Raw genomic sequence first — 57,671 nt, forward strand, 5'->3', positions numbered from 1 at the left:
CGGCGCCGCCGACGCTGGTGCCCTTCTCCGACGCGTGCGAGGGGGCGCTGGAGATCCCGGAGAGCGGCGGCTTCTTCCAGGGCAACACGGCCAACGCCGCCGCGGACTTCGACGCCGGCTGCGACCGCGCGGGCACGCAGAAGGGCGGCGCCCGGGACCAGCTCCTCCGGCTCACGCTCACCGCGCGCAGGCGGGTCGTGCTCGACATGGCCGGCTCGAGCTACGAGACGTTGCTCTCGGTCCGCCGCGGCCCGGGCTGCCCCGGCGTCGAAATGCCGCGATCCTGCACGATCGGTACGGATCCCCAGCGGAGCTTCCTCGATCTCGTGCTCGATCCTGGCGTTTATTACCTCCAGGTCGACGGCCACGCGCTCGCGCACGGCCTGTGGTTCCTGGACGTGCGGGTCGTCGACCCCGGGGACGGCGCCGGCCCCTGACCGGCGACTCTTTACAAGCGCCCCCCGTCCCTTGCTAACGTCGCCCCGATGTTCGGCCGCATCTCTGCGATAGCCCTCAACACCTACCGGGAATCGCTTCGGGCGCGCATCCTCATCGGCCTCGCGGGCGTCGCCTTCGCGGTCGCGTTCTACTCGATCATCGTCGGCGCCTACACGCTCCGCAACGGGGCGCGGGTCGTGAGCGACCTCGGCGTCGCGTCGATCTCGCTCTTCAGCATCGCGGTCGCGGTCATCATCGGCGCGACGTCGCTGTACCGCGAGCTCGAGCAGAAGACGATCTTCCCGATCCTGGCCCGCCCGGTGCGCCGCGGCGAGCACCTCGTCGGCAAGTACCTCGGCACGCTGCTCACGCTCGGGGTGTTCATCCTGGCCGACGCCGGGCTCGTGCTGCAGATCAGCGCCGTGCTGGCCGGCCGCTCGCTGGCCCTCGTGGCGGGCGCCGGGGCCGCCTCGCTCGCGGCGCTCGGGCTCGTGGCGTGGCGCTCGCCGCCGGCGCGCACGTACGGGTTCATCCCCTGGGCGGCGGTCTTCCTCGTGCTCGGCGTGCTCTTCTCGGACGGCGCGCCGACGGAGCGCCGCGTCGTGCTCGCGGGCAGCGCGCTCGCGTTCCTCGAGGTCGGCATCGTCGCCGCGGTGGCGACGCTGTTCTCGTCGTTCTCGACGCCGTTCCTGTCGTCGCTGCTCACGCTGGGCGTCTTCCTCATCGGGCGCAACGCCGACTCGCTCGCCCGGCTGCCGGTGAAGTACTTCGGCCCCCAGATCAGCGCCGCGGCGCGCGCCTTCTCCAAGGTGGTCCCGAACCTTCAGATCTACGTGCCGCCGCGCCCGTTGCTCGCGGGCGAGGTCGCCGACGCGAACCTCCTCGTGTACCTGGGCTGGGCGGCGATCACGTGCGCCGGGTGGGCGCTCATCCTCCTGCTGGTGGCGGCGTTCGTCTTCAAGAGACGCGACTTTCTGTGAGGCTCTCGGTCGTGCTCGGCGTGCTGCGCGGCCTGGCGGTCGCCGGCTTCCTCGTCGGCGCGGCGTCGCTGCGGGTGGTGGCCGCGGGCGAGCGGGAGATCGCGGAGAGCACGGACGCCCTGCGCGCCGGCGACGCGCACGCGGCGGCGCTCCACGCGCGGCGGGCGGCGGGCTGGTACGCCCCCGGGGCGCCGCACGTCCGCGTGGCGTACGAGCGGCTGATCGCGCTCGCGACGGCCGCGGAGGGCCTCGGTCGGGCCGACACGGCGCTCTTCGCGTGGCGCGCGGTGCGCACGGCCGCCCTGGAGACGCGGTGGCTCACGACGCCGCACGCGGAGGACCTGGAGCTGGCCAACGCGGCCATCGCCCGCCTCTCGGCGGCCGCGCCGCGCCCGCCGGGCACCCGGACCGAGCCCGCCGTGACGGTCGAGCGGCAGCACCTCGCGGCGCTCGCGCGCGACGAGGCGCCGCGGGTCGGCTGGGTGGTCGCCCTCGTCGGGGCGTTCGCGGCGTGGGTCGCGGGCGCCGTCTGGGTGGCGCGGCGCGGGGTCACGGTGACGGGGCAGTGGGTGTGGCCGCGGGCGGCGCCGGGGCTCGCGGTGTGCGCGGCGGGCGTCGCGGTGTGGCTCCTGGCGATCTGGCAGGCGTGAGGCGCGCTGGCGGGCGCATTCCGCGCCGAGCTCGCGTATCGCGGTGCCAGAGGTGGACCAGAGGTGGAATAGACCGCGAGGCGAAATGGGGCGGTGGGGCGGAATGGGGCGGGCCAGCAGCAGTGGCGGTCGGGAGAGCCACAGGCGGGAATCCGCCGGACACGACATCTGCTGATCGGGTGCGCGGGGCATTGCAATGCGACGCGCGCGACACATCGATCTCGGGGGAGCAGCTCTTGCAGCGCTCCGTTCCGAGGAGGAAACGAAGTTCATGAAGAATCAGATCAAGACGATCCTGTTGCTCGGCGTCATGTCGGCAATCCTGGTGTCCATCGGCGGGGCGCTGGGGCCCGGGTACCTCGTCTTGTTCGGCGTGCTCGCGCTGGCGATGAACCTGGGTGCGTATTTCATGTCCGACCGCATCGTGCTCGCGGTGCACCGGGCCGCCGAGGTCTCGCCCTTCGAGGCCCCGGGGCTGCACCGGATGGTGGAGGAGCTCTCGAGTCGGGCGGGGATCCCGAAGCCCCGCGTCTATGTCATCCCGGACGCGCAGCCGAACGCCTTCGCCACGGGGCGCAACCCGGAGCACGGGGTCGTGGCGGTGACCGAGGGCATCATGCAGCTCCTGAGCGAGCGTGAGCTGCGCGGCGTGCTGGCGCACGAGATCGCGCACATCAAGAACCGCGATATCCTGGTATCGACGATCGCGGCGGCGTTCGCCTCGGGCATCACGTGGGTGGCCCATGCCGTGAGCTTCGCCGGGATATTCGGCGGATCGTCGGACGACGAGGGGGACGGCGCGAGCCCGCTCGGCGGGCTGGCCCTCGCGATCGTGGCGCCGATCGCGGCGACGCTCGTGCAGCTCGGCATCTCGCGGTCGCGCGAGTACATGGCGGACGAGCTCGGCGCCAGGCTGTCCGGGGACCCGGAGGCGCTCGCCAGCGCGCTGTCCAAGCTGGAGCACGGTGTGGCGCTCGTGCCCCCCGAGGCGGCGCGCCCGGCGACGGCCAGCCTCTTCATCGTCAACCCGCTCGCCGGGGCCGGCTCGGTGCTGAAGTGGTTCTCGACGCACCCGACGACCGAGGAGCGCGTGAGCCGGCTGCTCTCGATGGCGTCGAGCGGCCGGACGGCGCGGGGTTTTTCGAGCGTGATGGCCTGACGGCGGGCGGCGCTCTCCACGACGCGCAGATCCAGGTCGCCGCGCGCCTCCAGCCTGGAGGCGCCGCCGCTGACCGAGAAGATCCAGGTCTCCGACGAGGTGCCGACGATCACCCGCCCGGAGGCGAGCGCCTCGAGCGTGTAGATCTCGTCCTCGCTCTCCTCCTTGCTGAAGTCGTGCACGAGGACCGGCTTGCCGTGCGGGAGGTCTACCCACCAGAGCTTGGCGTCGCCGTCGGTCGCCACGAGGGCGGCGCTCCGATCCGCGGTCACCAGGCCCGTCGACGAGGGGGAGCTCGCCTTCACCGCGGTCTCGATGAGCTCCCCGTCCTTCAGCACGGCGAAGACGAAGGAGCGCCGGGCTTCCTTCTTCCACCCGATGTACACGCCGGCGGGGCGGTAGCGCTCGAGCTCCCGCGCGCCCGCTCCGAAACGCGCGCGCACGTCCTTCGGGACGTCCTCCTCGTCCTCCGGCAGCGGGCGCTGCTTGCCCAGGTAGCGCACGCCGACGCGGCCCGGGGCGGGCTCGACGGCGTACTCCTCGGGCGCCTTCCTCGGGCCTGACTCCGGCGCCTCGTCGTCGTCATCGTCCTCCTCGGACGGCGTGTACACGGCGACCTCGGGGAACGCGTCGGGGCTCGTGGCGAGCCGCTCGACCAGCGCGTCGAGGCCGAGCAGCTCGTAGGTGTCGCCGACGTGATCCATGAAGGCCCGGCCCTCGGCGATCCGGACCTCGCCCACGGAGGCCTTCACGCGGCCCACGCGGCGCAGCTTGCTCCCGTCGAAGCCGACGATGGTCAGCCCGTCCTCGGAGTCCTCGCCCTCGTAGCTCTTGACGAGGAGCAGCCGGCCGCCGAGGGCGGGGGTCAGGCCGTAGCCGTCCACGTCCCAGCGCTGCTCGAGGACGGCGCCCTCTCCCTCGCGGCGGTAGACGTCGATCGAGCTCGCGAGCACGAGCACCCGGCCCTCCGGGCCGTAGGCGACGTCGGAGAGGGGCTCGTCGTGCTGGATGAGGCGCCGCACGGAGCCATCCGCGAACACGACCTCCCATACGGCCTCCGAATCCTCCCCGATCAGCGCCGCGCCGCCGTCGTCGCGCGCGGCGAGGTGAGCGCCGGTCGTGGTGGCAAGCGGATCGCCCTGAGCGGTGCGGAGCTCGCCGTTCTCGATCCACGCGGGGACAGGCGGCTTTCGCTTCGGCTTGGCGACGCCGAAGACGAGGCCGTTCGGCGCGATCAGCACCTCGCCGCTCCGCCCGAAGAGCCTCTGTTGCTCGTCGGAGGGCCCGGGTGCCTTGTAGCCCGGCACGAGCTCCAGCCGGAGCCCGCCAGAGATGACCCTGGGCTTGTCGTCGTCGCTGGCGTCCGCCTCGTCCGCGTCGTGGTCGTCGCCTGCCGCGCGCTCCGACGAGCGCTCCTCTTCGGGGGCCGCGGCGCGCGCCGCCTCGCGCGCGGCTTCGACCGCCGGATCCACCGCGCACGCAGCCGCGAAGCGCGCGCCTCCGCCGAAGCGGGGCAGCTCGACGGGCCACCTCGGGCCCGCCGGGGGCTCGGGTCGTTGCTCGGCGGACCAGGCGTCCCAGTCGCTGTCGCTCTCGATCGCCTCGGCCAGGGAGGCCACCTCGATCGGGTGCGCGCCGTGCACCGCGGCGAGGGCCTGCTGGACCGCGCGCGCCATGTCGGCGACGCACGCCTTGCTCCACCCCGCCGGCCGCACCCGCGCGAGCGCCCAGCGATCGGCCCACTGGAAGGGCTCGCAGTGCTCCACCGCGCGCGCGTCGAGCGCCCGCTCCTACGCCTCGCCGACGGCGCGCCGCGCGGCCGCGTCCGGGGGCGCCACGAAGCAGAGCTCATAGGAGAACAGGTCCCCTTCGAGGTCGAACCAGTCGCTCGGCGCTGCCCCGAAGAACGCGAACGGATAGGGCGGACATCCCGGCATGGGGCGAACGGTACTGCAGGGGAAAGGCGAGGCGAAACGATTTGAGGAGGTCAAGGGCGAATAGCCACGCTCGCTTCCGGTACCAGAAGATGGTTGACGTGATCCCCCTCCTGGGAGCCGGTTCAACGACGTACCCACGCGCCGCATCATGCAGATCCTGCGCGCGCCACGCGCGGCGTCGCGCTCGCGATCCGGCTCGCTTCCGCGCGTCGCCCGTTCAGCGTATCGTTTGGGCGTGGTTGCGCGTTGGACGCTCCTCGACGACGAACCCTTCGTCGACATTGACGAGGACGAGTGGACGCGCCCGAAGGCGGGTGATGGCTGGGGTGCTCGGCGAAATCGACGTTCTTCCGTGGACACGGTTCTGGATCCCGCGCGACACGGCGCCTGTGCTCGACGGCCGCGGGTGCCTGGCCGATCCTGAGGGGCTGTACGGGAGCGACATCAACCCGCAGGCACGGACGCTGGAGCAGCTCGAGGACCAGCCGTGCGTCGCGTTGCTCGGGGAGCCGGGGAGCGGGAAGTCGCATGCGGTTCGCGCATACGTGGCTGGCGTTCGTGGGAGTCGCTCCGCGACGTTGCTCGACGTCGACTGTCGGTGGAACCCCGACCTTAACGAGCAGATCTTCGCTACGGACGCGTTTAAGCAGTGGCTGGCCGGTCGAGCGCCGCTCACGCTCGTTGTCGACAGCCTGGACGAGCACCCGCGGGGGGCGCATGAGGTCGCGTCGCAGCTCATCGACCGGATCCGGCGCGGGCCGGTCGACTCCTTGCGGCTACGGATCGCGTGCCGCACGGCGGAATGGCCCGTCGTGCTCGACGAGCAGCTCCCACTCCTGTGGAAGCCGAACGGAGAGGAACCGCAGGCGACCTTCCATTCCCTGGCGCCGCTGCGGAAGAGCGATATCGCGCTGGCTGCCGGGAAGGACGCGGCCGGGTTCCTCGCCGAGGTCGCGCGGGTGGACGTCGGCTCGCTGGCGAGCAAGCCGGTAACGCTGGGGTTCCTGCTGAAGGAGTACCGGCGTTGCGGGAAGCTACCGCGCACGCGATTGGACCTGTATGAGGAGGGGTGCAGGATCCTCTGCGAGGAGTCGAGCCGATCGCGCCACGGAGCACGCCGTACCGGGAAGCTGCGCGGCTCGGAGCGTCTGGCGATCGCTTCCCGGATCGCGGCAGTCCGTGTGCTCGGACGTCGCGCCATCGTGTACACGGGCATGGATCTGGGAACGGTGCCGCCGGAGGCGGTCACGCTCGAAGACCTCGCCGGCGCCACCGAGCCGAGCTCGTCCGGACAGGTGACGGTCGACACCGATGCACTCGAAGAGGTGCTCAATGTCAGCGGCCTCTTCGCGCCGCGTGGCAGCGGGCAGATCGGGTGGGCTCACCAGACATATGCCGAGTTCCTGGCAGCCCGGTTCTTGCATCAGCGAGGGCTATCGACGGCGCACGTCGCGCGAGAGGTTTCGAACTGTGGCATGGGCCGCGTGATCCCGGCGCTGCGCGAGACAGTGGCGTGGCTGGCGAGCATGAATAGGGAGTTCTTCCAGCACATGCTCGTCGCGGACCCCGAACCGCTGCTCGGGAGCGACTCCGCGATGGAGGGGAACGCGGAGCGCGAGGCGTTGGTTGGAGCTCTGCTGGAGAAGATCGACCGGCGAGAGGTGTCGGCAATGCCCATCCTTCACCGGAGTGAGCTTCTGGCGCGCCTCAGCCACCCTGGGCTCGCCGATCAATTGCGTCCCTATATTATTGGGCGTGACCGCTACATCATGGCCCGGCGCGTGGCGCTGGACTTGATGGATGCATGCGCGGTGGTGGCGCTCCAAGACGTGGTGGCGGATGTGGTGCTCGATGGCAGCGATGACGACGAGATCCGTCCGTCGGCCGCGCGCACGCTTGGGCGCATCGGATCGCGGGAAACCAAACGACGGCTGTTGCCGCTTCTTCGCGGCGACTGTGACAAGGATCCGGAACGCGAGCTGAAGGGATATGCGTTGCTGGCTCTCTGGCCTGACGACATCACCGCCTCCGAGTTGTTTGATAGTTTGACGTTGTTGAAAAATCGGGTTCACGGCGGATCTTACGCGCTGTTCCTGAATAAACTGACCAAAACGTTGCCTCCAGCAGCTCTGCCGGAGGCCCTCCGTTGGACCATCCGGTTGCCCGCACGCCGTGACGTATCGTTGGCATCTGGCAGGTTGCTCGATAAGATTCTGCGGATGGCCTGGGACCGAGTCGAAGATGCCGAGGTGCGAGCGCTGCTCGCCCAGGCAGTGATTCGGCGTTTGGCGGTGCATGACGGCATCTTCGAGGGGCGCGGTCACCGCGGCGAGGAGACCCCCGATCCAGCGCGAGACGATGGCCGGCGACGCCTGCTCGCAACCGCGATGGTTGCCTTGTTGCCCTGGGGGCCGCATGACGCATCCTCGCTTATCAATCACGGACTTGTTCTCGCTCAAGACGTGCCCTGGGCCATCGAGCAGCTTCGCGCCGGGGCGACGCCGACAGAACGTGAGCATTGGGCGGCTGTCTTGAGCGAAGTAGCATGCCGGAGTTGGACTTTTGAGGTCGCAGACCCCATCCTCGGAGCATTGGATGAGCTGGGCGAGCTTCGCCAGGCAATGCCATGGCTCATCAAGGACGTTGAGCTCGGTTCAGCCGAGTCCCGGCGGATGCGACGCGAATATCGTCGGGCCCGTAAATTGCGTGGTTACTTGCGGGTAAAGCGGCGAATGCCCCGAAGATTTTCGCGCATGCACAAGCGGATCGAGGTTCGCTTGCGGCAGTTCAGAGAGGGCGATTTCGATGCTGGCTGGAGACTGCACTTATTGCTTGCGATAGACCCTGAAGGCAAGTCCCATGGCGACTTGCACGAAGAAGATCTTACCACTTTCCCCGGCTGGCAATGCGCCGACGAGGAGACTCGGGCTCGCATCCTTGACGTCGGTCGCGAGTACCTTTTGCGTGTCAACGACCACTCCGACGAATGGCTCGGTAAAGAGGTTTTGCATCACCCTGCTGCTGCTGGCTATAGGTACATCCACCTGCTCGACGCCGTCGATCCCGCGTGGCTCGACGAGCATGCAGCCGCCGTCTGGGCAAATTGGAGTGCGATTTCTGTAGCCTTTGTACTCGACGCTGACGCACAAAGCCAACGGGTCGTATCTCGCGCATATCGCGCCGAGCCTGCGCGTGTGCGGGATGTGCTGCGCATTCTGCTCGACGAGGACCATCGCAAGCACGGCCACCCCTACCGGCTTCACCAGATGGCAGCGTGCTGGGATGCGGATCTCGGGCGTTTCTTGCTTGAGTATGCACGGCGGCCCGATCTGAAGCCTCGATTCCTCGGCGAACTCCTGGATGAGCTGATGCGGCATGGGGTCGAGGGGGCAACGGATGCGGCGGTGTCGATCCTGGACGGTCCGGTTCCTGAGGGGGGGCCTGGACGGCTTCGCTCCCACGCGGCAGCCCATGCGCTGTTGGCCTTTAGCCCCGAGGTCGGCTGGCCGGTCGTTCATCCTCTGATTGAGGTGGATCCCGATTTCGGTAACGAGGTGTTTCTCACGTTCGTTGACGAGGTTGAGTTCCGGCGTGCGAGCACATGGGGTGAGGGCCTATCGATCGCGGATGCCGTGGCGATCTATGTCTGGATCGAGCGCCACTTTCCGAGCGACAACGATCCGCAAGATCCACAGGGGGAGATTCATGAAATCACTCCGCGTCATAGAGTGGCCGAGCTGCGAAATACGCTCCTCAGCGAGCTGAGATCGCGAGGCTCCATCGAGGCCGTGGTGGCGATCGAGCAACTCCAGAAGACCTTCCCCGACCGCGACTTCACCTGGGCCATTCACGGTGCAAAGGAAGCCGCTGCTCAGGGAACCTGGACCCCCCGCGCTCCGCGTGAGATCATCGATCTCCGCCCCGCCTCCTGCACGCCCATGCCCGACCATCCGCCCCCTGCCGCCGCGCCCAGCTTCTCGTTCCCGCCCCCCCTCGTCGAAGCGTACAGGCAGAACAAGCTCGCCGTGCTCTTCGGCTCGGGCCTGTCCATGGCCCGCGACGTCATGGGTAAGTTCCCGCGGTGGAACGAGCTGCCCGAGCGGCTCTTCGACCAGGCGCAGAATCATGGGGTGCTCGAGCCGCAGCAGCTTGACGGATTGCGCACGTTCTGGAAGGGCGGCCATCTCTCGCTGGAGGGCATGCTCCGCGTGCTCGACGCCCCCAAGGACGCACTCCGTGGTGCGCGCCGGTATCAGGCGGCGCTCAACGCCGTCTTCCGCCCGCCGAACGCGACGCCCGGCGATGTCCACCGCGCGCTCGTCGAGTTGGGTCTCGGCGTCCTCGTGACCACGAACTACGACCAGCTCCTCGAAAAGGCGGAGCCGGCGCGGCAGCCTTATACGTGGAAGAAGTCTGACGGTGTGCTCTCCGATATCAAAGAGGGGCGCAAGGTTTTGTACAAAATCCACGGCACCGCCGACGACGAGGATACCGTCGTGATGACTCGGAGCGAGTACGACGCAGCGGCCCGGGACGAGCCCTACCAGCGCACGATGAGCTACTTGCTCCAAACCTACACGTTCCTGCTCGTTGGCTATGGCATCAACGATCCACTCGACCTGGATCTCATCTTCGAGCTCAACATGCGCGCTTTCGGATCGGCGACCAGCCTGCACTATGCGCTCATGAAAGACCCGCGCGATCGGGATCGCTGGCAGCGCGAGCTCAACGTTCAGGTCGTGCCTTACCAGAACCACGACGACCTCCCTGCCATCCTCCGCGCGCTCCGAGCGACCAAGCAGTGACCTCGACCTGAACCGTCCTCGCCCGATGAACTCGGCGGCGTTGGCCACGGCCGAGCGTCGTGCAACCGGGCCCGAACGCGTCGCTGCCGACTGGGGCATGCCGCGATGGCGTGATAGGCCCATCTGCCTCGCCGCGCCCGGGTCCGGTCTCTCGGAAACAGCCAGCTGCCTCGCCGCAACCGGATCCGGTTTCCCGGAAGCAGCCAGCTGCCTAGCCGTCACCGGATCCGGTTTCCCGGAAGCAGCACAACGCCCTGCCTAGGCGTCGTCCGAAGCGTCGCGCCGGCGCCGCCGAGGATCCGGCGCCGGGGACGGCAGCACCAGGGGAGCCGCGTGCGGTCGAGCTAGCAGGGACGTCGATCCAAGCCGTGCGCCGCGGCCCCAACCGCGAGGCTACGCCCGTGGCGAGCTCAGCGAGGCCCGCTAGGGGCGCAACAGGAGTCGAGAAGGGAAAACAGGCTCCGCTACGACGCCGCGCGCGGCGCCTCGCCGAGGAGCTCCAGCCTGGCCAGGCTCCCGCACGTCTCCGACAGGGCGCGCATCAGCCGCAGCCGGTTGTCCCGCACGGCCGCGTCGTCGGTCATCACGAACACGTCGATGAAGTACTGGTGCAAGAGGGGGGCGAAGTCCGCCACCGCCCTGAACGCGGTGTCGTACGAGCCGCTCCGGACGTCCGACGCGATCTGCTCGCGCAGCTTGAGGTACCCCGCGAAGAGCGCCGTCTCGCTCGGGTGCACGTCCTGTCCGAACGGCGCCACCGGCTCGCCGGCAGGCGCCTTGTCGGCGATGTTCGTGGCCCGCTTGAAGACCTCGCCCACCCGCGCCCGCACCTCCGGGCTCAGCGCGTCGATCGCGCGCACGCGGGCCCGGAGATCGAGCGGGCGATCCGCGGCGACGCGCAGGCACGCGAGGACCGCGTCCTGCGGGAGCCGGTCGGAGAGCAGGCCCCGCAGCCGCTCGGAGAAGAACTCGCCGAGGCGGGTCGCGAGCTCCTCGCGCGAGACGTTGAGCTCCACCCCGGCGTAGCCGTCGTAGGCGGCGCCGAACGCGGCGCCGAGGCGCAGGTCGAGATCGCGATCCAGGAGCGTGCGCAGCACGCCGAGGCACGCGCGGCGCAGCCCGTACGGGTCGGCGGTGCTCGTGGGGACGAGCCCGATCGCGAAGCAGCCGACCAGCGTGTCGAGCCGATCGGCCATCGCGACCAGCGCGCCGGCGTTCGTCGGCGCCGTCGCGTCCGCGGCGCCCTTGGGCAGGTAGTGATCGCGGACGACATCGGCCACCTCCGGGCTGACCCCCTGGGCGAGCGCGTACGCCCGCCCCATCTCGCCCTGGAGCTCGGGGAACTCGCCCACCATCAGCGCGACGAGATCGCACTTCGCGAGGTGCGCCCCCGAGGCCGCCGCCACCAGCGTCTGCTCGGGCAGCATCAGGAGCAGGCCGAGCTCGCGGGCGAGCCGCTCGACGCGCTCGGCCTTCGCCAGCACGCTGCCGAGCCGCTTCTGGAACACGATCCCGCCGAGCTTCTCGCGGCGGCTCGCGAGCGGGATCTTGACGTCCTCCCGGTAGAAGAACTGCGCGTCCGACAGGCGCGAGCGCATCGTGTTGTCGTTGCCGCGCTTGATCTTCTCGGGCGCCTCCGCGGTGTTCACGACCGCCAGGTACCTCGGGAGCAGCGCCCCCGTCCTCGCGTCGCGGACGCCGAAGTAGCGCTGGTGGCCGCGCGCGACCTCGAGGATCACCCGCTCCGGCAGCTCGAGGAACCGCTCCTCGAAGCTGCCGACGATGACGTGCGGCTCCTCCACGAGGGAGAGGTTCTCGCTGATCAGGAAGTCGTCCTCGATCAGCGCGCCGCCCGCGTCCCGCGCCGCGGCGAGCAGGCGCTCGCGCATGAGCTGCGCGCGCGCCTCGGGGTCGACGAGCACGTGCGCCGCGCGCATCGCCTCGACGTAGTCCTTCGCGGCGCCGATCGCGATCTCGCCCGGCGCGAGGAAGCGGTGGCCGCGGCTCGTGCGCCCGCTGCGGATGCCGGCGATCTCGACCGGGATGACCTCGCCGCCGGAGAGCGCGACCAGCCACTGGATGGGGCGGCCGAACGCGAAATCTCCCTGCCCCCAGCGCATCGACTTGCGGAAGGGGATGGCCGCGACGAGCGACGCCAGGACCTCCGGGAGCAGCTCGGCCGCGGGCTTGCCGGCCTCGCGGCGGGTGCCCGCGAGGTACTCGCCCTTCGGCCCCTCGACGCGGCGCAGATCCGCGATGGTACAGCCGAGCTTCTGCGCGAACGCCTCGGCCGCCTTCGTGGGCGCGCCGTCCTTGAAGGCCGCCTTGACCGGCGGGCCGGTGACCTCCTCCTCGAGGTCCGGCTGGCGCGCCGCGAGCCCGGAGACGAGCAGCGCGAGCCGGCGCGGGGTGCCGAGCGCGCGCACCGCGCCGTGGCGGAGCCTGAGCTCCGCGAGGCGCTTCGTTGCGAGATCCGGGAGCGCGCGGAGCGCGGCCTCGACAAACGACGAGGGGAGCTCCTCGACGCCGATTTCGAGCAGGAGATCGCTCGCTTCGTTGGACATGGGACCGCGGACGCTACCCCAGAACCGCTCGTTCGGCGAGGTGGTCGAGCGACCGATCCGCGCTGTTCGCGCCGGCCGTGCCGTCCGCGTCGCCCGCCACGTCACGCGGTGGCACGGCGCGCACCACGGGCACGCGCCACGGGCGACGTGACGTGCGCGCGGCTCAGCGCGCCTGCGCCGCGCTCCGGAGCGCGCGCGAGAGCACCTTCCTGAAGGCGCTGGCCTCGCCTCCATCCGGCTTGCTCTTGCGCCCGTAACGGGTCGCGGCGCCGACCCGGGCGACGCACTGGGCTGCGCGCATGTACCGCCGCGCCGCCTTCGCGACCGCCCGATCGCCCGGAGCAGACGCCGACGCGACGGCCGCGCCGAGCTCGTTCAGGGCCTCATCGAGCGGCGCGCAGCCCTCGGGCGTGGGGGGCAGCTCGAGGGGGGGCGGGGCGTGGCAGCAGCGGGCGCGCAGGGTCGCGACGGTCGCCATGTCGTGCCAGCCGAGCACGGCCCATTCCTTCGTGGCGTCCGAGACGCCCTTGGGCCCAGCTGCCTGGGCGAGGTGGTTCTTGAGCGCCGCGACGCCCTTCATCGGGTCGGTCTCGGCGCAGACGAACGACAGCTGGCCCGCGATGGCGGCGTCGACGCTCTTGCCGGGAAAGAGCGGCATCGCGCATGCGGCGAAGTCCGCCGTGGCCGCAGGATCCGGCGCTGTGCTCGCGGTGCCTGCGTCCGCCGGCGCCGCCGTGCCTGTCTGTTCCGCGCCCGCGTTACCGGGCGCCGGGGCGCTCGGCTCTGCGGGGGCGGCGCATGCGGCGGGCGCAGCGCCCGCAGACGGCGGCGCGGGGAGGGACGGCGGCGCGGCGTCGCGGTGGCGAAGCCAGAACCAGGCTCCCGCCGCGGCGCCCGCGATGGCCACGACCCCCAGGGCCAGCGTGACCCACCGGCGCGCCGGGGACGGCGTCTCGCGGCTCGCTCGGGGCGCTGGCGCCGGCGCCCGGAGCGGCGGCGCGACGAGCCCGGACGCGCCGCCGCGCGCGGCGACGCCGCCGGGCGCCATCGGGAAGGGGTGCGACGGCTCGTGTGCGTCGTCTTCGCCCAGCCAGGGGAGATCGACGGCCGGGACGTGGGGCGTCGGCGCGCCGGGCCCGGACGCGCTGAAGCGCACGGCGACGCCGCCGGGCGCCATCGGGAAGGGGTGCGACGGCTCGTGTGTGTCGTGCTCGCCCAGCCAGGGGAGATCGACGGCCGGGACGTGGGGCGTCGGCGCGCCGGGCCCGGGCGCGCCGAGGCGCGCGGCGACGCTGCCGGGGGCCATCGGGAAGGGGTGCGACGGCTCGTGCGTGTGTTGCTCGCCCAGCCAGGGGAGGTCGTCGACCGTTCGTGGGCTCGCCGGGGCATCCGCGTCGAAGAGAGGCACCGCGGTGGGGGAGAAGGGCGGCAGCGCGGTCGCTGCGGGCGCGACGGGCGGCTGCGCCGTCGCTGGGGGCGCGACGGGCGGCAGCGCGGTCGCTGGGGGCGCGACGGGCGGCAGCGCGGTCGCTGCGGGCGCGACGGGCGGCAGCGCGGTCGCTGCGGGCGCGACGGGCGGCAGCGCGGTCGCTGCGGGCGCGACGGGCGGCTGCGCCGTCGCTGCGCCGGCGAGCCGCGGCGATGCGGCAGGCAACGCGGTCTGCGCCTTCGAGGCACGGTCTGGCGCCTCCGGAGGCGGGGTGGTCGGCACGCCGATCGTCGACCGGAGCCCCAGGCTCGCGAGCCCGTGGAGGGGCAACGGCGTCCGGCGGGCCGAGGCGCTCGCGATGGGCGGCGGCTGCGAGCTCGAGTGGCCATGCGGCGGCGCGCTCTTGCGGGCCGGCTGCGAGCCTGTGCCCTCGCGCGGCGGCGCGCTCTTGCGGGGCGGCTGCGAGCCTGTGCCCTCGCGCGGCGGCGCGCTCTTGCGGGGCGGCTGCGAGCTCGACGTCCCCCGCACCCCGCTGCTCGACGGGCGCGGCGCCGGAATGGTCCTCGCCGGCGCCGCGAGCGCGTGCTCATCGAGCGGCGGCAGCTCCTCCAGGCCGTCGCCCGGCCGCGCCGCCTCCAGCGCGCGACGGAGCGCCGCGACCTCGGTGATCCGCTGCTCCGCGCGGCGCGCGAGCGCCTGGTCCAGCACGCGCCACAGCGCGTCGCCCGCCGCGCCGGGCGGCGTTACCCGCGGCGCGGCGCCGGCGCCTTGCTTGCGGCGGAGCTCCTGGTCGCTCTCGGCAGGGAACGGGAGCGCTCCCGAGAGCGCCGTGTACAGGGTGACCGCGAGCGCCCACGTGTCGTCCCGGCGCGACGGCCCCTCGCCCGCGGCCCGCTCCGGCGAGCGGTAACCCACGAAGGCGGGCGTGGCGAGCGGATCCGAGAGCCACCCCGTCGACGTGCACGGCTCGCCCTCCATGACCACGCACGCGGCCGACAGGCGGCCGTGCACCGTCCCGCGCGCGTGCAGGCTCTCGACGCGCTTCGCCAGGCGGACGACCCAGCCGACCGCGTCCCTGTCCGGCAATGGACCGGCGCGTGCGATCCTCGCAGCGAGCGTCTCCATACGAGCGCCGCAGCGTAGTGCGGCGAACCGCCGCTGACCACATTGTGGCTCTCTCGCGGCACGCCGGATCGCGGATCGCCCGCGTCTGGCCCCGGAGCGCCGCGGTCAGCCGCCGATCACGTCGGCCATCGTGTATCGGCCGGGCGGCTTCCCGTGCAGGTGCCACGCCGCGCGCAGCGCCCCGCGCGCGAAGAGGTCACGGCTGGTCGCGCGGTGCGTGAGCTCGAGGCGCTCGCCGGGGCCGAGCAGGTGGACCGTGTGGTCGCCGATGACGTCGCCGCCGCGCACGGCGAAGATTCCGAGCTCGTTCGCCTTGCGCGGGCCGACGTTGCCTTCGCGGCCGTGCACGTCGGCGAGCGTCGCGGCCGGCTCGCGGGCCGCGCGTACGGCGTCGGCGAGCCGCACGGCCGTGCCGCTCGGCGCGTCCACCTTGGCGCGGTGGTGCACCTCCACGATCTCGACGTCGTAGCCGGGCCCGAGCCGCCGCGCCGCGCTCGCCGCGATCTCCGCGAGCACGTGGATGCCGATGCTCGTGTTCGGCGACCAGAGGACCGGGACGTGCTGCGCCGTCTCGTCGAGCAGCCGCTCGCACGTGCCGTCGAGGCGCGTCGTGCCGCTGACGACGGCGACCTTGGCCCGCATGGCGAGGTGCAGGAGGCGGGGGAGCGCCTCGGGCCGCGAGAAGTCGATGACCACGTCCGCGCCGAGCAGCCCGGCGCTGGTGTCGTCGCTCATCGCGACGCCGAGGTTGCCTGTCCCCGCGAGCTCGCCTACGTCACGGCCGATGCGGGAGGAGCCGCGCGACACGATCGCGCCCACGACCTGGGCCCGCTCGTTCGCCGCGAGCCGGACGATGGCCTGCCCCATCTTGCCGCTCGCGCCGTGGATCGCGACCTTCAGCAGCCGGGCGTCGTCGCCCTGGGGGGCCCCCACGAGCGCGCTCATCGGCACGCCTCGATGATCTCCGTTCGATTTCACGACGCCTCGCGCCTCGCCTCGAGCCGCCTCATCGCCTCGGCGATCTGCTGCCGGGTCGCCTCTCCGGCCGGCACGAGGGGCAGCCGGACGGCGGCGCTCATGCGGCCCAGGGCGGCGAGCGCGGCCTTCGCGGGGGCGGGGTTCGGCTCGACGAAGAGGAGCCCGTGCAGCTCGAGGAGCGCGAGGTGGGCCGCGCGCGCGCCCGCGAGGTCGCCGGCCAAAAACCGCCGGGTCACCGCGCTGGTCTCGCGCGGCAGCACGTTCGACGTGACGCTGATGACGCCCTGCGCGCCGAGCGCCATCATCGCGAGCGTCAGCGCGTCGTCGCCGCTCAGGATCGCGAGCCGGTCGCCGAGTCGCCGCACGAGCTCCTGGCAGCGGAACACGTTGCCCGAGGCGTCCTTGATGGCGACGACGTTCGGCGCGGCGGCGCAGATGCGCTCGGTCGTCTCGGCGGAGAGGTCCACCACCGTCCGCCCCGGGATGTTGTAGAGCACGATCGGCGCCGGGACGGCCCTGGCCACGGCCAGCGTGTGCTCGCGGAGCCCGTCCTGCGAGGGCTTGCTGTAGTACGGCATCACGATCATCACGCCCGCCGCGCCGGCGGCGAGCGCGGCGCGCGAGGCCTCGATCGTCTTCTTCGTGGAGAACGAGCCCGTCCCTGCGATCACCGGCACGCGGCCGCGCGCCGCCTCGACGACGCGCCGGATGACCGCGGTCGTCTCGGCTTCGCTGAGGGTCGGCGACTCGCCCGTGGTCCCGCACGGCACGAGCCCGCTGACGCCGCCCGCGATCTGCGCCTCGACGAGCGCGTCGAGCGCGTCGAAGTCGACGGCTTCGCCATCGGGCGTGAATGGCGTGACGAGGGCGGTGAACGTTCCCGACAAGGGGAGCTGCGACATCAGACGACCATGATCGCCACCCCGGGTGCGCGTCAACAGGAGAGGACAGGTTCGCCGCGGACTCCCCGCTCTCCGCTGGTTCCTGCGCGGGGCGATGCCGAACGGACGCGGCCTTGTGGGCGGGCTGGCGGGAGCCCGCGGGGCCTGTACGGCGCGGGCTGGCGGGGAGCCCGCGGGGCTCGCGGGGAGCGGGCCGGACGCTCCAGGGCAGGTCCGCGTCTGCTATCGTCCCCGGTGTAGCGCCCCGCTCCTTCGGGGGATTTGCCCGAGCGCGTCAGGTCCCTGAGAGGCACCGACCATGGATCTCGCCCAGTACATCAAGAGCATCTCCAGCGCGGCCAATACCATCCTGGAGGGGATGGCGGTCACGTTCTCCCATCTGTTCCGGGAGCCCATCACCGTCCAGTACCCCGACAAGACGGACCGCCCCGTCAGCGAGATGCTCCCCCCGCGGTACCGCGGCTTCCTGGAGGTGCAGATGGACATCTGCACCGGCTGCAAGCGCTGCGAGCGCGCGTGCCCCATCGAGTGCATCGCCATCGATCTGGAGAAGGACCCGGCGACGAAGAAGCAGGCGATGAGCCGCTTCGACATCGACATGGGCAAGTGCATGTACTGCGGCCTGTGCGTCGAGGCGTGCAAGACGGAGTCGACCGGCGCGATCCGCCACACCCGCGAGTTCGAGGGGGCGGCGCCGACGCTCGACCACCTCACGTTCCGCTTCATCCCGGAGGGCCTCGTGCCGCTCTACAAGGCGCCGAAGGACCTCGGCGAGGTGCCCGTCGGCGAGTACGGGCCGCACGCCCGGGAGGCCCGCGAGCGCGCCATGCGCGACAACCCGGCCGCGCTGGAGGAGCTGCGCGCCATCTGGCGCAAGGAGCGCGACAAGCAGCAAGGCGACGAGGGCGAGAAGCCCGCGGGCGGGGGGCCGGAGGGGGTAGGAGCGGGGTAGGAGCGAGGGCGCGCGGGCGAGCAAGAGGGGCGCAGAACGGCGCAGGAGCGCGCCGCGAGCGACGCGCAGGGGTCACCCTTGATGGGCGGTCGGCCGCGGTCTAACGTCGCGGCCCTCCCCCCATGCCCTCCCTGAGCGCACTCGTCTTCCTCGGGCTTGCCGCGCTGACGCTCGGCTCGGCCGGGCTCGTGGCGTTCTCCAGGAACATCATCCACTCCGCGCTGGCCTTGCTCGGCACGTTCCTCGGCATCGCCGGGCTGTACGTCACGCTCTCGGCCGACTTCATCGCGGCGACGCAGGTGCTCGTCTATGTCGGCGGCACGCTCGTGCTCATCCTCTTCGCCGTGATGCTCACGAGCCGCATCGCGGAGATGAAGATCTCGAACCCGCGCGGCGGGCCGGCCGTGGCGTTCGGTCTGGTCACGGCGGTGCTGCTCCTGCTCGGCAGGGTGGCGACCCAGACCCCTTGGCCCGCCGAGGCCAGGCCGGCGATGCCGTCCACCGCCAAGCTCGGGCACGCGTTCCTCGGAGAGTACCTGCTCCCGTTCGAGCTCGGCTCGGTCGTGCTGCTCGCCGCGATGATCGGCGCGGTCGTGCTCGCGCGTCGAGCCGTCAGGCGCTCCTGGGAGAGGGAGTAGGCGATGGAGGTCGGTCTCATCCATTACCTCAGCGTCGCCGCGGTGCTCTTCGGGCTCGGGCTGTTCACCGTCATGACGCGGAAGAACGCGGTGGGCATCCTCCTCGGCGTCGAGCTCATCCTCAACGCCGCCGCGCTCAACTTCATCGCGTTCGACCACTTCGTCGCCGGCGGCGTGGCTGGCCAGGTGTTCACGGTCTTCATCATCGTCCTCGCGGCGAGCGAGGCGGCGATCGCGCTGGCCATCGTGCTTCAGGTCTACCGCAATCACCGGAGCATCATGGCCGACCAGCTGACCTCCCTGAAGAACTGACGCGAGAGCGGTCATCCGTGCGGAAGCGCGCGGTCGGCATGACGCGCGTGCCGCGCGGGATGGGCGCGACGTTCGGACCGGCGGCCGCCGCGTCGCGCGCGCCCGCGCCCCACGCCGACGCCGATGCCGATCATCGACCGCCGACCGCCGGGCGATGCGCTCGACGTTCCCGCGCTCTTCCTCTTCACGTGGAGCTCAATCCCAGTGACAAGCAGGAAAAACCTGACCTTGCTAAGCCCCAGCGGGCGACCCACGTTCGAAGCCATGCAGAACCTATCCAAGACGGAGCTGGTGGGGTTCGTGGAGCTCGAGGTCGGTTCGCTTGCTGTGCAGGTGCCGATCCGCGCCGCAGCCGCGGCGACAGAGCTACCGCTCGCATCCTTCGAGGCTGAAGGGGACAATTGCGCCATCCTCGTGCGAGGCGACACGTCCTCGAAGGCGGTCGAGGTCGCGCTGCGAAACGCGGCGCAGGAGGCGGTCAAGCACCTCTCGAAGAAGCTGCTCAACTAGAGCGGAGCGATGGTCCCGCCGGCCCGGCGCAGGGCTGCGGGCCATCGTCCCCGCGATGTTCCGTGATGTTCCGCGATGTACGGTGCCCCGGGGCACCGGCGGAGCGGCGTGGACAGGTCTCTGCTGGCCGCCCGGCGCTCAGCGCGAGCGGGGCGGCGCTCCGGCCGGCGCTGGAGCCTCGCGTCGCGGGGGAGCCCGCTGCGCGCCGGGGTGAATTTCTCGACGCGCGTCGTGCTACGCTGCGCCGCGAAATCGCCCGTGAAGCTCATCATCCAAATCCCTTGCTTGAACGAGCGCGACACGCTCGCCCAGACATTCGCGGACCTGCCGCGGTCGATCGACGGCGTGGACGAGATCGAGGTCCTCATCATTGACGACGGCAGCACGGACGGGACGAGCTCGCTCGCCGAGCAGCTCGGGATCCACCACATCGTCCGCTTCGCCAAGAATCGAGGCCTCGCCGCCGGGTTCATGGCCGGCATCGACGCGTGCCTGCGGCTCGGCGCCGACATCATCGTGAACACCGACGCGGACAACCAGTATCGCGGCGCGGAGATCCCGAAGCTCGTCGCGCCCATCCTCGACGGCCGGGCCGACCTGGTGATCGGCGATCGGCAGACAGATAGGATCGAGCACTTCTCGCCGCTCAAGAAGGTCCTGCAGCGGTGGGGCTCGCGGCTCATCCGGCGCCTGTCCGCCACGGAGGTGGCCGACTCACCGAGCGGCTTCCGCGCGGTGAGCCGGAAGGCGGCGCTGCAGCTCTTCGTGCACAACCGCTTTACCTACACGCTGGAGACCGTGATCCAGGCAGGCCGCCGCGGCCTCGCCGTCGCGAACGTGAAGATCACGACCAACCCGAAGACGCGCGAGTCGCGGCTCTTTCGTTCGATCCCCGACTACCTGCGCCGCGCCGGTCCCGTCATGTTCCGGGCTTATGCGATGTACCGCCCTGTGCAGCTCGTGGGCTGGGTCGCGACGGTGCTGCTCGTGTTCGGCTTCGCGCTCGGCGTCCGGTTCCTCTACTTCTACCTGCGGAATCCGGACTACAGCGGTTATATCCAGTCGCTCATCGTCGGCACGGGCGCCGTCGTGATGGCGTGCATCCTGGTGGCCGTGGCGTTGCTCGCGGAGCTCATCGCGACGAACCGCCGCCTCGTCGAGGAAGTGCTGATGCGCGTGCGCCGGATCGAGACCGAGCTCGCGGAGCGGGAGCCGACCCTCAGGCTGGAGGGGATCCGGTCCACGGGCGCGAAGCCGTGGCACAACCAGCAGATGCAGCCGGCGCGAGCGAGCGCGAGGTGAAGAGCCCGGTCCCCTGGACCGGGCTGCTGGTCGAACAGCGCTCGTAGCCCCGGGCCGGGAGCTCAGCCGTCCGGGTCCTCCAGATCGCCGTCCTCCGGGGGAGCCACAGCGTCGGTCGGCTCCGGCTCCGGCTCCGGCTCCGACTCCGGCTCCGACTTGGGCGGCGCGCTCGCGGCCGAGGGCTCGGGCGGCGGCTCCGCCCGGGAGGTGTCGCGCTTCTGCCGCAGGTAGACCGTGTAGCTCTTGAAGCGCTCCGCCGTGAAGAACACGCCGTCCAGCTTCACGTTCCGGCTGCCCCGCGCGGCGTTCTTGCCGACCACCACCGCCTCCGCGGCGTCGAGGAGCGCGGCCTGCGCGTTCGTGTCCTTGGGCCACGCCCGCGCGGGCTTGGGCTCCTGGCCCCGGGGCGGCTGGAGCTTGGGGAGGATGTGGAGCGCCTCGACCGGGTAGAGCCCGTCCGTGTAGCCCCGCGCGCCGAGCGTGAGCACCTGATACGGCAGCTCGTCGGCCGGCGGCGGCTCCTTCGGCATGGTCACGAGCTGGAGGCTGCCGAAGCGGCGTTTCTCGGTCGCGTAGCGGTGCACGAGCTCGTTGAACAGCACGGCGGCCTGGAGCGTGTCCGGCGGGCGCTGGTTCGGCGGGTACAGGATGTGGGTGACGCCGACGCTCCGGTAATGCGCGTAGAGCTCGGCCGGCCCTCGCACGGGCTCGTAGAAGATGAGCGATTGCCAGGCCTGGATATCGAAGATGATCTCGCGCTCGATACCGAGCGTCGTGCGGTAGTTGCGCGCGAGGATGCGCGCGTCGGGCGGGGTAGCCTGGTTGATCGCGCGGTGATCCGCGCGAAACTTGAACCGCTGCGCGTCGGTCCATCGCTTCTCGTACGTGGAGCGGATCAGCGAGAGCGCGCTCTCCAGCCGGCGGGGGCCGGAGTAGAAGGGCACATCGCCGCTCCACACGATCTGGAACACCACGAGCGGCACGAGGCCGAGCCGCGCGACGGTCCCGAGCTGCCATGTGCGGACGAGCAGCGCCGCGGCGGCGGCGATCGGCACCGCGAGCATGCCCTGCAGGTACCGGTCCGCGGTGTACGTGTTGCTCCACATCCAGACGCCGGCGAACGTCGCCCAGGCCGCGAGCGCCGGCCTGCGACGACCGCGGATGACCAGCAGCATCGGCAAGAGCAGCGTGAAGAGCGAGCCCATCGAGGGGACGTAGCGAGTGAACGAGTAGTGCGGGGAGAACGAGAACGTGAAGAAGTTGCCGGCCGCGATGAGCTGCCGCTCGAGCCCCTTCCCCTTGGGCAGGTAAGGCGCGTTGGGGTACGCCTTCTCCATGAACTCCGCGGAGCGCGCGTGCTGCGGGTACGACCGCGTGAACACGCGCTGGGCCAGCGGATAAACGGGGTTGTTATGGTAGATGGTGTTCTTGATGAAGTGCGGCGCGGCCGTGCCGAGCGCCACGCCCGACGCGATGAGCCCCGCCACGAGGACGCGGCGCGCCGAGAGCAGCGGCCGCCTGCGCTTCTTCAGGGCGCGGGAGGCCGCGCGCGCGAGCAGGTACGCGGCGCGCGGCACGACGACCGCCGCCGCCATGGCCAGGTGATAGACCGCCTGGTACTTCACCAGCATCGCGCCCCCGAGCGACGCGCCGAGCAGGACGGCATACCGCCTGTCGAAGCGCTCCGCGAAGCGCATGGACGCGAGCAGGACCGGCGCCGCGAAGAAGCCCAGGAAATGGTCCGCCGAACCGCCGGGGTTCTGGTCCTGGACGAACAGCGACGGGAACAGGAAGAAAGCCGCCCAGAGGCCAGGGACGCGTTCGCCCTGGAGCAGGTACCGCGCCAGCGCCGCGACGCCGACCACCTTCCCCAGGACGAACACGAACTCCAGGTGGAGCGCCATCATCCACCGTTGCTCCACGAGCATCCCGGGGACGCTGAAACCCCACGCGTAGAGCATGCTCCCGAAGTGGGGGAACGAGCGGTTCACGTCGCCGTAGAACGGCACGATGCGGCCGGCGCGCGCATAGTCCTGCCCGATCGGCAGGTGGTACCAGGTCGCGTCGAAGCTGATGGAATCCGGGGTCAGCGACAACAGGTAGAGGAGCACGAGGCACATGGCGCCGACGCCCGTGGCCGTGAGCCACAGCCAGCGCATCGCCCCTTTCGGCGTCGTCGAGGCGTCGAGATCGTGCTTCAGCCGCGATAGCCAGCGTGGCAGCTCGAGGAGGCCGCCCGCGAAGAGGGCCGCCGGCATCACGAGCCCGTACCAGGGGCGGATCCAGCCGACCACGCCCGCGAGGTACATGCCGAAGACGAAGGCGATGCTGCCGAGCGTCATGCCGAACAGGCCCTCTTCGACCGGCGGCAAGTGCGCGAGGCGGAGCACCCGACGCAACAGCACGAGGCCGATGCCGAGGCTGGAGAGCAGGAACAGCAGCGAATAGCCCCAGAGCGGCGCGAGCCGCCACAGGAGCCAGTGCTGGACCGGAATGTGCGTGTGGACCACGAGCGCGTAGCCGACGAGGCCCGTGAGGCATGCGACGGCCGCGAACACGTTGCGCAGCAGCCTTTCCCGGGGCGAGCCGGAGGTCAGGGCGGCACAGAAGCGGGCCGGGGGGGAGTCGGAGTTCAGGGCAGCACGCAGGCGGGCCAGCATGAGAGGGGGCGCATCCTAGCGAGGCGCGGCGCGTCGGCAAAGCAGCCGCGCGATGAGCAAGCCGCCCACGTCCACGGCGAGCGAGGTGGCGCGCGAGATGAGCGCGGCGCCCAGGGCCGCGGCGGGTCCGACGGCGGGGGCGAGGCCCACGGAGATCAGCGCCTCGCGCACGCCGATGCCGCCCGGCGTGGCCATCGCGAGGAAACCGGCGACGGGCGCCAGCACGAACAGGCCAGAGCCGCCGAGCGCCGCGCCCGGCGTCGCGCCGACGGCGAGCGCGGCGCACGCGCCGTGCGCGGCCCAGGTCAGCGAGTACACCGCGTGCACGAGCGGCAATCGCACCGGCATGAGCGGCCCGCGCCCCTCGGGCGCGAGGAGCTTGCGGACGCGCTCGGGCGCGCGGGCACGATCCACGGTCATGAGCGCGACGAGGACCGCGCCCAGGGCGAGGAGCACGGGCAGCCTCCATCGACCGATGAGCGCGTTCGCGCCCGCAAACTGCTCGCCGCCCGCCGCGAGCAGGCCGAACCCCACCATGGCGCCGACCGCGATGAAGCTGGTGAACTCGATCGCGAAGGACGACCCCACCTCCGCGCTGGTCGCCCCGATGCGCGGCGCGCCCAGCATGCGGAACAGCGGCACGCCGACCTTGCCGGGGATGTACCGTGCCGCCTGCGACTCGACGTGCAGCGCGATCGCCGGCCAGCGAGGGATGGGCCGGCCGGTCAGCTCTTCCAGGATGAAGGCCCAGGCGAGCCCCAGCACGACGAGGCCGAGCGCGAGGGGCAGCACCGAGAGCGCCACGAACGCGGGACGGATGTCGATCGGCGCGCCGCTCTCCCACCTGCGAGCGAGGTCCCGCGCGGCGAGCCCGATGAACAGGGCAGCGGCGACGACCATGACCGGGCGCAGCGCCGCGCGCACCCTGGCGAGCGGGCCTCCGATCCGCTGCGGCGGGCCGGGCGCGGGCTCGGGCGGATCCGCCGAGATCCTCGGGGGAGCGGGCGGGGCGCCGGTGGGCGGGGTGCTGGGGAGATCGGCGAGCGACGCGGATCCGTCCTTCATGCGGCCCAGCGCTTCGCCACGCAGAAGACCGACAGGCCGAAGCTCGGCCGGTAGCCGCGCGCGATGAGGTCGACCTCGGCACCGAGGACGGCTTCGAGCGCGGAGGAAGCGAGGCCCGACTTCGGCGAGGGCTGCTTCATGCTGGTCTTGCGAGGGCGCAGCTTGCGCGCGGCGCTCCAGACGGCGCGCGAGCCGACCGCGGCAGGGAAGAGGAGCTGGTTGAAGTAGGCGCAAGCTTCCACGTGGAGCTCGGCCGGCAGCGCGGCGCGGAAGCTGCCAGCCGTGTACCGGCGGAAATGCTGCAATGCGCGGTCGTGGTCGCTGAACAGCCACGGATACGCGGGCACCGTGGCGACGAAGATCCCGCCAGGGCTCAGGTGATCATGGATCCACCGGAGAGCGGCGCGGTCGTCCTCGATGTGCTCGATGACATCGAGGGCGCAGATCACGTCATAGCGTCGGTCGAGCTGGAACGGGATGGATGTGCCGTAGAGCGTCCTCGCCGCGCCGGCCTTCGCGATGGCCTCCTGTCCGAGAGGGCTCACCTCGTTGGCGTCGACGGCCCCGAACTCCGCGAGAACGCTCAGGTTCTGGCCGACCCCGGCGCCGACCTCCAGCAGCTCGAGCGGCCGCCGTTCCGGGCCGAACTCGCGCACCAGATGGGCCAGCAGCCGGGCCCTCCCCTTCCTCAACCAGTCGCCGGATTCTTCAGAGTATTGCTGGTATGCAGTCGTTTCCACGCTTCACTCTGCATGCGGGGCCGGATCGCCCTGGGGCGATCCGGCCGGAGGCGGCGACTCTGCTGGTGAGGTCGGTTCCGCCTCGGCCGGCTCCGGGGGGGTCGGGATCTCGATCGTCAGGTCGTCCACCTTGGCCGGCTCTTTCCGCGGCTTCTTCGGTGGCGGCGGCGGCGGCGGGCGCCGCTTCCGCGGCGGCGTCGTCGCGGCGGCCCTGGCCGACGGCTGCGCGGACGTGGCCGTGGCCGTGGCCGTTTCCACGGCCGGCGCCGTGACGGTCGGCTGGGGCGTGGGCTCCTGCGGCGGCGCGGGCTCTGCCGTGACGGCGGGCGGCGGCGGGGCCTCGCTCTCGGCCGCCGGCGTGCTCTGCGGCAGGCGCTGCGAGCGGACGACCATCTGCCACGCGACGACGCCGGCGAGGGCCACCAGCGCGAGGGCCGCCAGGCGGGCGCGTCGGCGCCGACGTGAGCCGGGGTCGAACTCCGGAAGCACGCTCTCGCGCGCCTCGTGCGCCACCCCGCTCACGCTGGACCCCTTCATCCATTGGTCCGGCGACTGACCGGAGGGCAACGCGCGAGGCCGAGGGGCGAGCGGCGGATCGAGCGGGGGCGGCTCGCGCAGCGAGGCGGGGGGCGCGGCAGCCGCGCCCGCCCCGGCGACCGCTCGCCTGACGTTGTCGCGGAGCCTCTCCGACGACGGGTCCTGGCTCGGCGGCGCCTCGCGCTCCGGGACGATCGCGCGCGGATCGGCCTGTTGTGGCGAGAGCACGTGTGGCGTTTGCGAGGAGAGCGGCGGCTCGGCCGTGGCGCCTGGCGCGACGGGTACGCCGCTCTGCGGCGCGGCCATCGCGGGCTCGGCCGGCGCCTGGGCCGCGGGCTCGGCCGGCGTTGCGTCTGCGCGCGGAGCGAGCGCTGCGGATGCGGCCGGCGCTGTCCAGCGCTCGTCCACGTCGGTGTCGATCGCGTCCTCTTCGAACTCGTCGATGTCGACGTCGACGAGCGAGGACGCGCTGTCGGCGGCCTTCCGGAACGTGTCGCTGGGCACCAGCGCCGGTGCAGGCGCGCCCGGCGGGGCGCCGGCGCCGTCTGTCGTCGCGGACGATACGCTGCTCGGCTGCGCGGAGACCGGCGTCCCGGCAGCGACCGGCGTCCCGGCAGCGACCGGCGTCTCGGCAGCGACCGGTGTTTCGGCAGCGACCGGCGTCTCGGCAGCGACCGGTGTCCCGGCAGCGACCGGCGTCCCGGCAGCGACCGGTGTCCCGGCAGCGACCGGTGTTTCGGCAGCGACCGGTGTTTCGGCAGCGACCGGCGGCTTCTGCGCTGCGCTGTCGCCGTGCTGCGGCGGCGCCGGAGGTCGATCGCCGGGCCGAGCCGAGAGCGGCGGCCGCTGGCTCAGCGGCGGCCGTTCGCCGAGCTCGGGCGAGCTCGGTGATTGCTCGCCGATCTGCGCCAGCGACGGCGTCTGAGGCCGCGCCGTGGGTCGAGGCGGCGCCGGAGGTCGCTCGGTGGCCCGCGGCGGTGCGAGAGGCCGCTCGCCGAACCGAGACGACAGCGGCGGGCGCTCGCTGAGCGGAGGCCGCTCGGTGAGCCGCGGCGGCGCCTGCGGCCGCTCGCTCGGCGCCGCGGGGATCCTCGCGCTCGGCCTGGCCGACGACGGAGCGGCCGCCATGTCCGCCGGCGGCTCGCCCGATCCTCGCTCGGGCGATCGCGGCGAGGCGGCGCCCGTGGGGTCGGCCACCCGGGGGAGCGGCGGCGCCTTCGGGATCACCGAGCCTGTCGCCGGCCGCGGCGGGGCCGCCGGCGGGCGCGTGGGCGAGGCCCGGGGCGGCAGCGGCGGCGGCGGCTGCGGCGATCGGATGCTGCTCGGGGCCTCGGTCGACAGGTCGGCGACGCGGGCGAGCGACTCCGCGAGATCGCGCGCGCTGCTGAAGCGCCGCGACGGGTCGCGGTCGCAGGCGCGCGCGAACCACCCGTCGAAGCTCGGCGGCAGCTCCGGGTTCACCCTCGACGGGACCGGGATCTCGCCGAGCGAGATCTTGATCAGCAGGTCGCCCACCCCCTCGCTGTCGAACGGGAGCTCGCCCGTCACGCACTGGTAAGCGATCACGCCGAGCGCCCAGAGATCCGCGCGGTAGTCGACCTCCCGGAGCCCCTTCACCTGCTCCGGGCTCATGTAGTGCGGCGTGCCCATGAGCGTGCCGACGCTGGTGCGCTGGGCGACCCGCTTCCCCTGCCCCTTCACCTTGGCGATGCCGAAGTCGAGGATCTTGACGATCTCGTCGTCCTCGTTCGCGCAGAGGAAAAAATTCTCCGGCTTGAGGTCGCGGTGCACGATGCCGGCCCCGTGCGCGCGGGTGAGCGCGCGCGCGACCTGCGTCACGATCTTCGACGTCTCCTGGAGCGAGAGGCGGCGCCGGCGCGCGAGCCGATCGAAGAGGTCCTCGCCCTCGAGCAGCTCCATCACGATGAACGGCTGCTCCCCGTCGATGCCGTGATCGATGATCTGCACGACGTGCGCGCTGCGCAGCTGCGCGGCGGCCGTCGCCTCGCGGCGGAACCGCTCACGCGCGTCCTCCTGCTTCGCGAGCTCCAGATCGATGAGCTTGACCGCGACATGGGTGCCGAGCGCCAGGTGCTCGGCGACCCACACCGCGGCCTGCGCGCCCTGCCCCACGGGTCGGATGAGGCGGTAGCGCTCGCTCAGCACCTGACCAGCTGCAATAGACACGGCGGCAAAAGCCTACGTCGAGGACAACATCCGTGTCGAGTTCATGCGTACCACCTCAGATGCCCTGCGGAACGGTTTCCTTTATCAGCTCGCGCCATTCGTCGTGGGTGAGCTCTGGATAAATGTAGTCGCCCTCGAAATTTGTATGGTGCAGGAGCAACCGGGCGACATCGACGATGGCCCGCGCGACGTCGCCGCCCTGCGCAACGCCCGCCAGGGCGTCGGTCGCTTCACGCACGGCGGCGTGCTGCTTCAGCGCCACCTGGACCTCCTCGGCGAGCCCGCGCGCCTGGAAATGCGGGAAGATGGCGGTCTCTTCGTAGCGCATGTGCCGCTCCATCGGCCCGCGCAGGAACGCGAGCAGGCTCGCGCGCTCGGCGCTCGCCTCGCCCGCGGAGCGCTGCGCCAGCTCGATCAGCTTCTTCGCCGTGGCGCGAGCGAGCTCCTCCTCCTGGAAGAGCTCGCTCACCATCCGGTCCAGTTCCATGAGGTGCGGGCCGTCGTAGTCCAGATTCCGTGGAGGGTCGAGCGGGGCGCGGCGCGATCCCGCGGCGGAGCAGGTCGGCTCCGTCGTGCGCGCGTCAGTCGTGCGCGCGGGCGCGGACGATCGCGGCGAGCCGGCCGACGACGCCGTTCGCGACCATGGCGAGCACCTGCTTCTCCAGCGCCTGTCGCTCGCTCGGCCTGCCGCCGAACGAGATGTGCGAGCGGGCGGTGGGGCCGCCGACGACGCGGCCGACGACGGTGCAGCTCACGCGGTGGACGTCGCCCCGCGTGGCCGAGGTGAACTCGACGACACGCGCGCTCAGCACGACCGATTTCGCCTTGCCGAAGTCCGCCTTCTTCGCGGCGCTGGAGAGCATGCCCCGCAGCGCTCGAGCCCGCTGGGCCTGGCCCTCGCCCGCGGGCACGTCGACGCTCTTCCATTCGATCTTGGTGTCGCGGGCGAAGGTCGATGCTGGCGAGGCCGTGAGCGTGGTCAGGGCCATCACCGCCGAGAGCAGCCATCGTGAAGCGCGGTGCATGCGCGCAGGGTAGGGGGGCGCGGGCTCGCCGGCCAAGTTCGCGCGCGGGTGCGGCGCGCGCGGCGCGGCCGCACCCGCGCTCGCGCCGCGCTCGCGCCGCGATCGGGCCCGCGCTATGCCGTGGCGGGGAAGCGAGGTTCGATGGAGCGCAGCTCGCCGGGGGGAGATCGACGGGATCGACGAGGACGAGATCGACGCGCGCGCGCCCGCGCGCTCCGCGGGGGCGGGTGGCTCGCCGCGCTGCTCGCGATCGCCGCCGCGCCCGCGGCGGGCAACGCCCAGTCGCCGCGTCCGGGAGGCGCGACGGCGGGCGCGAGCGCACCCGCGGCGGGCAGCGCGCCGGCGCCGCGAGCCGGGGGCGCGAAGGCGGGCGCGGGCGCGCCGGCGGCGGGCAGCGCGCCGGCGTCCGGGAAGCGCGCGCCCATCGTGCTGTCGCCGCGGTGGACCGCCGCGACGCCCGACGAGATGCTCGGCGCGGCGCTGACCCGGGCGCGGCGGGGCGGCGACGACGCGTTCGCCGGGCTCGTGATCGCGGCCGCGCTCGCGGACCGCGCCGCGCAGGGCCGCGCACGGGAAGGCCTCGCGCAGATCGGGGCGTCCTCGTCTCCGCTCGCCGATGAGGCGCGCTGGCTCGCCGCCTCGCTCGCCCCGGAGCCGCCGGCGGCGACGTGGCCGGGCGCGCGCGCCGTCTCGTACGACGCGCCCCCGGACCCGTCCGGGCTCGTCAAGGCGTTCGCCGTCCTCGGCCCGTTCCAGGACAACTCGGGCGGCGGGCTCGCGCTCCGCGAGGGGCCCGAGGCCGAAGGCCAGCGCTTCTCGGACATGAGCGCCCGCTACGCCTGGGGGGTGTACGACGTCGCGTGGCGCAGGGTGCTGCCCGCCGCGTCGACGGCGCGCGGCGTGCCGCTCGATCTTTACATCCACCCGCGCACCGAGACCTGCACGTACCTCGCCTCGCGCGTGACCGTCCCGGCCGCGCTCGATCGCAAGCCGATGCTCGCCCACGTCGCCGCGACCGGCGCCGTGCGGCTCCTGTGGGACGGCGTCGACGTCGCCGCGAGCGACGCGGCGCATGAGCGCCTCGTGCTCGACCGCATCGCCGCGCGCATCGAGGCGCCCGCCGGCGATCACCTGCTCGCCCTCAAGGTGTGCACCGGGGCCATCGCCGACGAGGGGCGCGTCCGCGTGCGCTTCACCGGCGAGGACCGCCGGCCCGTGGCGCTCGCGACCTCGTCGGACCTCACGCCGCTCAAGCCGCCGCCGGCCCCGCCTCCGGGCGCGCGCGCCGCGACCGCCGTCGCGACGGCGCTCGACAGGGCGCTCGACGCGGGCGCGTCGCAGTCGGTCGATCAGACCCTCACGGCCGTCGTGGCGCGCACGCTCGGCGGCGCTGACGACCAGCGGTCGCCCCGCGCGCCCGGGCTGCTCGACCGCGTGACGCGGTCGCCCGGGATCTCCGCCGACGCGCTCGCGCTGGCGGGCTGGGTGTCGCCGTTCGGCGCGAACCGCAGCGGCTGGCTCGAGGCCGCACGCGCGCGCGGCCTCGCCGAGAAGGACCGCGCCACCGCGGCGTTCGCGCAGCGCCGGCTGGTCGCCGCCCACCTCGCCTCGGAGCGGGTCGACTGGGCCGCGGCCGCGCTGCGCGAGGAGCCGCTGCGCTCGGCGCGCGATCCCGAGGCGCGCGTCCTCAGGGCGCTCGTCAAGAAGAAGCTCGCGACGGCGGGGCTCGCGCGGGCCGGGCTCGAGGAGCTGCTCGCGGTCGAGCGCGAGCGGAAGGACCGGACGCCGGTCGTCGTCTGGCAGGAGATCGCGGCCGCGGCCCGGCTGGACCCGGCGCTCGAGCTGCGGGCCGCGCGCCGGCTCGCCGAGATCGCGCCCGAGTCGCGGGGCGCGCCCTACGTGCTCGCGTTCGAGCCCGACGGCGGCGCCGCGCTGGAGGTGGCGGCCGCCGGGGCGCTCGCGCAGCAGACGTCGGCCGAGGACGTCATCCGGATCGGCCGCGCGCTCCACGACGCGGGCCGCGTCGCGTGGGCGCGCGAGGTGCTGTCGTACGCGACGCAGGTAGCGCCGAACCAGCCCGCCGCGTTCCAGGCGCTCGCCGCGGTGCGGGAGGGCGGCGCGGGCGCGCGGCCGACGGCCGCCGCGGCGCGCGTGGCCACGTCCGCGCTCGCGCGGGCGCGCGACCTCACGCCCGGCGATCCGTACCTCAAGGCCGAGCTCGCGCTCCGCCTCGGCGAGGGCTCGGCCGGCGCGCCGGGCCGGCAGCGCATGCGTGACGAGCAGCACATCGTCGCGCCCGGCGTCTTCCTCGCACGCGGGCGGCAGACCCCGGCGAAGAAGGGGGAGGTGGCCGACCGGCAGCTCCACTGGGTGCGCGTCGTGACGTACCACCCGGACAAGCGCGTCTCGCAGCTCATGCACTACGCGCGCGAGATCGTCATCGAGCCGCGCACCGATCAGGATCTCTACGAGCGCGACATCCCGGCCGAGGGGGAGGACACGGAGCTCCTGTTCGCGCGGGTCCACCGCAAGGACGGCACGGTGGCGCAGCCGGACGAGCAGGGCGCGGGCGGGCAGAAGCCGTTCGTGCGCTGGCCCGAGCTCAAGGCGGGGGACGTGGTCGAGGTCGCGGTGCGCTCGTGGACCCGGGGCCCCGTCGGCCGCCGGGGCGACGCGCCGTTCTACTTCATCGACTACGTCGGCTCGACCGACACGCGGCCGATCCTCTACAACGAGGTCGTCGTCGACTCGCCGGCGAGCGATCCTCTGGCGATCGACGTGCTGAACGGCAAGGCCGAGCGGGTGCTCAGGTCCGAGAAGGACGGCCGCCAGGTGACGCGGTACATCTGGGACGACCCGCCCGAGGTGCCCGAGGAGCCGCTCGCCCCGCACCTCGCGGAGGTGCTGCCGGTCGTCGTGGGCTCGACGTTCCACGGCTGGCACGACTTCCGGGAGTGGTACCGGGGCGCGGTCGCCGGCTTCATGGAGCCCGACGATCAGGTCCGCCGGCTCGCCGCGGAGCTCACCAAGGGCAAGGTCACGCGCGAGGCAAAGCTGCGGGCGCTCTTCGACTTCGTGGCGGACGACATCCGGTACGTGAACTTCGTGTCGGGCGAGTGGTGGCTGCCGAACCGCCCGCAGGAGCTCCTCGCGCGGCGCCAGGGCGACTGCGACGACAAGGCGATGCTGCTCATCACGCTGCTCAAGTCGATCGGCATCGAGGCGACGGAGGTGCTGGTGCAGACGCGCTACACGGGCCAGCCCTCGCTGCTCCGGAGCGAGGTGGCCGCGATCCCGGTGTTCGATCACGGCATCGCCTACCTCCCGGGCGCGGGCGGCGCGCCGGGCCTGTGGCTCGACGCGACGAGCCCGCAGAGCCGCCTGGGGCCGCTGCCGGCGATGGACGCGCGCACGCTGGCGCTGTTCGTCGACGAGGGGCCGCCGAAGATCGTGGAGACGCCGGCGAGCTCGCCCGCCGATCACGGCGTCGACGCCGCGTGGACGATCGCGCTGCTCCCCTCCGGCGCGGGCGAGCTCGCGGCGAAGGAGCGGCACATCGGCGACGCGGCGTTCGAGCTCCGGTCGAACCTGGCGGAGGCCGACGCGCGCGCGCAGTGGGTCGAGCAGTACCTCGCGTACGGCTGGTTCCCGACGGTCGACGTGAAGCCCAAGGTGGCGTTCCAGGCCGATCTCCCGCACGGGGCGGCGACGCTCGAGTACGAGGCGCGCTCCGAGGGGCTCGCCCGCCGCGAGGGCGCGGAGCTCGCCGTGCCGCTCTCGGGGGCGTCCACGATGACGTCGCAGCTCGCGCCGCTCGTGAAGCGCACGCTGCCGGTCGTGTTGCCGCCGAGCTTCGCGCCGCGGCACCACAACCGGACGATCACGATCACCGCCCCGCCCGGGTACGCGTTCGCCGAGCTCCCGCCGGGCGGCGACGAGAACGGCGGCGCGTTCGGGCGGGCGACGATCTCCTTCGCGAGGGTGCCCGGCAAGAACGCCGTGGTGGTGAAGGAGCGCGTGATCCTCGATCAGTCGACCATCCCGGTGGCGCAGTACGCCGCCTGGCGCGGCTGGCTGCAGCGGGTCGACGGGCTCCTGCACCGGATGGTGCGGCTCGCGCCGGTCGCGCCCGCGACCAAGCAAGCGCGCAGCGCGCTGGGCACGCAGGCGGGCGGCGGCGCCGGTGCGGCGCCGCAGGCGCGCGGCGCGATCCGCTGACGAGCAGCTTCGCCCCTCGCACCGGCGGCGCGACAGGCTCTCACTCGCCCGCTCGCGACGGCGATCCCGCGCGCCGCGTCCACCCGCCGGCCACGCGCGCCATCTCGGTTGGTACCGTTCTGGCTAGCCGTGCCCTGGCGTACCCGCGCACATACCCGAACGCGCTGCCCAGGGGAGGGACTCGCCATGTCGCTCGAAGAGTACCGACGCCCGCGAATGATCGTTCTTAGCCCCCGCTCGACCGCTTACGACGCCGTGAGGGCGATGATGGACAACCACGTCGGCGCGATCCTGGTCCACGACGGCCAGCGCCTCGCCGGCATCGTCACCGACCGCGATATCGCGCTGGAGATCGTGGCAGGCGACCTCGACGCGCGCAGCACGACGCTGCGCGACATCATGTCGGACGAGATCGCGACGCTCGAGCTCGACGCGTCGATCGACGACGCCGTGCGCATCATGCGCGATCATGCGTGTCGGCGGGTGCCGGTGACCGAGCAAGGGCGGCCCGTCGGCCTCGTGACCCTCGACGATCTGCTCGCCGATGGGGCCATCGACGCGGAGGCCGCCGGCTCCGTCGTGAAGGCGCAGCTCGAGGTGGCCGCCCGGTTCAAGCCGGAAGGCGCGCTGCACCCCGAGGGGACCGCGCGCCCGGAGCGCTCGCACGGCCGCGTGCGCGCCCTCACCCGGCGCAAGGCGCGCGCCGACAGCGCGTATGGCCGGCTGATCCACGCCGTCGAGCGCCACAGCGGCCTCCAGCAGCGCGACCGCGCGGAGCTCGCGCTGCAGATCGTCCTCGGCTGCCTCTGCCGCAGGGTGACGCCCCAGGAGGCGCGGCACCTCGTCGCGCAGCTGCCCTCGAAGCTCCACCCGTCGCTCGAGCCGTTCCTCGACGGGCCGGACAAGCGCATCACGACGGCGACCATCGAGGCCGACGTCGCGCGCGAGCTGCGCATGGACCGCGAGGCCGCCGGCTTCGTGCTGCAGGCGATCTGCGAGGCCGTCGCGGACAGCGTGTCCGCGGGGGAGATCGAGGGGTTCCGCGGTCAGCTCCCGCTCGACATGAAGGACCTGTTCCCGCCGACCCCGCTGCGCCGGGCCGTCTGAGCCGGGATCGGCGCGGCGCGACGAGGCCGCGCGCCGCGCTCCACCTACGGTTGCGGCCTACGGTTGCGGCCAGACCACGCCGCGGGCGCGCAGATCGGCGACCGTGTCCGCGAGGGTCTCGAGCGGGTCGCGCGGCGTCCAGCCGAGCTCGCGCCGGGCCTTCGTCGCGTCGAGGTACCAGAAGTGCTGGCCCATTTCGGCCGACACCGGATCGACCGGCAGATCGAACGGCAGCCGCTTCCGCGCCTGCTCGATGAGGTGCGCGCCCGCCTTCGCGAGCGCGATGCTCCGCGGCAGCCGCAGGGCGGGGGCCGGGACGCCCGAGATGCGCGCGAGGCGGCGGAAGAAGACCTCCAGGCTCATGTTGGCGGCGCCGAGCAGGTAGCGCTCGCCCGGGCGTCCCTTGTCCATCGCCAGCGCCATGCCCTGGGCCGCGTCGCGGGCGTCGACGAAGGAGAGGCCGCCCGCGGGGGTGAAGGGGAGCCGGCGCTCGAGGAAGCTCACGATGTCCCCGGTCGAGGCGCCGTGGACGTCGCCCGGGCCGAGCAGGATGCTCGGGTTGACGGCGACGACCTCGAAGCCGGGCCCGCTGCGATCGAACGCCGCGCGCTCGGCGTACAGCTTCGAGCGGTAGTAGGGCCAGCCGGCGATGAGGTCGATCGGCGTCGCCGCCGTCTCGTCGCGGACGTCGTTCGGGTCCTTGCTGACCGCGACGACGCCGCTCGTGCTCGCGATCACCGCCCGCTTCACCCCCGCGTCGCGGCAGGCGTCGAGGGTGATCTTGGTCCCCTCGACGTGCGTCCTGTAGAGCGCCTCGGCGTCCTCGCGGCGCCGCGAGACGCGCCCGGCGCAGTGGAAGACCCCGTCGCAGCCCTCGGCGGCGCCGCGCACCGACGCCGCGTCGAGGATGTCTCCGCGGCGAAGCGCCACGCCGTGCGCGGTGAGCGCGGGCGCCTCTGCCCGGCAGAGCGCCACCACGTCATGGCCACCCCCACGGAGCGCCGTGACGAGGTGCGATCCCAGGAAACCGGTCGCGCCGGTGACGAGATAGCGGCTCATGCGAGGTCGAAAACCTTCTGGAAGGTCTGCAGGAGGGAGATGTCGTTCGATTTCACGAGGCCCGTCATGAACTCCATCGGGCTCGGTGTGTAGGCCTCGCGGACGATCTTGGTGAATATCTCGGGCGTGGTCTTGAGGACACAGTCCGCTTGCTGGCTCGGCTTACCGATCCGCGCCTCGCAGCTGGCCGCGTCGATCCGCAGCGTCCACTTCGCCTCGTCCTCCGTGCCGAGCGTCACGTAGTAGGTGATCGGCTGGTTGACCCGCCCCGCCACGTATCTCGACTCGAGCTCGCGGAACAGGACCGTGAGCGGGTGCTCCTTGGTGGTGGTGGCGGCCTGATCGATGCTCTCGACCCGGCTCAGATCGAGGGCGCCGCCCTCCTTGAGCTTGATGACGGCGAGCTGCGTGAGCTCCGCGACCTTGCGGCAGGCCACCGCGTACTTCATCCCGGCGGTGAGCCGCCGGAGGTCGCCGATGGCGAGCGGCGGCCCGATGCGCGCGACGAGGTCGCGGCGGATCGGGACGGTGCGCCCCTTGGGGAGCGCCTCGAAGGTGCCGCCCAGGTAGAGGGGCAGGATGTCGACGTTGTGCGTGAGCGCGAGGTGCCCGATCGCCGGCTTGAACTCGAGGATGCCGCCGTCGGGGCTGCGCGTGCCCTCCGGGAAGAGCAGCACGGTCCGCCCGCGGTCCAGGATCTCGCCGGTCTGGCGCAGCGCCGTGCGGAGGCCGCCCTTGCGGTCGAAGGGCGCGAGGTTCGTGAGGTTCTCGAAGTAGGCGCGCCGCCAGCGGTTGCCCTCGAAGAAGTAGTCCTGCGCGGCCAGCGAGACGAGGCCGTCCCCGTAGCTGCCCAGCGCGAACTTCACGAGGCCCATGTCGAGGTGGCTCGCGTGGTTCGAGACGACGATCGTGTTGCGGTTGTGCGGGATGAACGCGCGCCCGTAGACCTTCGGGCGCATGACGTTCCCGTAGAAGCCGGACTGGACCTTGTTCATCCAGTGCTTGGCGAAGTCGGCCACCGGGCGGGGGATGTGGATCGGCTCGTCGCCCACGCCGTGCGCCTTCGGCTCAGCGATCGCCGCGCCGGCGTCTTGCGCGACGGCCGCTGCGCCCGCGCCGGCCGCGGCGGCCTCGGCGGCGAGGCGCGTGACGATCGCCTTCACCTCGGAGCGCTTCACCTGACCGGCCGCGGTGCGGGGCAGGTCGGCCTCGTCGAGGTGGACGGCCATGGGGTGGCACGGCTTGGGCAGCGCCTGGATCGCCGTCCGGAGCGCGTCGAGCGCGCGCTCGTGCTGCGTGGCCCGCGCGAGCGCCGGGTCGCCCTCGCCGTCCTTCGCGCCGGGCGCCTTAGGGACGGCGAGGCAGGCGACCTGCTCGCCGCCGCGGCCGTTGTCGATCCCGACGATGGCGAGCTCCTTGACGTGCTCGACCTTGCCGAGCATTCGCTCGATGTCGGCCGGGTACAGGTTCTCGCCCTTCGCCGCGCTGATGACCTCGCTCTGCCGGCCGACGAGGACGAGCCGCCCTTGCTTGTCGAGCTTGCCGAGATCGCCCGTGCGGAGCCACCCGTCCGCGTCGAGGGCCGCCTGGGTCGCGTCCGGGTCGTCGGCGTAGCCCTTCATGACGTTGGGGCCGCGCGCCAGCACCTCGCCGACGCCGTTCGCGTCCGGGTTCGCGATCTTGATCTTCACCCCGGGGATCGGCTTGCCGACGTTCCCCGGGCTCGCCGCCGGCGAGGGCCTGGTGACGGTCAGGAGCGGCGCCGCCTCGGTCAGGCCGTAGCCTTCGGCGAGCGGCAGGCCGAGCCCCTTGAACACGGCGGCCGTGTCCCTGGGGAGCGCCGCGCCGCCCGAGATGAGGAAGCGGACGTTGCCGCCGAGCGCCTCGTGGACGCTGCCGAAGAAGAGGCGCCCCGCGTTCAGGCCCAGGCGCTTGCCGAGCATGCGGTTCAGCTCCATGGCCCAGCTGAACGCGGTGGCCGCGGCGGGCCCTTGCTCCTTCACCCTGGCGACGATCTGGCGCTCCAGCATCTGCCAGAGCGCGGGCACGCCGACCATCGCCGTGACGCGCGCCTTCTTCAGCCCGTCGCTCACCCGATCGGCCGAGACGTCGTCGAGGTAGATGATCCGCGCGCCCTGCGACAGCGGCAGGAGCAGGCCGCAGGTGACCTCGAAGGTCTGGTGGAGCGGCAGCACGCTGAGCACGCGGTCGCTCGCCTTGAGCGGGAACAGCGGCGCCAGCGAGGCCAGCAGCGCCGTGAAGTTGCCGTGCGTGAGCAGCACGCCCTTCGGCTCCCCGGTCGTGCCGCTCGTGTAGACGACGCTCGCGACGTCCTGGCTGCCCACGCGCACGTCCGGGGGCGCGAGCCCGTCGCCGGACGCCGGGCCCAGGTCGGGCACGTGGCCCTCGGCGAACCCGACCATGTCGAAGGCGACCAGGTTCGGCAGCGCCGCGCGGACGTCGGCGCCGAGCTTCTCCGCCACGCCGCTGTCCCAGAGGACGACCTTCGCCGTCGACGAGCGGAGGACGTCCGCGAACGGCTCCGCGTCGAGCCCGGGATCGATCGGGACGGCGACGGCGCCTGCGCGGAGGATGCCGAAGTAGGCGACGGGCCACGCCGGCTGGTTCGCGCCGGAGAGCGCCACGCGATCGCCGCGGCGGACGCCGAGCGCGGCGAGGCGCGCGGCGGTCATGCAGGCCGCGTCGCGGAGCTCGCGGTAGCTCGTGCGCGAGAGCCCGTCCTGCTCGAACCGCTGCACCGAGAGCGCGTGATCGAAGCGCTCGGCGACCTCGTCGAGCAGGTCGACCAGGCTGTCGTAGGGCCGGAGCGGCTTGATCTCCCGGCGGAGCATGTCCTCCATGAGCGGGAAGGCCCACTTCTCCAGGCCGGGGAGGTGCACGTTCCAGATGTAGTCGCGCCAGTCGATCTTCTCGGGCGCCCAGACGAAGCGCGCCCGCTCCTCGGGGGGCATGCGGGCCATCGCCGCGCGCGTGTTGGCGCAGGAGTAGACCCAGTCGCCCTCCGCGACGAACGGCATGAAGACCTCGAGGAGCGTGGCCGTCTTCTGCTCGGTCCTGGCGGCGTTCTCCAGCGCGGCCGCCGCCGGCTTGAGGAGGGCCGCGGCGGGGCCGACGCTCGCCGTCTTGAGCAGGCCGCCCAGGCCGCGGAGCGCGCCCTCGATGGCCCGCGCGCCGTGCGCGCCGTACTGCTGCCGGGTCAGCCCGCGCGGCTCGAAGCGGGACGACACGATGTCGAAGAGCGCGGTCTTCTTCCCCTCGAACACCTGCCGCCGCTTGTACAGCCCGGCGAGCTCCAGGTAGCGCGTCACGCGGCAGCCGTTCGTGTCGGTCGATCCGTACTGGTACACGGCGGGCGCGCGGCCCTCGATGAGCTCGCAGAGCGAGGCGATCATGCCGCTCGCGGTCATGTCGACCGGGATGAGGTCGAGCCGCACGTCGTGGTCGCCCGGGAACTGCACCTGCCCCTTCGAGGCGAGGTAGAGGTACGGCGCCGAGGTGTTGATCCCCTCGTTCCAGCCGGTGAACGGGAACTCGACGGCGGTCTCGACGACGGCGGGGCGGACGATGGTGAAGGGCAGCCCGGAGCCCGCGAGGACCTGCTCGCCGATGCTCTTCGTGTAGGTGTAGATGTTGGTCCACCCCCAGAAGAGCGCGCGCTCCTTGCCGGCCTCGATGAGCCGGTCCTTGATGAACTTGCGCTTCACCCTGGCGAGCTCGTTCTCGAGCGCGCTGCCCCGGCACGGCTCGCTGCGCGCGGCCAGGTTGGCCTTGGCCTCGTCGAGGAAGGCGCTCTGCCGGAAGGCGTCCTCGCACCGCTGGCGCGCCTGCTGCACGAGGTCGAGGCACTCGCTGATCTCGCGCTGCGGATCCCAGTGCGACCGATCGAGCGTCCGCTTCGGGCAGGCGGCGCCGAACCACGTCTCGCCCGCGGCGCGGGGGAAGGGGATCTCGGCCGGGTGGTTCTCCTCGATGAGCCCGGAGCGGTAGCCTGCGACGAAGCAGGTGCTCGTGTGCATCACCTTGGCCCCGAGGGTCCGCGCGAGCTCGACGAGGTTGCTGATGCCGAACGCGTTGACCTCGAGCGCCTCGTCGAGCGGGGGGTTGAAGTCGACGACGCCGGCCACGTTCACGACCGCGGCGATGTTGCCCGTGAGCTCCCCCACGCGGTCGCCCAGCCCGAGCAGCGGCAGGCCGACGTTGCCGTTCATGGGCGTGATCTTCTGCCGCAGGTACTCCTCGAAGGCGGGCCCGGGGTACTGCTCGCGGATCGGGTCGAAGACCGGCGAGGTCACGATCTGCGACCAGAAGCGCTCCTCCGGCGACTGGTTCTCCTTGGCCCGGACGAGCAGGTAGATGTGGGCGATCTCCGGGAACCTCGCGAGCAGCATGGCCAGCCAGACCTTGCCGAGGAAGCCGGTCCCTCCGACCACCACGAGCCGCTTGCCCGAGAGCACGTGCGACGGCACCAGCGGCGGGGCCGCCGCGGTTTGCTCGCCCTTGGCCGCACCCGGCGACCCCGGCATTGCCTCTCCGGCGCCGGCCCCGTTCGTAACACCCATATGGCTCATCGAGACTCCAGGAAGGCCGCTCAATTCGCGCCTGGGCAGGAACGCGTCAAGGGTGAGGTGCCGCGAACCGGGGTTCGCGCCGCCCCGGCACGCGGTTTGCTCGATTTGCTCGCGGAATCGGGGTCGTCGCAGCGGACGGACGAGGCGGCCCGGGCGTAGTCCTCATGCAGGGGGGGCGCATGGGGGCGCGCGGGCGCGCGCGGATGGCGGGGGCCGTGGCAGATCCGGCGGGCTCGGGGCAATGCCTTGCCGGCGGCGGGGAAGCGCCCCAAGCAGTGCGGCCCATGATCTTCGGCGCGCACGAGTCCGTGGCTGGCGGCCTTCACCGCGCGATCGCGCTGGCGGGGGAGGACCGCTGCGAGGCGGTGCAGATCTTCACCAAGGTCTCGGGCCAGTGGCGGGAGCCGGCGCTGAGCGCGGAGCAGATCGCCGCGTTCCGCGCCGCGCGCGCGGCCTGGGCCGGCGCGGGCGCGGGCCGAACACTCGCCCACGCGAGCTACCTCATCAACCTGTGCGCCGATGACGCCACGATCCTCGAGCGCTCGCGGGAAGCGCTGTTCCGGGAGCTCGCGCGGTGCGACGCGCTCGGGATCGATTTCGTGGTGTTCCATCCGGGCGCGCACCGCAGCCTCGGCGAGGAGGCCGGCCTCGACCGCATCGGCGAGAGCCTGTCGATCGTGCTCTCTCGCGGGAAGGGGCTCCGTGCGCAGCTGTGCATCGAGAACACGGCCGGGCAGGGGTCGACGCTCGGCCACCGCGTCGATCAGATCGCCGCGATGATCGAGCGCGCCGGGCCGGAGGGGTCGCGGCTCGGGGTCTGCGTCGACACGCAGCACGCCTTCGCGGCGGGGCACGACCTCCGGAGCGAGGCCGGCTACGAGCGGTTCTGGAGCGACTTCGGCCGGCTGCTCGGGCTGGATCGGCTGCGGTGCATGCACGTGAACGACTCGAAGGCGGGGCTCGGCCAGCGGGTCGATCGGCACGAGCGCGTCGGCGACGGGGAGATGGGGCTCGCGCCGTTCTGGCGCCTCGCGAACGACGCGCGGCTCGCGCGCGTCCCGGCGGTGATCGAGCTGCCGCCGCTCGCGAAGGAGCGGCGCGGCTACCTGGAGGAGATCGCGCGGCTGCGCGCCCTCGAGGGCGCGGCGGAGCCGGTCACCCTGCCCGGTGCGGCACCCGGACCCCCTTCTCCTCCGCGACGTGGATCGCCGTCTCGTAGCCCGCGTCGGCGTGCCGGATGATCCCCATCCCCGGATCGATGGTGAGCACCCGCTCGAGCCGCTGCCGAGCGGCCTCGGTGCCGTCGGCGACGATCACCATCCCGGCGTGCAGCGAGTTGCCGATCCCGACGCCGCCGCCGTGGTGGAAGCTCACCCACGACGCGCCGCCCGCCGTGTTCGCGAGCGCGTTGAGGATCGCCCAGTCGGCGATCGCGTCGGAGCCGTCCTTCATCGCCTCCGTCTCCCGGAACGGCGACGCGACCGACCCGCAGTCGAGGTGGTCGCGCCCGATCACGATCGGCGCCTTCACCCGGCCGGCCCGGACGAGCTCGTTGAAGGCGAGCCCGACCTTCGCGCGATCGCCGTAGCCGAGCCAGCAGATCCGCGACGGGAGCCCCTGGAACGCGATCTTCTGCTCCGCGAGCTCGATCCAGCGGCGGAGATCGGCGTCGCCCGGGACCGCCTCGAGCACCGCGCGGTCGGTGGCGAGGATGTCCTCGGGATCGCCCGAGAGCGCGACCCACCGGAACGGGCCCTTGCCCTGGCAGAACAGCTCGCGCACGTACGCCGGCACGAAGCCGGGGATCGCGAACGCGCCCTCGGCGCCCGCCTCCATCGCGCAGGTGCGGATGTTGTTGCCGTAGTCGAAGACCTCGGCCCCGCGCCGCTGCATCGCGAGCATCGCCTCGACCTCCCTGCGCATCCCCGCCTTCGCGCGCGCGACGTACTCCCCGGGATCGCGGGCGCGGAGCGCCGCCGCCTGCTCGAGCGTGAGCCCCGGCGGGACGTAGCCGACGAGCGGATCGTGCGCCGCGGTCTGCTCGGTGACGAGGTCGGGCGTGACGCCGCGGCGCACGAGCTCCGGGTAGACGTCGGCGGCGTTGCCGCAGAGGGCGATCGAGCGCGGCGCCCCGCGCTGGACGCTCTCGAGGACGGCGTCGAGGGCGCGGTCGAGATCGTCGATGCGCTCGTCGACGTAGCGGGTGCGGAGCCGCTTCTCGATGCGCGCCGGGTCGATCTCGACGCCGAGGCAGGCCATGCCCGCCATGGTCGCGGCGAGCGGCTGCGCGCCGCCCATGCCGCCGAGCCCCGCGGTGAGCACCCAGCGCCCGCCGCCCGGGGCGCGCGCCGCGTGCGCCTTCCGCGCGGCGACGAACGTCTCGTAGGTGCCCTGCACGATGCCCTGCGAGCCGATGTAGATCCACGAGCCCGCGGTCATCTGCCCGTACATGGTCAGGCCGAGCGCCTCGAGCCGGCGGAACTCGTCCCACGTCGCCCACCGGCCCACGAGGTTCGAGTTCGCGAGGAGCACGCGGGGCGCGTCCGGGTGCGTGCGGAAGCGGCCCACCGCCTTGCCCGACTGCACGAGGAGCGTCTCGTCGTCCGCGAGCTCCCGGAGCTCGCGGACGATCACGTCGAACGCCTCCCACGATCGCGCCGCCTTCCCGGTGCCGCCGTAGACCACGAGATCGTCGGGGCGCTCCGCGACCTCCGGATCGAGGTTGTTGTGGAGCATCCGGAGCGCGGCCTCCTGGATCCACCCCTTGCAGCTCCGCTCGCTTCCCCGCGGCGCGCGCACCACCCGGGCCCCCTGCTCTCCGGTCGTCATGCTGTCGTGTACTCCACCCGGTCCGGATCGACCAGAAGGCGCGGCGCACGCCGCCGCGCGACGGGAGCCTGCTCGCTCCTCTCCGGGGCAGCCGGCTTCGTCCGAACCGGAGTATGCTTGCTCGGGGCGCGCGCAGCGCCCGTGTGTCCGGGAGAATCCATGATCTCGACGATCCGTTCGGCCCTCGCGCGTTGTCCGGTCCGGGCCCTCCAGCTCGCAGCCCTGGCGCTCACCCTCGCGACCACGGGGTGCGACAAGGTCGGGTGCTTCGACTACACCGAGATCGAGTGGACCGAGAACGGGCGGGCATGCCCCTCCCAGGAAGAGGCGCTCGCGTATTTCGGAAGCGACTCGTGCGGCGGCGAGGTCGAGTCGGTCGACAGCGAGGCCGAGTACGACGACGGTTACTGCTGTTACGACATCACCAAGCGCGACGAGTACGGGGGCACCTGCACCTCGCCCGGCGCGCGCACCTTTCCGTCGCCGCCCGCCCCGCCTCCGCCGAACTGAGCCGGCGCTCCGGACACCCCCCGCGCCCGCGCATCGCGGGCCTCGCGCCTGGCGCCGCCTCCGCCCTGGTTCCTCGATCTAGAGCTCGTCCAGCGCGTTCCTGTCGAGCTCCTGGAGCGCCGCGAGGTCCCGCGCCGCGAGCTCCTCCACGTCGCCGGGAGCCTCGCGCGGGTAGGCCAGCGTGAGCTCGCCGTGGTGGACGTAAAGGTGCTGGCTGTCGATGCACCCGTGCGCGCCTCCGGCCGCGTGGAGCGCCGCGATGGCCTCGCCGAGGCGCGCGCGCTGGGCCCTGGTCAGCGCGCGCGCCTCGTCGGCGAGCGCGCGGCCCTGGGGCAGCGCCACCCAGACCTCGCCGCTGGCGAGATCGACCCGGAGGACGGACGTCAAGGCCGCGTGGCCGGCGCGCGCGAAGGCCCGGGCCCGGGCGAGGGTCGCGTCGTCGAGCTGCAGCACGAGGACGTCGCGATCGAGCCAGGCGTCGTGCCAGCGCCCCTCCGTGTCCCGGCCGTCGCCGACCTCCAGGGTCGCCGCGAGCCGGGCCGCTGTGGCGGGCGGCGCGTCGCTCGATCGGGGCCGGCCGCTCGCCCGCGCCCGCCGCGGCCGCGGGCGCTCTGGCCAGGCCATCGCGGTGATCGCGCGCCGCGCCTCGAACGCGTCGGCCGGCCGCGCTGCGGGGTCCTCCGCGAGCAGCGCCGCCACGGCTGCGTCGTGGGCCGCCGTGAGGTCCGGATGGACCTCGCTCGGCGCGGGATCGAGCCGCCCGCGCACGGCGGGGGCGGGCGGCTCTCCGGTGAGCAGCTCGGCGAGCACCGCGCCGACGCCGTACAGATCGCTCGCCAGCGTCGCCGGCCGGCCCATGCGCTGCTCGGGCGACATGTACGCGAACGTCCCGATCGCGCCCGCCGTGGCGGTGGAGGAGAGATCCCCGAGGTGCGCCGCGCCGAAATCCGCGAGGTGAGCCGTCCCGATCTCGTCGAAGAGCACGTTGCTCGGCTTCACGTCGCGGTGGAGGATGCCGAGGCGGTGCGCCTCGCCGAGCGCGGACAGGAGCGCGCCCGCGATCTCGACGGCGCGCGCGGGCGTGACCGGATCCCCCCGCAGCCGCTCGATCAGGGACCCGCCCGTCATCCAGGCGAGCACCATCGCCGGCCCTTCGGGGTGGTACGCGCGGAGCGCGACGACGTTCGGGTGCCGGAGCTGGGCGAGGGCGCGCGCCTCGCGCTCGAACCGGAGGAGCGCGTCGCGGCCCGCTCCGAACGCCGCGCCCGCGAAGATCTTCACGGCGACGCGCTCCGCCGTGATCCGGTCGCGCGCCTCCACCACGCGCGCGTGGGGCGTGGCCGTGACCTCGCGCAGGGTCTCGTAGCGCCCGAAGAGGAGCGGCCCGACGGGCGTGGGGCCCGCAGGAGGAGGTCCCGCGGCGGCGCTGCCGGGAGCGGCGCCTCGCGACGAGAGCGCCTCCTGGCCTGACGGATCGAGCCGGGCGAGCTCCTCGCGAACGGTCCGCGCGGCGTCCTCGAGCCCGAGCTCGCTCAGGCAGCGGCCGAGCAGCGGCAGCGCGCGGGCCCGCTCGGCGGCGGCGAGCGGCAGCTGCTGCAGCGCCCGCACGGCGGCCTCGGTGCGGCCGTGGCGCGCGAGCAGCTCGCCCAGCGCGAGCCACGCCGCCGCGTCGCCCGGGCGGCGGCGGAGCGCGGCCTCGAGCACCCGCGCGCCGTCGGCGGGGCGGCCGGCGAGCTCGAAGCTCTCGGCGGCGCGGCACGCGTCGTGGGCCGCGGTGAACGCCTCCGCGGCCGCCGCGTGAGCGCCGAGCGCCGCGAACAGCGCGCCCGCGTGGCGCGAGAACCCGCGCGCCGCGAGGTCGGCGGCGGCGCGCAGCGCGGCGTCCCGGGGCGACGTGGCGGCGATCCGCTCGAGCGCCTCGCGCGCGAGCGCCTCGTCGCCGCCGAGCGCGGCCATCAGCGCGGCGCGGGCCGGGTCCCCGGCTGCCAGCGCCTCCCGGGCCGCGCCGGCGAAGTCGCAGACGCGCTCGAGCAGCTCGGAGGCGCCCGCGTGATCTCCGGCCGCCGCGAGGAGCGCGGTGCCGCTGTCGCGCTGCCCGATCGCGGCGAGCTCGGCCGCGCGACGTCGCAGATCCTCGTACGCCACGCCGATGTCGGTCGGAGCGCCGTCAGCGCGCGGCGATGCGCGCTCGGCCGTTCACGGAGAGGTCGAAGCGCACCTCGCCGAGGTCGATCCCCGAGGTGTTGAACGGCACCTGCCGCGTCCGGTGCACGGCGAGCGTCGCGTCGGCCGGCAGAGGCCCGAGCGTCGAGGGATCCAGCAAGGAGCCCGGGATCACGCCCCGCCCGGTGTCCTTGAACGCGCACCGCACGGTCGCGCCGTGCGCCGAGGTCACGTCGACGTAGATGATGTCCCGCGCCCGGCCGGCCTCGCTGCCCTCGTCCGTGCGCCACTGCACGAGCGCGCCGACCCCTGCGTCGAGATCGACGCCGTCGGCCAGCTCGGCGTCGCCGATGCGCACCTCCTCGGGACCCGCGGGGGCATCGGCCTCGAACGCGAACCGGTCGAGCTGCCCCGAGCCGGAGCTCTCGAACACGTACCGCGCCGGCGCGGGCAGATCGCTGGTGGCGTCGCGCGACGTGTAGAACACGCCGAAGACCAGGGCGCCCACGTCCGGGAACGCGCGGGCGGCGAGCGGCATCTCGGTGCTCTCGGTCTTCATCGTCACGTCGCCCGCGTCGAGGAGCTCGATGGGGCTGAGCGAGCTGAAGCTGCTCGCCTCGTCGTCGGCGGCGGGCGAGAGGACCATGCAGCTGCCGGCGGAGGGGAGGACGAACGGCTTCCCGACGGCCCCCTCGGCGAGCTCCGGATCCATCGCGGACGAGAGCCGCATGAACTTCGCCAGCACGTTCGTGACCGCCCCCGCCCCCTCGGTGCCCGCGCTCGGCGGCGCGGCCTCGTCGAGCTCACCGGGGGTGGCGGTCAAGGCGGCGTCCCGGCTCAGGTTGATCGCGCGCTCGACGCGCACGACCCCCTGGGTGACCACCCCGTTGATCTCCGTCGCGTCGCCCGCGACAGGCGCCGAACAGCCGACGAGAGCCGCACCGGCGAGCAGGCATGAGGTGGCGAGGGCGCCGTGGGGACGCATAGATCCGAGTCTAAAACGGGTCCTCCGGCCGGGCAAGCGCCTGCGCTCGCCACCGAAAATGACAGGGAATCCGGCTCATTACGATTTGCCGCGCTTTGCCGCCGGTTTGCCGCGCTCCGTCACGCTCCGTTACGCTCCGTTACGCTCCGTTACGTCCCGGTACGTCCGGGGACGCTCTGACGCCGCGCTGCGTCGAGCTCGCCGACGTTGCAACGTGGCTGCGTTGGTTTCGGCCGCGTCAGAAGGTGACCGTGAGGCCGCCGCCCGGGGCGACGGTGCCCTGATCGATCGCGACCGGCTCGCCGGCGATCTCGCCCTCCGCGTGGTGATAGGTCGCGGTGCCCTCGAGCGCGACGTGCACATGGCGGAAGCCCGCGCGGAAGCCCAGCACGAACCCGAGCTGGAGATGCTGGCCCGACGCGTCGACGAGCGATCCTCGGAGCGCCGCTCCGGCGGGCAGCCGCACCTGGCCGCCGAGGAGCTCGAAGCCGAGCCGGGGACCGAACCAGAGCGCGTAGAGATCCGCGTCCGACCGGAAGCCGAGCAGGAGAGGGACGTCGAGCCCTGCGCCGTGGACGTCGATCCCTTCGGCGCTGGGGCCCAGCCCGCCCGCGAAGAGCGCCGAGGCGCCGAGGCCGATCGACAGGGCCGCGTCGCCGAGCGGGAACGCGTGGCGCCCGTCGAGCCGGATGGCTCGCCCCGTGTACGTCAGCCCCGCTTCGTTCTCGCCCTCGATCCCGACGCGGGCGCTGGCCCAGGGCGCGACGCCCGGCGATACGGTGATCGCGGAGAGCTTTCGCCGCGCGGCGCCCTCCGCCGTCGCCGGGTCGGCAACGCTCGCCCCTGCGTCCGCCGCTCCGGCGACGACCATGTCACCCGACAGGCCGCCGCCGAGGCGCACGGCGCCCGGACGGAGGACGTGGGCCGGGTGGAGCAGCGGACCGCTGCCATGGCAGCCCGCGCAGGCACCCGCGAGAACCACGGCGGCCCAGCGCCGGATCACGGTGTGACCCGGGCGCCGCATCGAACCGACGGTGCCGGCGGAGGCATGGAAGGCGCGGCCGGAGAGGCGACGCGAGGGGACGCGACGAGGCGCGCTACTTGCGGAAGCGCGAGGGGTAATCGTTGGCGGCGGCCCGCTTCTTCAGCTCCCCATCGTCGGGGTGCAGCCTGACGGCGCGCGCGATGAGGACTTCCTCGGTCTCCACGATCTGCGGGTTGGGCAAGCAGCACTCGACCGGGCATACGGCCTGGCACGCTTCGTGATCATAGAAGCCGACGCATTCGGTGCAGAGCTCCGGATCGATCACGTAGATCTCGTCGCCCTCGCTGATGGCTTCGTTCGGGCATTCGGGCTCGCAGGCGCCGCAGTTGATGCAGTCTTCGGTGATGTAAGTCGCCATGGCCTTCGCTTCGTTCTCCGGGGTCACCCCGGTCCGCTCGTTTGTAGAGGCCTGACCGCAGGGTGTCAATTCGGGCGGAAGCGGGCGCCGGTTCCGGCACGGTGTCGTGGGCGTCGCGGGCCTGCGCTTGCGCGCGGGCGCCCCTGCCGGTACTAAGCGGCCTCCTCGATGCTCCGCCTCACCGAGCCCGCCCTCCTGCTCGTCGTCCTTGGCGCATCCTCGCTGCTCGCAGGATGTGGTCCCCAGATCGGCGATCCGTGCACCTCGTCGCTCGATTGCTTGCAGGCAGAGCAGCAGCTCCTCTGCGATGGGACGCAGCCTGGCGGCTACTGCACGGTCTTCAACTGCGAGCCGGACGGCTGCTCCGGGAGCAGCGTCTGTGTCGCGTTCAACCCGGTGATCGATCCGGCGTGCAGCGAGCTCGAGAACGTCCGCTGGCCGCGCTTCGAGCGCACGTTCTGCATGGCCACCTGCGATGAGGACGACGACTGCCGCAGCGGCTACTCGTGCGTCGCGCTGGGCAACATCCAGGAGGCCGCGGGGATAGCGCCGGGCGAGCGCAACGCCGCGATCGTCGACGCCAGGCCGGACGGCTCGAGGGCTTGCCTGCCGAACCCGCCGTCTGCGTCGAGCGAGCCGCCGGGCGGCGCCGAGAGCGAGCCTGGGGTGTGCAAGGCCGCTCCTGAGCAACCGGGCGAGTGGACCCCCTACACGCCGGATGCCTCGGGCGCAGGAGGCGCCGGCGGCGCTGGAGGGTCGGGTGGCGCGGGAGGCGCCGGCGGCTCGGAGGGCGAAGGCGGCTCGGGCGGCGAAGGTGGTGGCTCGGGCGGCGCTGGCGGCTCGGGCGGCGCTGGCGGCTCGGGCGGCGCTGGCGGCTCGGGCGGCGGCTGAGCGCCGCTCGGTGCGGTCCGGCTTTGCGCATCGACCGTGCTAGCGTTGGCCGCGTGTTCGGACCGGCCCCCGCGAAAAGGACGCTCGAGGCTGCGCTGCGCGACGTCGCTTCGCAGAAGCCCGCCGTGCGCGCGGAGGCCGTGAACGACCTCGTCCCGTATGCCGCGACGGCGCGGGAGCAGGTCGTGCGCGCGATCGAGGGCGCGCTCCGCGTCGATGAGCACGCGGCGGTCCGCGCGGCGGCGGCCATCGCCCTCGCCGACACGAAGGCCGTCGAGGCGCTCCCGGCCCTGCTCCTCGCCGTCGAGGACGTGGATCCCTACGTCCGGCAGATGGCGATCACGGCGCTCGGTGAGCTCGGCGACATGCGGGCCACGGGCCGGCTCCGGCGCGCCCTCTCGGACGAGCGGCCCGAGGTGCGGTTCCAGGCGGTGATCGCGTTCCCGCGCGTCTGCGCCCAGCAGACCGACGCGATCGAGGCCGTCATGCAGGCCACCCACGACGACGACCCGCTCGTCTGCCACATCGCGCTGCGGATGTTCGAGGAGCTGGGGGAGTCCATCGGCGAGCTGCCTCCGTCGGGCATGGAGCGGGCCCGCGCGCTGCTCGGCCACGCGTCCCCGCTCGTCCGGGCGGCGGCGGCGGTCGTCACCGCGCGCTTCGGCGATCCGGTGGGCCACCCCGTGCTCGCCGAGATCGTGGGAGGAAAGCTCGACGGGGTCGATCGCGAGGACGAGGCCGCGGCCATCGAGCTCTGCGGCGAGCTCGGCCTCGCCGCTTCCCGGAGCGCCCTGGAGCGGCGCGCGTTCGGGCTCAGGCTCGGCTTCGGCCGCGATCCGCTGCGCTGGCACGCGCGCGTCGCGCTCGCGCGGATGGGCCACGAGCGGGCCATCCGCGACATCCTCACCGAGCTCGGCGCGTGGGACCGCCACAAGCGCACGCTCGCCGTCGCGGCCGCCGGTCGCGCCCGCCTCTCGGCCGCCCGCGCCGCGATCGCGGCGATGCGGGGAGACGAGCGCAAGGCCGATCAGGGGGCCGTCGAGGAGGCGCTCGCCGCCATCGCTTCCGAGGTGGATGCATGAACGATGAAGCCCAGTTCAGCGAGGCGGACCTCGCCCCGAGCCCCGAAGAGCGCGCCGCGTCGCGCCGCTCCCTCATCGATCGCGTGGCCGCGAGCGTGGCCGCGCTCGCCGCGGGGGCCTGGGTCGGCGGCATCGTGGCGCTGGGCGCCTGCGCTGCCCCGTTCGTCTTCCGGCTCGCCCCGGCCCCCTTCTCCGGCGACGCGATGAGCGCGGCGTTCGCGCGCTTCGATCAATTCGCGCTCGGCGCCGCGGTGATCCTCCTCGGCGCGGAGGTCGCGCGCACCTGGGCCGCGTACCGCCACGGCGCCGGCCGCGCGGCGCGCGTGCGCCGGGTCGTCGCCATGGTGCTGGCCGGGTGCGCCGCGTACGTCGGCCTGGCGCTCACCCCCCGCATCGCGGCGCTCCACCGCGAGGGCGTCCGCCGCGGCGAGGGGGAGCTCGGCATGGAGCTCGAGCGCGTCCATCGCCGCGCCGAGCTCGTGAGCAAGTCGGAGGTGTTCCTCGGCGCGAGCCTCGTCCTGCTGCACGTCTTCACGCTCGGCGCGCGCCGCCCCGAGCAGGACGACGACGAGGACGCGGCCGCCCCGCTGCCGCCCGGCCCGCGGTGAGGACGCCGCGCATCGCGCCCACGACACCGGAGGGATCCGATGCCGCGTGACAACAAGCTCTATAGCGGCTTCGTCAACCACGACTACATCCTCACCTTCTCGATCGCCGACGAGGCGAGCCGGTCGCGCCTCGTCGCGCTCTGCGCCGGACCGTGGCAGGGCGACGAGGTCACGCCCGACACGTGGGAAGTGTCCAACACGCTGAGCCCCGATCAGATGGAGCGCGCCATCCTCGATCTGATGGGCGACGCGGACCGCGCCGCTTACTACTACCTCTCGGACAGCAAGCGGATGTTCCGCGTCCTGCTCGGCTGAGCTCGGGCGTGAGCGATGTGAGCCGCTTCGCTCCAGGCGCGCCGCGGGGGCGGCAGGGGCGTCCCCGCGGGCCGAAGGGGCCGCGAGCGCGGTCATTTCGCGGTATGGTCCGGTCATGAGCGAGCTGGAAGCCACGCCGCCCGGCGCCTCCGCGAGGTCCGCCGCCGACGCCCCTCCACCTCACGCGCCCACGTCCCGACCGGGGGAGGGGGCCGACGAGGGCTTGCTCAGCGTCCTCCGGGACGACGGATCCCTGGATCCCGCGACCGACCCTTGCCTGAGCGACGCGCTGCTGCTGCGCGCGTACCGCGAGATCAAGCGGCTCAGGCTGCTCGACGCGCGCATGCTCCTGCTCCAGCGGCAGGGGCGGGTCGGCTTCTACGGCGCGTGCACCGGCCAGGAGGCGACGCCGATCGCCACGGCGCTCGCGGTCGAGCCCGCGGACTGGATCTTCCCCGCGCTGCGCGAGAGCGTGATGATGCTGGTGCGCGGCTTCCCGCTCCGCACCTATGTGGCCCAGGTGTTCGGCAACTCGGGCGACCTCCTCCAGGGGCGCCAGATGCCGTCGCACATGAGCGGGCGGCAGGTGAACCAGGTGTCCTGGTCGAGCTGCATCGGCCCGCAGCTCCCGCAGGCGGTCGGCGCCGCGTGGGCCGCGAAGCTGCGGCGCGACAGCACCGTGGTCGTGGGGTTCATGGGCGACGGCGCGACGAGCGAGCCCGATTTCCACAGCGCGATGAACTTCGCGGCGGTCGTCAAGGCGCCGTGCGTCATGATCTGCCAGAACAACCACTGGGCCATCAGCGTGCCGACGGACCGGCAGACGGCCTCGAGGACCATCGCCATCAAGGGGCGCGCCTACGGCGTCCCGTCGGTGCGGGTCGACGGCAATGACGTCGTCGCCGTCTACCGCGCCGTCTCCGAGGCGGTCGCGCGGGCTCGTGGCGGCGGCGGCCCCAGCTTCATCGAGGCGCTCACCTACCGCGTCGGCGCGCACTCCTCGAGCGACGACCCGAGCCGCTACCGGTCGCAGGAGGAGGTCGATCGCTGGACGCAGCGCGACCCGCTGCTGCGCCTCGGGCGCCACCTCGCCGGCCGCGGGCTCCTCGACGACGCCGCGGAGTCCTCCCTCGAGGCGGAGCTCAACGCCGAGATCGCCGCCGCCGTCGCCGAGGTCGAGGCGATGGGCCCGCCTGCCCGAGAGACGCTGTTCGACGACGTCTACGCGGAGCTGCCCTGGCACCTGCGCGACCAGCGCGCAGAGCTCCTGCGCTCCCCGAAAGCGCCGGCGCACGGCGGCGGGCGCTGACCTCGGGGAGGGATTTCCCCTCGCTGCGAGGTCGTGTAAGCCCCGGGCCACCCAGGGACGGCTCGCGGTCGCGGGCGCGGCCTCAGGGCTGTCGGCGAGGGGCTTGCCTGATGAACCCCGGCGCCCCTAGTTCCAGTCTTCGAAGCGCACAAAAGGACAAGGATGAAGACCTACGACGCAATCGTGATCGGAGCCGGCCCCGGCGGTTACCCCTGCGCCATCCGGCTCGCTCAGCTCAAGCAGAAGGTGCTCTGCATCGAGAAGGAGAACGTCGGCGGCGTCTGCCTCAACTGGGGGTGTATCCCCTCCAAGGCGTTGATCTCCGCCGCCCACCTCTACGAGAAGTCGCAGGCCGGCGCCGCGATGGGCATCAAGGTCAGCGGCGTCGAGCTCGACGCCAACAAGATGCAGGACTGGAAGGAAGGCATCGTCAAGAAGCTCACGGGCGGCGTCGGGTCGCTGCTCAAGGGCAACGGCGCCGACGTGGTGAACGGCACCGCCACGGTCGTGGGGCCGAAGCGCGTGGACGTGACGCGGGCGGACGGCTCGGTGGAGCAGTTCGAGGCGACCAAGGCGATCGTGATCGCGACGGGCTCGACGACCATCGAGATCCCGACGTTCAAGTTCGACGGCGACACGATCATCGGCGCGAAGGAGGCGGTCAGCCTGCGCCGCGTCCCGAAGCGGCTGATGGTGATCGGCGGCGGCGTCATCGGCCTCGAGCTCGGCATGGTCTACCAGGCGTTCGGCGCCGAGCTCATCGTCGTCGAGGCGCTGCCGGAGCTGCTCACGGGCGTCGACCCCGACTGCACCAAGATCGTCGAGCGCAAGATCCTGAAGCGCGGCGGCACGATCCACAAGAACGCCAAGGCGCTCGGGTACGAGAAGCAGAAGGACGGCTCGGTCGGGGTGAAGATCCAGTCCGACGGCAAGGAGCAGACGATCGTCGTCGACACCGTGCTCGTCGCGGTCGGCATGCGGCCGAGCAGCAAGGGGCTCGGCCTCGAGAAGGTCGGCGTGACGGTCGATCAGCGCGGGTTCGTCCCCACGGACAAGTTCTGCCGCACCAACGTGCCGTCGATCTACGCCATCGGCGACGTCAGCGGGCCGCCCCTGCTCGCGCACAAGGCGACGAAGGAGGGCGAGATCGCCGCCGAGGTCATCGCGGGGCACAAGGCCGAGAAGGACTGGGTCGCGATCCCGGGCGCGATCTTCACCGATCCGGAGATCGCCACGGTGGGGCTCACCGAGGCCGAGGCGAAGGCGAAGGGCCTCGAGGTCAGCATCGGCAAGTTCCCGTTCTCGGTGCTCGGCAAGGCCATGGCCATGAACGAGACCGAGGGCTTCGTGAAGATCGTCGCCGACAAGAAGACGAAGCAGGTGCTCGGCGTCCACATCGTCGGGCCGGAGGCCAGCACCATGATCAGCGAGGCGTCCCTCTCGCTCGAGATGGCGGCCTTCCTCGAGGATCTCTCGCTCACGATCCACCCCCACCCGACCCTCGGCGAGTCGCTGATGGAAGCCGCCGCCCACGCCATGGGCGCGGCGATCCACATCGCCAATCGCTGACCCGCCCGCTCTCGAGCATCACCAGCCTGCGCCGTCGACGAGACCATCGAGTCGACGGCGCGGGCCACCGCACTCATCAGTCGCGCATGAAATGACACGTGTACCCGCTGGGGTACTTCTCCAGGTACTTCTGGTGGTACTCCTCGGCGCGCGTGAACGGCCCGGCCTCCACGATCTCGGTGACGAGCGGGGCGCGCCACTTGCCGCTCTTGTCGACGCGCGCCTTCACCTCCTCGGCGATGCGGCGCTGCTCGGGCGTCGTGACGAAGATCGCCGAGCGGTACTGCGTCCCGACGTCGTTGCCCTGGCGGTTCTGCGTCGTCGGATCGTGCATGCGGAAGAACCACTTCTCGAGCAGCTCGGCATACGACAGCTTCGCGGGATCGAAGACGATGCGCACCGACTCGGCGTGGCCCGTCGCTCCGGTCTTCACGTCTTCATAGGTCGGCGCCTTCGTCCGGCCGCCGGCATAACCGACCTCCGTCTCGAGGACACCGGGGATCTGCCGGAGGAGCTCTTCCATCCCCCAGAAGCAGCCGCCCGCCAGGACGGCCGTCTCCAGCGTCGTCTGGCACCCAGGCGCCTCCCCCGGCGCCGGCACGGCGCAGGCGTTCGCGCTCGCTTGCTCCCGACGCGCGCCGTCGCGGCCCTCGAACAGCGCCCGATAGGCGCCGTAACCCTCCGCCTCGAGGCGAGCCAGCGGGATGAACCGGAGGGACGCGGAGTTGATGCAATAGCGCAGCCCGTCGGGCGCGGGCCCGTCCTCGAAGACGTGCCCGAGGTGCGAGTTGCCTGCCTTGGAGCGCACCTCCGTTCGGACCATCCCGTGGCCCCTGTCCGAGCGCTCCACGACGCGCTCCGGCTCGACGGGGCGCGTGAAGCTCGGCCAGCCGGTGCCCGAGTCGAACTTGTCGAGCGACGTGAAGAGCGGCTCGCCGCTCGCGACATCCACGTAGAGGCCCGCCTCGTGGTTGTCCCAGAAGGCGTTGCGGAACGGCGGCTCGGTCGCGTCGCGCTGGGTCACCTCGTATGCGAGCGGCGTGAGCTGCTTGCGCAGCTCCTCATCCGACGGTTTGCGATAGCTTCTGTCCGACATCGTCACAGCCTCCTTGGACCCCAAAATCACCTTGCTCGCCTTCCCTGCATCGCCAGCGCGAAAGCACGCGAACACGGCGGCGCACGCAATCAGGACGAGCGCGAAGAGAAGACCAGCAGCGCGGAGCCGTTTCATCATCCACCTGGCCTGTCGAGGGTAGCGCACCTAACCCTCCTACGCCCCGCGGCGCCGCTGGTTTCGCCCGGCGAGCGCGGCCCGCGCGGCGCCGGCCCCGGCGCTACGGGCCGCCGCTCTCGAGTGAGGCGTCGCTCTCGCCGGCGCCCCGCTCGAAGCACTCGGCGGGGATCTCGCGCGCGCGGCGGACGAGGCGGGTCGCTCCGATGAACGCCGACGTGACCGGATCGTAATAGCCGCTCGCCCCGTGCAGGCCCGGGACCGCGCGCTGGTAGTGGCGCGCGACCCGCTCCATGAGCGCCTCGCGGACGTACTTGCCCACCATCGACGCCATCGCGACGCACAGATCCGAGGCGTCGCTGTCGCGGACGAACGCGATCTCGCCGAGGCCGGGGAAGCGGTAGGCGCTGCGGGCGCGGCCCTCCTCGAGCACGGCGTGCATCCTCCCCGCGAGCGGGCCGAACACGGAGCCGTACTTGCCGAAGCCGCCGACCTTGCCGCACACCGCGAAGACCTCCGCGCCGGCGAGGCCGCGGAGCTCCAGGACGAGGCGCTCCATCGCGTGGAGATCGAGCACGAACCTGTTCTTCCCGGCGCGCGCCCCGTCGTTCATCCGCTTCGCGCAGAGCAGCACCGAGCGCACGGCGACGACCTCGACCCCCTTCTCCGAGAGCTTGTCGAGGTCCTTGCCGATCGCGCCGAGCAGCGCGTCGGACGCGGTGAACGCCTCGCCCTCCGCCGACCAGCACTGCTCCTCGACGTGGCCCGGGCAGAGCGCGCGGAGCGCGGGGCGATCGTCGAGCGCGACGGCGTGGAGCAGCTCGTCCACCGACGACGCGCCGCTGGCCGTCCCCGCGCGGCCGCAGCCGCGCGCGACCAGCGCGCGAGCCCAGGCCTCGCCGAGCGAGACATCCCCGTGCGCCACGAGCTGCTTCGAGTCGCCGAGCCGCTGGGCGAGGGCGCCGCGAGGGGCGCGGCCGGCGACCTGCCAGCCCGCCTCCGTGACGCGCGCGAGGACCGCCGTCACCACCATCGGACCGAGCCGCGGGCCCAGCCCGTTCTCATCGACGCCGATGCGGTAACGGACGGAGGGCTCGGCGGACGTCATGCCGGCCCCTCTGCCACACCATCGCGCCCGCGTCACCGCGCGGATCTCCGCCAGGCCGCCCGCCGTCCCGCTCGGGATCACTTGCCGGCTCGGTCGCAAAATTCTCAAACTTTCTCGAGCTCATGCGCGATCCACGCGCGCTGCGCGCTCCTTTTCCCCGGCTCTCGCCGGGAGCGCCGCTATAGTCGACGCCTCATGCGCATCCTCCCCGTGCCCTGCCTCAGCGACAATTACGCGTACCTCGTGGCCGCGGACGGGCGGCGCGAGGCGATCGTCATCGATCCCTCGGAGGCCCAGCCGATCATCGCGGCGCTCGAGCGCGAGAAGCTCAGTCTGGTCGCCATCGTCAACACGCACCACCACCACGATCACGTCGGCGGCAACGAGGCGCTCCGCGAGCGTTACGGCGACCTCCCGGTCTATGCGCACTCGAGCGACGTCGGGCGCGTTCCCGCGCAGACGGAGCGGGTCGAGGAGGGCACGCCGGTCCAGGTCGCCGGCCTCACGCTCCAGCCGTTGCACGTCCCCGGCCACACGCTCGGCGCCGTCTCGTATTGCGTCGAGGACGTTGTGTTCACCGGAGACACGCTCTTCATCGCCGGATGTGGCCGCATGTTCGAGGGGACGCCGGAGGTGATGCACGCCTCGCTCTCCAAGCTCGCCGCGCTTCCGGCGCAGACGCGCGTCTTCTGCGGTCATGAGTACACCGTGAACAACCTCCGTTTCGCCGAGGCGGTCGAGCCCGAGAACGAGGCTGTCCGCAAGAAGCTCGCTGCCGCCCGTGCGGCACGGGAGCGCGGCGAGCCCACGGTCGGGAGCACGATGGCCGACGAGCTCGCGACGAACCCGTTCCTGCGCTGTGGTGAGCCGAGTTTGAGGGCGCGCTTCCCGGGCGCCACGCCGTCCGACGTGTTCGCCGCCGTGCGTCGCGCGAAGGACGATTACCGCTGACTTTCGGCGTCGCGCGCGGCCGTATTCCGCTCGCGCCCGCCGTCCGATTTCTATACGACTAGGCCTATGGACTCCCGCGCTCCCATCTTCGGGTTCAACGACGCGCGCGACGAGATCGTGCGCACCGTGGTCGACCGGGTCGTCGGCTCCACGAGGGATCCGCTGCTCGCCATGAACGAGGCGGCGTATCAGGAGGCGAAGCGGCTCGAGGGGTCCCGGAAGCCGCAGGACGTCCGCGAGCTCGCCGAGTGGCAGCGGCTCGCCCGCTCGCTCGGCCGCATGCACGACGCCGAGCGCCGCCGCCGCCTGCGGGAGCTCTCGGAGGAGTACGCGTGGGACATCGCGGGGAACTTCGACCGGCGCGTCTACCAGCTGTCGTCGCGGCTCCTGCCGCCGGTCGTCAGCGCCCTGATCGCGCCGCGCAAGCTCATGACGGTGGTCCGCGACCCGCTCAAGCTCGTCAGCCTCGAGCTCCTGGCCGACCGGGTGCTCGTGGAGGGGCCGCTCGCGAAGCTCCGCTCGCTCGTGCAGCGTGGCACGGCCGTCTACGTCCCGACCCACCTGTCGAACATGGACTCGATCGTGTTCGGCTACGCCCTCGAGCGCGCCGGCCTGCCGCCCGCCACGTACGGCGCCGGCAAGAACCTGTTCACGAACCCGGTCCTCTCGTTCTTCATGCACAACCTCGGCGCCTACCGCGTCGACCGGCGCATCCGGCACAACCTCTACAAGGACGTGCTGAAGACGTACTCCGGCGTGCTCCTGGAGCGCGGCTACCACTCGCTGTTCTTCCCGGGCGGCACGCGGTCCCGCTCGGGCGGCGTGGAGCGGAAGCTCAAGCTGGGCCTG

At 72.6% G+C, this 57,671-nt stretch carries 42 protein-coding genes (2 of these 42 only partly in view); 22 read left to right on the forward strand and 20 right to left on the reverse strand.

Annotation, left to right across the window (positions count from 1 at the left end):
• The 4 genes from ACSRUE_RS08320 to ACSRUE_RS08335 all read left to right on the forward strand — a co-directional run.
• Window positions 1-437: the 3' portion of a MopE-related protein gene (locus ACSRUE_RS08320; RefSeq protein ID WP_441290550.1), read on the forward strand. The gene continues 1,762 nt to the left of window position 1, outside the view; 437 of the gene's 2,199 nt are visible here — the last part of the coding sequence; its start codon lies beyond the left edge, outside the window; the stop codon is at window positions 435-437.
• A 48-nt stretch (window positions 438-485) separates the two neighbouring features.
• Window positions 486-1,418, forward strand: coding sequence for an ABC transporter permease (locus ACSRUE_RS08325; protein ID WP_441290551.1), 933 nt, complete (start codon window positions 486-488; stop codon window positions 1,416-1,418).
• Window positions 1,415-2,068 (forward strand): hypothetical protein, encoded by a 654-nt coding sequence (locus ACSRUE_RS08330; protein WP_441290552.1) that lies wholly within the window; start codon window positions 1,415-1,417, stop codon window positions 2,066-2,068. The genes ACSRUE_RS08325 and ACSRUE_RS08330 overlap by 4 nt, the downstream gene beginning before the upstream one ends.
• 271 nt (window positions 2,069-2,339) lie before the next feature.
• The gene (locus ACSRUE_RS08335; RefSeq protein ID WP_441293067.1) at window positions 2,340-3,227 is read left to right on the forward strand and encodes a zinc metalloprotease HtpX; all 888 of its coding nucleotides are present in this window, start codon (window positions 2,340-2,342) and stop codon (window positions 3,225-3,227) included.
• Window positions 3,228-5,017: 1,790 nt separating this feature from the next.
• On the opposite strand, the gene ACSRUE_RS08340 is transcribed toward ACSRUE_RS08335, so the two are convergent.
• On the reverse strand, window positions 5,018-5,164 hold the full coding sequence (locus tag ACSRUE_RS08340; protein ID WP_441290553.1) for a hypothetical protein: 147 nt from the start codon (window positions 5,162-5,164) through the stop codon (window positions 5,018-5,020).
• A 317-nt stretch (window positions 5,165-5,481) separates the two neighbouring features.
• Between ACSRUE_RS08340 and ACSRUE_RS08345 the strand changes: the two genes are divergently transcribed.
• Window positions 5,482-9,969, forward strand: a complete 4,488-nt coding sequence (locus ACSRUE_RS08345) for an SIR2 family protein (protein WP_441290554.1) — start codon at window positions 5,482-5,484, stop codon at window positions 9,967-9,969.
• Between the two features lie 464 nt (window positions 9,970-10,433).
• On the opposite strand, the gene glyS is transcribed toward ACSRUE_RS08345, so the two are convergent.
• The 4 genes from glyS to dapA all read right to left on the reverse strand — a co-directional run bounded on the left by glyS (window position 10,434) and on the right by dapA (window position 16,967).
• Window positions 10,434-12,533 carry a glycine--tRNA ligase subunit beta gene (gene glyS, locus ACSRUE_RS08350; RefSeq protein WP_441290555.1) on the reverse strand — a complete coding sequence of 700 codons (2,100 nt, stop codon included), beginning with the start codon at window positions 12,531-12,533 and terminating at the stop codon, window positions 10,434-10,436.
• Between the two features lie 163 nt (window positions 12,534-12,696).
• Window positions 12,697-15,087, reverse strand: a complete 2,391-nt coding sequence (locus tag ACSRUE_RS08355) for a hypothetical protein (protein ID WP_441290556.1) — start codon at window positions 15,085-15,087, stop codon at window positions 12,697-12,699.
• A 105-nt stretch (window positions 15,088-15,192) separates the two neighbouring features.
• A complete protein-coding gene (gene dapB / locus ACSRUE_RS08360) occupies window positions 15,193-15,990 on the reverse strand; it encodes a 4-hydroxy-tetrahydrodipicolinate reductase (protein ID WP_441293068.1) in 798 nt (265 codons plus the stop codon).
• Between the two features lie 71 nt (window positions 15,991-16,061).
• Window positions 16,062-16,967, reverse strand: coding sequence for a 4-hydroxy-tetrahydrodipicolinate synthase (dapA, locus tag ACSRUE_RS08365; RefSeq protein ID WP_437854286.1), 906 nt, complete (start codon window positions 16,965-16,967; stop codon window positions 16,062-16,064).
• A gap of 298 nt (window positions 16,968-17,265) precedes the next feature.
• Here dapA and ACSRUE_RS08370 point away from each other — a divergent pair, with 298 nt between their 5' ends.
• From ACSRUE_RS08370 to ACSRUE_RS08390, 5 genes are all read left to right on the forward strand, one after another.
• The gene (locus tag ACSRUE_RS08370; RefSeq protein WP_441290557.1) at window positions 17,266-17,919 is read left to right on the forward strand and encodes a NuoI/complex I 23 kDa subunit family protein; all 654 of its coding nucleotides are present in this window, start codon (window positions 17,266-17,268) and stop codon (window positions 17,917-17,919) included.
• 122 nt (window positions 17,920-18,041) lie between these two features.
• Window positions 18,042-18,557 (forward strand): NADH-quinone oxidoreductase subunit J family protein, encoded by a 516-nt coding sequence (locus ACSRUE_RS08375; RefSeq protein WP_437763603.1) that lies wholly within the window; start codon window positions 18,042-18,044, stop codon window positions 18,555-18,557.
• Between the two features lie 3 nt (window positions 18,558-18,560).
• A complete protein-coding gene (gene nuoK, locus ACSRUE_RS08380; protein WP_272102053.1) occupies window positions 18,561-18,869 on the forward strand; it encodes an NADH-quinone oxidoreductase subunit NuoK in 309 nt (102 codons plus the stop codon).
• Between the two features lie 123 nt (window positions 18,870-18,992).
• Window positions 18,993-19,379, forward strand: a complete 387-nt coding sequence (locus ACSRUE_RS08385) for a hypothetical protein (RefSeq protein WP_441290558.1) — start codon at window positions 18,993-18,995, stop codon at window positions 19,377-19,379.
• Window positions 19,380-19,637: 258 nt separating this feature from the next.
• The gene (locus ACSRUE_RS08390; protein WP_441290559.1) at window positions 19,638-20,681 is read left to right on the forward strand and encodes a glycosyltransferase family 2 protein; all 1,044 of its coding nucleotides are present in this window, start codon (window positions 19,638-19,640) and stop codon (window positions 20,679-20,681) included.
• A 62-nt stretch (window positions 20,682-20,743) separates the two neighbouring features.
• Here the strand turns inward: ACSRUE_RS08390 and ACSRUE_RS08395 are convergent, their stop codons facing one another.
• The 6 genes from ACSRUE_RS08395 to ACSRUE_RS08420 form a co-directional block, all read right to left on the reverse strand.
• Entirely contained in the window at window positions 20,744-23,341 is a 2,598-nt protein-coding gene (locus ACSRUE_RS08395) for a hypothetical protein (protein WP_441290560.1), read from the reverse strand.
• A gap of 15 nt (window positions 23,342-23,356) precedes the next feature.
• A complete protein-coding gene (locus ACSRUE_RS08400) occupies window positions 23,357-24,406 on the reverse strand; it encodes a lysylphosphatidylglycerol synthase domain-containing protein (RefSeq protein ID WP_441290561.1) in 1,050 nt (349 codons plus the stop codon).
• Complete coding sequence (locus ACSRUE_RS08405) at window positions 24,403-25,098, reverse strand: class I SAM-dependent methyltransferase (protein ID WP_437763607.1); 696 nt, start codon at window positions 25,096-25,098, stop codon at window positions 24,403-24,405. Before ACSRUE_RS08405 ends, ACSRUE_RS08400 begins: the two co-directional genes overlap by 4 nt.
• Window positions 25,099-25,149: 51 nt before the next feature.
• Window positions 25,150-27,870 carry a protein kinase domain-containing protein gene (locus ACSRUE_RS08410; RefSeq protein WP_441290562.1) on the reverse strand — a complete coding sequence of 907 codons (2,721 nt, stop codon included), beginning with the start codon at window positions 27,868-27,870 and terminating at the stop codon, window positions 25,150-25,152.
• Between the two features lie 55 nt (window positions 27,871-27,925).
• A complete protein-coding gene (locus ACSRUE_RS08415) occupies window positions 27,926-28,357 on the reverse strand; it encodes a hemerythrin domain-containing protein (RefSeq protein ID WP_441290563.1) in 432 nt (143 codons plus the stop codon).
• A 94-nt stretch (window positions 28,358-28,451) separates the two neighbouring features.
• Complete coding sequence (locus tag ACSRUE_RS08420) at window positions 28,452-28,895, reverse strand: hypothetical protein (protein ID WP_437763610.1); 444 nt, start codon at window positions 28,893-28,895, stop codon at window positions 28,452-28,454.
• Between the two features lie 141 nt (window positions 28,896-29,036).
• Here ACSRUE_RS08420 and ACSRUE_RS08425 point away from each other — a divergent pair, with 141 nt between their 5' ends.
• On the forward strand, window positions 29,037-33,113 hold the full coding sequence (locus tag ACSRUE_RS08425; RefSeq protein WP_441290564.1) for a transglutaminase domain-containing protein: 4,077 nt from the start codon (window positions 29,037-29,039) through the stop codon (window positions 33,111-33,113).
• A gap of 186 nt (window positions 33,114-33,299) precedes the next feature.
• On the forward strand, window positions 33,300-34,220 hold the full coding sequence (locus ACSRUE_RS08430; RefSeq protein WP_441290565.1) for a DUF2267 domain-containing protein: 921 nt from the start codon (window positions 33,300-33,302) through the stop codon (window positions 34,218-34,220).
• A 57-nt stretch (window positions 34,221-34,277) separates the two neighbouring features.
• Here the strand turns inward: ACSRUE_RS08430 and ACSRUE_RS08435 are convergent, their stop codons facing one another.
• A complete protein-coding gene (locus ACSRUE_RS08435) occupies window positions 34,278-35,279 on the reverse strand; it encodes an NAD-dependent epimerase/dehydratase family protein (RefSeq protein ID WP_437763613.1) in 1,002 nt (333 codons plus the stop codon).
• The gene (locus tag ACSRUE_RS08440) at window positions 35,276-39,859 is read right to left on the reverse strand and encodes an AMP-binding protein (protein WP_441290566.1); all 4,584 of its coding nucleotides are present in this window, start codon (window positions 39,857-39,859) and stop codon (window positions 35,276-35,278) included. The genes ACSRUE_RS08435 and ACSRUE_RS08440 overlap by 4 nt, the downstream gene beginning before the upstream one ends.
• A 293-nt stretch (window positions 39,860-40,152) precedes the next feature.
• On the opposite strand from ACSRUE_RS08440, the gene ACSRUE_RS08445 reads away from it, so the two are divergent.
• Entirely contained in the window at window positions 40,153-41,109 is a 957-nt protein-coding gene (locus tag ACSRUE_RS08445) for a deoxyribonuclease IV (protein WP_441290567.1), read from the forward strand.
• On the opposite strand, the gene hutU is transcribed toward ACSRUE_RS08445, so the two are convergent.
• Window positions 41,024-42,697: a urocanate hydratase gene (hutU, locus tag ACSRUE_RS08450; RefSeq protein WP_441290568.1), complete on the reverse strand. Its 1,674-nt coding sequence runs from the start codon at window positions 42,695-42,697 to the stop codon at window positions 41,024-41,026. The two genes, ACSRUE_RS08445 and hutU, sit on opposite strands and share 86 nt — an antisense overlap.
• 159 nt (window positions 42,698-42,856) lie before the next feature.
• Between hutU and ACSRUE_RS08455 the strand changes: the two genes are divergently transcribed.
• Entirely contained in the window at window positions 42,857-43,207 is a 351-nt protein-coding gene (locus ACSRUE_RS08455; RefSeq protein ID WP_441290569.1) for a hypothetical protein, read from the forward strand.
• Between the two features lie 78 nt (window positions 43,208-43,285).
• Here the strand turns inward: ACSRUE_RS08455 and ACSRUE_RS08460 are convergent, their stop codons facing one another.
• The 4 genes from ACSRUE_RS08460 to ACSRUE_RS08475 all read right to left on the reverse strand — a co-directional run bounded on the left by ACSRUE_RS08460 (window position 43,286) and on the right by ACSRUE_RS08475 (window position 47,758).
• Window positions 43,286-45,352, reverse strand: a complete 2,067-nt coding sequence (locus ACSRUE_RS08460; RefSeq protein ID WP_441290570.1) for a protein kinase domain-containing protein — start codon at window positions 45,350-45,352, stop codon at window positions 43,286-43,288.
• 22 nt (window positions 45,353-45,374) lie between these two features.
• Complete coding sequence (locus tag ACSRUE_RS08465) at window positions 45,375-46,355, reverse strand: hypothetical protein (RefSeq protein ID WP_441290571.1); 981 nt, start codon at window positions 46,353-46,355, stop codon at window positions 45,375-45,377.
• Between the two features lie 238 nt (window positions 46,356-46,593).
• Entirely contained in the window at window positions 46,594-47,337 is a 744-nt protein-coding gene (locus ACSRUE_RS08470; protein ID WP_441290572.1) for a hypothetical protein, read from the reverse strand.
• Between the two features lie 115 nt (window positions 47,338-47,452).
• Window positions 47,453-47,758: a YfhL family 4Fe-4S dicluster ferredoxin gene (locus ACSRUE_RS08475; protein WP_012240614.1), complete on the reverse strand. Its 306-nt coding sequence runs from the start codon at window positions 47,756-47,758 to the stop codon at window positions 47,453-47,455.
• Window positions 47,759-47,926: 168 nt separating this feature from the next.
• Between ACSRUE_RS08475 and ACSRUE_RS08480 the strand changes: the two genes are divergently transcribed.
• From ACSRUE_RS08480 to lpdA, 6 genes are all read left to right on the forward strand, one after another.
• Window positions 47,927-48,649, forward strand: coding sequence for a hypothetical protein (locus ACSRUE_RS08480; protein ID WP_441290573.1), 723 nt, complete (start codon window positions 47,927-47,929; stop codon window positions 48,647-48,649).
• 53 nt (window positions 48,650-48,702) lie between these two features.
• The gene (locus ACSRUE_RS08485) at window positions 48,703-49,731 is read left to right on the forward strand and encodes a HEAT repeat domain-containing protein (RefSeq protein WP_441290574.1); all 1,029 of its coding nucleotides are present in this window, start codon (window positions 48,703-48,705) and stop codon (window positions 49,729-49,731) included.
• Window positions 49,728-50,339 carry a DUF4149 domain-containing protein gene (locus tag ACSRUE_RS08490; RefSeq protein WP_437763623.1) on the forward strand — a complete coding sequence of 204 codons (612 nt, stop codon included), beginning with the start codon at window positions 49,728-49,730 and terminating at the stop codon, window positions 50,337-50,339. The genes ACSRUE_RS08485 and ACSRUE_RS08490 overlap by 4 nt, the downstream gene beginning before the upstream one ends.
• Before the next feature lie 39 nt (window positions 50,340-50,378).
• Window positions 50,379-50,654: a hypothetical protein gene (locus ACSRUE_RS08495; RefSeq protein ID WP_437295821.1), complete on the forward strand. Its 276-nt coding sequence runs from the start codon at window positions 50,379-50,381 to the stop codon at window positions 50,652-50,654.
• Between the two features lie 115 nt (window positions 50,655-50,769).
• Window positions 50,770-51,963 carry a thiamine pyrophosphate-dependent dehydrogenase E1 component subunit alpha gene (locus ACSRUE_RS08500; protein WP_441290575.1) on the forward strand — a complete coding sequence of 398 codons (1,194 nt, stop codon included), beginning with the start codon at window positions 50,770-50,772 and terminating at the stop codon, window positions 51,961-51,963.
• 162 nt (window positions 51,964-52,125) lie between these two features.
• Entirely contained in the window at window positions 52,126-53,532 is a 1,407-nt protein-coding gene (gene lpdA, locus ACSRUE_RS08505; protein WP_441290576.1) for a dihydrolipoyl dehydrogenase, read from the forward strand.
• A gap of 76 nt (window positions 53,533-53,608) precedes the next feature.
• On the opposite strand, the gene ACSRUE_RS08510 is transcribed toward lpdA, so the two are convergent.
• Both ACSRUE_RS08510 and ACSRUE_RS08515 read right to left on the reverse strand, forming a co-directional pair.
• Window positions 53,609-54,763, reverse strand: a complete 1,155-nt coding sequence (locus ACSRUE_RS08510; RefSeq protein WP_437769950.1) for a bifunctional methionine sulfoxide reductase B/A protein — start codon at window positions 54,761-54,763, stop codon at window positions 53,609-53,611.
• Window positions 54,764-54,866: 103 nt separating this feature from the next.
• Entirely contained in the window at window positions 54,867-55,871 is a 1,005-nt protein-coding gene (locus ACSRUE_RS08515; protein ID WP_441290577.1) for a hypothetical protein, read from the reverse strand.
• Between the two features lie 195 nt (window positions 55,872-56,066).
• On the opposite strand from ACSRUE_RS08515, the gene gloB reads away from it, so the two are divergent.
• Window positions 56,067-56,822: a hydroxyacylglutathione hydrolase gene (gene gloB, locus ACSRUE_RS08520; RefSeq protein WP_441290578.1), complete on the forward strand. Its 756-nt coding sequence runs from the start codon at window positions 56,067-56,069 to the stop codon at window positions 56,820-56,822.
• A 66-nt stretch (window positions 56,823-56,888) separates the two neighbouring features.
• Window positions 56,889-57,671, forward strand: partial view of a 1-acyl-sn-glycerol-3-phosphate acyltransferase gene (locus ACSRUE_RS08525; RefSeq protein ID WP_441290579.1) — the 5' portion only. Its footprint extends 1,008 nt past the window's final position; the window shows 783 of its 1,791 coding nt (coding positions 1-783); its start codon is at window positions 56,889-56,891; the stop codon falls past the right edge of the window.

Source organism: Sorangium sp. KYC3313, from assembly GCF_052075895.1.
Classification (GTDB): Bacteria; Myxococcota_A; Polyangia; order Polyangiales; family Polyangiaceae; genus Sorangium; species Sorangium cellulosum_B.

Excerpts from the sequence above, each read along its gene's own strand:
- lpdA (WP_441290576.1), top strand. The coding sequence starts at position 52,126 with ATGAAGACCTACGACGCAATCGTGATCGGAGCCGGCCCCGGCGGTTAC.
- ACSRUE_RS08400 (WP_441290561.1), bottom strand. The coding sequence starts at position 24,406 with ATGAAGGACGGATCCGCGTCGCTCGCCGATCTCCCCAGCACCCCGCCC.
- ACSRUE_RS08480 (WP_441290573.1), top strand. The coding sequence starts at position 47,927 with ATGCTCCGCCTCACCGAGCCCGCCCTCCTGCTCGTCGTCCTTGGCGCA.
- ACSRUE_RS08385 (WP_441290558.1), top strand. The coding sequence starts at position 18,993 with ATGCCGATCATCGACCGCCGACCGCCGGGCGATGCGCTCGACGTTCCC.
- ACSRUE_RS08325 (WP_441290551.1), top strand. The coding sequence starts at position 486 with ATGTTCGGCCGCATCTCTGCGATAGCCCTCAACACCTACCGGGAATCG.
- ACSRUE_RS08435 (WP_437763613.1), bottom strand. The coding sequence starts at position 35,279 with ATGAGCCGCTATCTCGTCACCGGCGCGACCGGTTTCCTGGGATCGCAC.
- ACSRUE_RS08355 (WP_441290556.1), bottom strand. The coding sequence starts at position 15,087 with ATGGAGACGCTCGCTGCGAGGATCGCACGCGCCGGTCCATTGCCGGAC.
- ACSRUE_RS08340 (WP_441290553.1), bottom strand. The coding sequence starts at position 5,164 with ATGCCGGGATGTCCGCCCTATCCGTTCGCGTTCTTCGGGGCAGCGCCG.
- ACSRUE_RS08495 (WP_437295821.1), top strand. The coding sequence starts at position 50,379 with ATGCCGCGTGACAACAAGCTCTATAGCGGCTTCGTCAACCACGACTAC.
- ACSRUE_RS08335 (WP_441293067.1), top strand. The coding sequence starts at position 2,340 with ATGAAGAATCAGATCAAGACGATCCTGTTGCTCGGCGTCATGTCGGCA.
- ACSRUE_RS08475 (WP_012240614.1), bottom strand. The coding sequence starts at position 47,758 with ATGGCGACTTACATCACCGAAGACTGCATCAACTGCGGCGCCTGCGAG.
- dapA (WP_437854286.1), bottom strand. The coding sequence starts at position 16,967 with ATGTCGCAGCTCCCCTTGTCGGGAACGTTCACCGCCCTCGTCACGCCA.
- ACSRUE_RS08455 (WP_441290569.1), top strand. The coding sequence starts at position 42,857 with ATGATCTCGACGATCCGTTCGGCCCTCGCGCGTTGTCCGGTCCGGGCC.
- ACSRUE_RS08465 (WP_441290571.1), bottom strand. The coding sequence starts at position 46,355 with ATGCGTCCCCACGGCGCCCTCGCCACCTCATGCCTGCTCGCCGGTGCG.
- ACSRUE_RS08490 (WP_437763623.1), top strand. The coding sequence starts at position 49,728 with ATGAACGATGAAGCCCAGTTCAGCGAGGCGGACCTCGCCCCGAGCCCC.
- ACSRUE_RS08425 (WP_441290564.1), top strand. The coding sequence starts at position 29,037 with ATGGAGCGCAGCTCGCCGGGGGGAGATCGACGGGATCGACGAGGACGA.
- glyS (WP_441290555.1), bottom strand. The coding sequence starts at position 12,533 with ATGTCCAACGAAGCGAGCGATCTCCTGCTCGAAATCGGCGTCGAGGAG.
- ACSRUE_RS08500 (WP_441290575.1), top strand. The coding sequence starts at position 50,770 with ATGAGCGAGCTGGAAGCCACGCCGCCCGGCGCCTCCGCGAGGTCCGCC.
- ACSRUE_RS08440 (WP_441290566.1), bottom strand. The coding sequence starts at position 39,859 with ATGGGTGTTACGAACGGGGCCGGCGCCGGAGAGGCAATGCCGGGGTCG.
- ACSRUE_RS08420 (WP_437763610.1), bottom strand. The coding sequence starts at position 28,895 with ATGCACCGCGCTTCACGATGGCTGCTCTCGGCGGTGATGGCCCTGACC.
- nuoK (WP_272102053.1), top strand. The coding sequence starts at position 18,561 with ATGGAGGTCGGTCTCATCCATTACCTCAGCGTCGCCGCGGTGCTCTTC.
- ACSRUE_RS08515 (WP_441290577.1), bottom strand. The coding sequence starts at position 55,871 with ATGACGTCCGCCGAGCCCTCCGTCCGTTACCGCATCGGCGTCGATGAG.
- ACSRUE_RS08345 (WP_441290554.1), top strand. The coding sequence starts at position 5,482 with ATGGCTGGGGTGCTCGGCGAAATCGACGTTCTTCCGTGGACACGGTTC.
- gloB (WP_441290578.1), top strand. The coding sequence starts at position 56,067 with ATGCGCATCCTCCCCGTGCCCTGCCTCAGCGACAATTACGCGTACCTC.
- ACSRUE_RS08415 (WP_441290563.1), bottom strand. The coding sequence starts at position 28,357 with ATGGAACTGGACCGGATGGTGAGCGAGCTCTTCCAGGAGGAGGAGCTC.
- ACSRUE_RS08395 (WP_441290560.1), bottom strand. The coding sequence starts at position 23,341 with ATGCTGGCCCGCCTGCGTGCTGCCCTGAACTCCGACTCCCCCCCGGCC.
- ACSRUE_RS08370 (WP_441290557.1), top strand. The coding sequence starts at position 17,266 with ATGGATCTCGCCCAGTACATCAAGAGCATCTCCAGCGCGGCCAATACC.
- hutU (WP_441290568.1), bottom strand. The coding sequence starts at position 42,697 with ATGACGACCGGAGAGCAGGGGGCCCGGGTGGTGCGCGCGCCGCGGGGA.
- ACSRUE_RS08510 (WP_437769950.1), bottom strand. The coding sequence starts at position 54,763 with ATGAAACGGCTCCGCGCTGCTGGTCTTCTCTTCGCGCTCGTCCTGATT.
- ACSRUE_RS08445 (WP_441290567.1), top strand. The coding sequence starts at position 40,153 with ATGATCTTCGGCGCGCACGAGTCCGTGGCTGGCGGCCTTCACCGCGCG.
- ACSRUE_RS08375 (WP_437763603.1), top strand. The coding sequence starts at position 18,042 with ATGCCCTCCCTGAGCGCACTCGTCTTCCTCGGGCTTGCCGCGCTGACG.
- ACSRUE_RS08430 (WP_441290565.1), top strand. The coding sequence starts at position 33,300 with ATGTCGCTCGAAGAGTACCGACGCCCGCGAATGATCGTTCTTAGCCCC.